The organism is Mesorhizobium caraganae (genome assembly GCF_016836705.1).
GTDB lineage: Bacteria > Pseudomonadota > Alphaproteobacteria > Rhizobiales > Rhizobiaceae > Mesorhizobium > Mesorhizobium caraganae.
The window spans coordinates 1-50,859 of sequence record NZ_JAFCGY010000036.1; the positions used below are offsets into that span (position 1 = coordinate 1).

Below are 50,859 nucleotides of genomic sequence, written 5' to 3' on the forward strand. Positions count from 1 at the left end.
GCTACATCAAGGAAGAGCTGCTGCTTGTCCTGGCAACCTCCTCCTCGGAGGCCGCGCTGCCCTCGCTCATGGACAAGATGGAGAAGGCCGGCGCCAAGCGTTCGGTCGTGGGGCTCGTCATCCCGACCGGATATTCCTTCAATCTGGACGGCACCAATATCTACATGACGCTGGCGGCCCTCTTCATCGCCCAGGCGACGAACACGGATCTCTCGATTGGCGATCGGATCCTGCTGCTTCTTGTTGCCATGCTCCCTTCGAGAGGAGCAGCTCGCATTACCGCTGCAGGCTTCGTCACGTTGGCTGCAACGCTCTTTGTCATCCCGACCGCCCCGCTCGCCGGCATGGCTCTGATCCTTGGCGTCGACCGCTTCATGTCCGAATATCGGGCGCTGACGAATGTCGTCGGCAACGCGGTGGCTTTGCTCGTCCTCGCCCGCTGGGGGGCGAGCCGGATGAAGTTCGATCGGCAAAGGCCCTCGCCAGCGGCACCTCGACGCTTTGACGGTGGAGAATCAAGACGTCCGGCCCGGCGAAGGGCGGTCGCGGCCGGCCAGCTCGCGCGAGCACCGCTCAGCCATTGGGGGCAGGGCGTGAAGCCGTCCTAGAGGAATTGCCAGCTGGCATCGGCACCGAGAGGGCCCCGCAACTTCCCATACTCCGGGAAGTACCGGGCAAGCGATCAAAAGCGATGACCGGCTTTACGCCAAAGGCACCGTTGCTGCCCTGCTGTTCACTGTTAATTGGAGACCGCCCCATGTCCAAGCCAACCCCCGGCCTTGTCGTCACGATCGCTCTTTTAGCCCTCGCCCTGCTTCTTTCCGCGCTGGGGGCGCTACATCATCCCGCTGTCATAGACTACCTGCAGCAGCTCGAAGACCGCCACCTCGCGGCGGAATTGAAGATCCTCATCGCGGCGCGCGGCGACGCACTCTTCAATGACCCCGCTGCGCCAACCGCTGGCAATCCGGAAGGCGACGTCGCTCTGGTCACCTTCTTTGACTACAACTGCCCGCCCTGCCGGGAGGCAGCCCTCAATATCGAGCAAGCCATCAAGGACGATCGGAGTCTGAAGCTTGTGTTCAAAGAGTTTCCGATCCTGGGACCGACTTCCAAATTCGCCGCGGTGGCGGCGCTCGCCTCCCATAAACAGGGAAAATACGAGACGTTCCACCGCGCCCTCATGGGTTTCCACGGCCTGGTCAACGAAAGGACCACCTTGACCATCGCAGCACAAGTAGGCCTCGACGTTGAGCAGCTCAAGCGGGACATGGAAGACCCGACCATCGCGGGCGCCATTGCGCGCAATAGCGCGCTCGCCGGCGATCTGTACATCACCGGCACGCCGGCGTTGGTGGTCGGCGACGAAGTGATGCCTGGCGTGGTCGATGTTGCCAAGCTGCAGCGCGCCATCGCCGATGCGCGATCAAAGCCGAAGGGTTGAGACGGTGCTTGAAATCTCCAATCGGCATTTTGACAGCACTGGCGGCCGGTGCAATCTCGTTCCTCTCGCCATGCGTGGCGCCTCTCGTGCCGGCTATATCTCTTATATGGTCGGCAACCCCGTAGTCGGCCGACCATATCATGCTGTCGGCGGCCGGCTTTCCATATTGCTTCTCGGCACCTTGTTCGCTCCCAGCGTCTCGACCGTATTCGTGACGCTGGGGGCGGCACGCTGATGGCCGGCCGTGACGACACGTTCGACATCGATGCCGTCGGAGCCGGGCCGGTCGGTCTTTCGTTCGCCTAATCGCTTGCGCCGCATCGCTTGCCCAGAGCGAACTCAAGGTGGCGTTGTTGAACAGCAGTCACTGGAAGGCTGGCGAATCCGGCTACAGCATCGATAGTCCGGCGGAGTTGCCGAATTCGACGATGCGCGCCTGCATGGCGTTGAAAATCAAGTAATTGCTTATAGCCTCCATGAGCTGGGCCAAGTCCCGCAGCGCCTTCCAGATCTGTTTCTGATTGGTCGCCGGGTCAAAATCCGCGATCGCACGTCCGCAATGCGACGGTAGCCGATGAATGGTCAAAACGTAGCGCAATCGGTTCACGATCGACTGAAAACCGTGACCGTTCCTCTGCGGTGCTCAGACTACCACCGAGTGCCTGGCCGTTCCACTTTCGAGATATTTGTCGAACTTCGCCGCAATGCTCCTCACGAAGGGACGACTTTCCGCCAGCACGACGAAACTGTCGCCTTGGAGTTCAAGCAGTCGAGCAGGATCCTGAAGAGCGATTGAGCTTGCCTGAATAAGGAGCTTTTGGCCGGCTTCCCCGAAGCTCTCCACCAGGTCGATCGCCGAGAAGGCGAAATCGCACATCAGCCGCTCGATGATCCAGCCACGGACCCGATCGTCGTCGGAAAAGGCGATGCCGCGGACGGCGGCCAGCCCGCCATTGGCGACCATACGTCCGTACTCAGCGGTCGAAGGATTGTTCTGCAGGTAGCCCTGGCGAAACCGGCTGATGGACGAAGGACCGACACCGATCAGCGTCTCGCAGCGATCCTCTGTGTAGCCTTGGAAGTTGCGATGCAAGGCCCCTGTGCAGGCCGCCGCCGCCAGCGCATCGCCCGGCTTGGCGAAATGGTCGAGGCCTATTGCTTCATATCCCTTGTCCAAAATCGCCCGCGCGGCGAGTTGCGATTGCGCGAACCGCTCCGTGGGACCGGGCAGCCATGCCTCGTCAATCATCGTTTGATGTTTCTTGAACCAGGGCACGTGAGCGTAGCCGAACAGCGCCATCCTGTCCGGTTCCAGGGTGAGCGCCTGCGCGACGGTGGAACACAGGCTCTCCCTGGTTTGATGCGGCAGGCCGTAGAGCAGATCCAGATTGACGGACTCGACGCCGCGGGAACGAACTCCGTCGACGACTACCTTGGTCTGCAAAAAGCTTTGTTCGCGGTTGATCGCCTTTTGCACTTTCGGATCGAAATCCTGCACGCCGAGGCTCGCCCGCGTCATGCCGATTTCGGCAAGCGCGTCAAGGCGTGCTTCGCCCATATCGTTCGGATCGATCTCGATGCTGATTTTCGCATTCGGAACAAAATCGAAGCTGTCCCGCAAGAACGCGCCTAGAGCCACCATATCCTCAGGCTTCAGCATTGTCGGCGAGCCGCCACCGAAGTGGATTGCGCGGACGAAGACCTTCCCGCTGATAAGGGCGGCAACCGTCGCGATCTCGGCGCGTAGCGAGCCCAAATAAGCCGTCACCGGTTCATAGTGACGTGTCTGCTTGGTGTGGCAGGCGCAAAACCAGCAGAGCCTGTCGCAGTAGGGAATATGCAGATAAAGCGATATCTCGTCACCGCCTTCGAGCGCCTCCAACCAGCCTTTCTGGACCGACGCGTCGACGCCCGGATGGAAATGCGGCGCGGTCGGGTAACTGGTGTAGCGGGGGACGTTCTCGCCAAGTCTGGCAGCTAATTCCGGTCGCATGTCGTGGTCCACCGTGTTTGAGTTGCCGGAACTCTGGACGCGTCGAACAGCCAAAGCCCTGATTTCGGTCAACCTCCAGCACGGACAAACTGCCGCAACGATTTTTCTGCCGTCGATTGCTATCCTGCCGGCACTTGGGATCGGTAGAGCGATCGAATGACATTACGGCAGGATATTCACAGTTCCGGCATTCCCGTTCTTTGCCTACCTTGCGAGGTACGGCAGCGCGGCGTCTGCGGTGCGCTCGATCCAGACCATTTGGCGCGGCTTGCCAAGACCTCGTCAAAGCACACCATTGAACCGGGGGTCGAACTGATCGGCGACGCCGAGGCCGTCGACAGATATTCAAACGTGCTTTCAGGCGTGGTGAAGCTGACGAAGAGCCTTTCGGACGGCCGCCAGCAAATCGTCGGCCTCCAGTTCGCACCGGATTTTCTGGGACGGCCCTTCAAGGTGAAAAGCGCGATCAATGCGGAAGCGGCAACCGCTGTCTCCCTGTGCTCGTTTCCGAGGGCGGCGATCGAACGGATGATGAAGGAATCACCGGAACTTGAGCATCGCCTGCTCAAGCAGACGCTGAACGAACTCGACGAGGCACGCGAATGGATGGTGACTCTGGGGCGCAAGACCGCACCGGAGAAGGTGGCGAGCTTTCTCCTCCTGATCGCCCGGAATATCGATTCCAGCGTTGGCCCGGCGGCCAGGTCGGCGTGCTTCGATCTGCCGCTGACGCGTGCCGACATCTCTGATTTCCTTGGACTTACAAACGAGACTGTGAGCCGCCAGCTGACCAGACTGAGAATGGACGGCGTGATCCGGATCGAGAACAATCGCCATGTCACGGTGGACAGCGTCAGCCGGCTGGAGAAGCGCTGCGGCGGCCGAGGCGCAACCGCCCTTTAGATGAGGCCTAAGCGCGCGGGGCCGTCGCTTACTCCGACCCGCGGCAGGACATGTTCGCGTTCGAAAGCGATGTGTCGCCGCAAGCCTCCGAAGAAGCCGCGCAGAATGAAACCGACGGCTTCCGCATTCTCCATCGTCTCGCCATGGCCGATCGCTAGCAGAATTCAGTCACCTCACCAAAAAAGCACTCGTCTTCGACGTGTTCGGCGCGCAACCGCCGGATAGAAGCGAGGCTGGCGTCGCCGCCGACGACAGCGGCCTCGTAGGCGGGAAAGACGATCGTTTCAGGCGATCGACGCTCGGCAGCGCATCAGCGATATTTTCCAGAGCATTGCAGAGCCCCAGTTTTTCCTTGTGCGCGCGCTTCATCACATCACGCGGAATCGCCTCCACGCCGGCCGGCCCGCGGACGCCGGACTTGTCCATGAGCGGGGCGGCCCGTGCTGCGTTTCCTCGTTCAATCGCCACCTTCGGATCGCACCGAACTCGATGCTGCCCGAAGCAAAATCGTTCGGCTCTGACATGGATCAGGGCGAGCAGGCGGCGGCTGCGCAATTAATGCACTGCGGATTTGGGTCCGCCGGAATTGGAGATCGGGATTTGCGATGAAATTCGGCACAGAGATCGTCCTTTTAAGCCTGTTTGCTTTTGCGGCCCTGGTGGCTGCTGACTTCGGCGTAGATGAACCTTTTCGCCAGCATATGTGGGTTTTGTTCTTCGCCGTGGCTGGCTTCACTGCGATCCTGTTGCGCAACACGGAGTTCAAGCCAGCAGTTCCGATCAACCCCGCCGCTTACATGGATGGTCCCGTCCGCTACGGGGCCATCGCCACAATGTTCTGGGGCGTCGTAGGCATGCTGGTTGGTGTGGTCATCGCGCTGCAGCTTGCCTATCCCGATCTCAACATCGAGCCCTGGTTCAATTTCGGTCGCTTGCGGCCGCTGCATACGTCGGCCGTCGTTTTTGCTTTCGGGGGCAATGCACTGCTTTGCACGTCATTATACGTCGTACAACGCACCTGCCGCGCGCGGCTGTTCGGCGGCGATCTCGCCTGGTTCGTGTTCTGGGGCTATCAGCTTTTCATCGTCATGGCTGCGACCGGCTATCTGCTCGGCATCACCGAGAGCCGCGAGTATGCCGAACCCGAATGGTATGTGGACCTGTGGCTGACCATCGTCTGGGTCGCCTATCTCATCCTGTTCCTCGGCACGATCCTGAAGCGCAAGGAACCGCATATTTACGTCGCCAACTGGTTCTATCTGTCCTTCATCGTGACCATCGCGATGCTGCATGTCGTCAACAACCTGTCGATGCCCGTCTCTCTGCTAGGCTCGAAGAGTTACTCCGCCTTTTCCGGGGTCCAGGACGCCCTGACGCAATGGTGGTACGGCCACAATGCCGTCGGCTTCTTCCTGACCGCCGGCTTCCTCGGAATGATGTATTATTTCGTGCCCAAGCAGGCGAACCGCCCAGTCTATTCCTACCGCCTTTCGATCATCCACTTCTGGGCGCTGATCTTCCTCTACATCTGGGCTGGTCCGCACCATCTCCACTACACCGCTCTGCCCGACTGGGCGCAGACGCTCGGCATGGTGTTTTCGATCATGCTGTGGATGCCGTCATGGGGCGGCATGATCAACGGCGTGATGACGCTGTCCGGCGCCTGGGACAAGCTGCGCACCGATCCGATCATCCGCATGATGGTGATGGCCATCGCCTTCTACGGCATGTCGACCTTCGAGGGTCCGATGATGGCGATCAAGACGGTCAACTCGCTGTCGCACTATACCGACTGGACGATCGGGCACGTCCACTCCGGCGCGCTCGGCTGGGTTGGCATGATCTCGTTTGGCGCGATCTATTTCATGGTGCCGAAGCTGTGGAACCGCGAGCGGCTCTATTCGCTGCGGCTGGTCACCTGGCACTTCTGGCTGGCGACGCTCGGTATCGTCGTTTACGCGGCGGTGATGTGGGTGTCCGGCGTCATGCAAGGCCTGATGTGGCGCGAATACGACGAGCAGGGCTTCCTGGTCTACTCCTTCGCCGAAACCGTCGCCGCCATGCATCCCTACTACCTCATGCGTGCCATCGGCGGCGCGATGTATCTGTCCGGCGCCCTTATCATGGCCTGGAACATCGCCATGACCATCTTTGGCTATCAACGCGAGGAGGATCCGATGCCGGGCTCCATCCCCGCCCTCCAGCGTGCGCGATGAGGAGCCAGAAAATGGGCTTGATCGACAAACACGCCGTCGTCGAGAAGAACGCCACGCTTCTTCTCGTTGGCTCCCTTCTTGTGGTGACCGTCGGCGGCATCGTCGAGATCGCGCCGCTCTTCTATCTCGACAACACGATCGAGAAGGTGGAAGGCATGCGCCCCTATTCGCCGCTCGAACTCGCCGGACGCAACATCTATATGCGCGAGGGCTGCTACCTCTGCCATAGCCAGATGATCAGGCCGTTCCGCGACGAGGTCGAGCGCTATGGCCACTACAGCCTGGCGGCCGAGTCGATGTACGATCACCCGTTCCAGTGGGGATCGAAGCGCACTGGACCGGACCTCGCCCGGGTTGGTGACCGCTACTCGAACGAATGGCACGTACAGCATCTCAGCGCGCCGCGCTCGGTGGTGCCGGAATCGGTCATGCCGAGCTACGCGTTCCTGAAGGATAGGCCGATTGAGGTGAAAGACTTCTCGACGCATCTGATCGCCAACACGCGTGTCGGCGTCCCTTACTCCGATGACATGATCGCCAACGCCAATATCGATCTGATGGCGCAAGCGGATCCCAACATCGATACGTCCGGCCTTGAAGCGCGCTACCCCAAGGCCAAGCTCGGCGACTTTGACGGCAATCCGCAACAGGTCACCGAGATGGATGCTCTCGTGGCCTATCTGCAGATGCTTGGCACGCTGGTGGATTTCAAGAATTACGACGAAGCCGCTGGCTACCGCTGAGGAGTGTGATCGTGGACTACAATTTGATGCGGGAATTCGCCGACAGCTGGGGCCTGCTCGCCATGGCGCTGTTCTTTGTCGGATGCGTTGCCTTCGCGCTTCGCCCTGGCGGCCGCCGGCAAGCTGACGAAGCCGCTCAAATTCCTCTCAAGGACGATTGACCATGAGCAGCGAGCACATCGATGAGGTCTCGGGCATCTCAACGACCGGCCATGAGTGGGATGGCATCCGGGAATTGAACAACCCGCTTCCGCGCTGGTGGGTCGTAACGTTTTACATCACCATTTTCTGGGCGATCGGCTACACCATCGCCTATCCGGCATGGCCTCTGCTGCATTCGGCGACGAAAGGTGTGCTCGGCTATTCCAGCCGCAACGAGGTCAAGAACGAGCTGACCGCGGCTGAAGCCGCCAAGGGCAAATATGTCGCGGCGGTGGAATCGAAAAGCGTCTCGGAGATTGCTGCCGACGACGCATTGCGCGAGTTCGCCGTCGCTGCCGGCGGTGCGGCATTCAGGGTCAATTGCGTGCAGTGCCATGGCTCCGGCGCGCAAGGCTCCAAGGGCTTTCCCAACCTCAACGACGACGATTGGCTGTGGGGCGGCAGCGCCGAGCAGATCCAGCAGACGATCACGCACGGCATCCGCTTCGCATCAGACCCGGATACGCGCCTGTCGGAAATGCCGGCTTTTGGCGACATCATCACGCCGGACCAGATCAAACAGGTCAGCGCCTACGTTGCCAGCCTGTCCGGCCTGGTCCAGGACGCAAGCCTGATCGAGCCCGGGGCCAATGTGTTCGCGGAAAATTGCGTCGCCTGTCATGGCGACACAGCAAAGGGCAACAGGGAGCTCGGCGCGCCCGACCTGACCGACGCCATCTGGCTCTATGGGCCGGGCGAGACGGCTATTGCTGCGCAGGTCCGCGCGCCGAAGCACGGCGTCATGCCGGCCTGGATCGGTCGTCTTGGCGAGACGAAGGTCAAGGAGCTTGCGGTCTATGTCCATTCGCTTGGCGGCGGAGAATAGGAACGGAAGCCTATTCTCGGCCCTCCCCGCCAAGCGACGAGGCCCGGCGCACGCCGGGCCTCGACACATTCCCGGCAGTTGCACCAACGGCGCTGCCCGCCCCGCGGCAATGTTTCTTCAACGCGGGTAAAATCAGCGGTTGCGCGTGAGTGGAGATAACCGTGCTGGATCAGACGCATGTAGAACGGCTGGAAGCCGAGGCGGTCAATTCCGCCAAGACCCGTCAGCCGCTCTATGCTGCGCGCAGGAAGATCTTCCCGAAACGCGCCTCGGGCAGCTTTCGCCGCTTCAAATGGCTGGTGATGGCGATCACGCTGGGCATCTACTATCTGACGCCCTGGCTGCGATGGGATCGGGGGCCGTTTGCCCCGGACCAGGCCGTGCTGCTCGACCTTGCCAACAGACGCTTCTATTTCTTCTTCATCGAGATCTGGCCCCAGGAATTCTACTATGTCGCCGGCCTCCTGGTGATGGCCGGCGTCGGTCTTTTCCTGATCACATCGGCTGTCGGCCGCGCCTGGTGCGGTTACACATGCCCGCAGACCGTTTGGGTCGATCTGTTTCTGGTCGTCGAGCGCGCCATCGAGGGTGACCGCAATGCTCGTATCAAGCTTGATGCCGGTCCCTGGACCGCCCGCAAACTCGTGCTGCGTGTATCAAAGCACGCCATCTGGCTGGTCATAGGCGCGGCGACCGGCGGCGCCTGGATCTTCTATTTCGCCGACGCGCCGACGCTGGTTGGCGAGCTCTTCACCGGCACCGCGGCGCCCGTCGCCTACATCACCGTCGCCGTGCTGACGGCGACGACCTATACGTTCGGCGGGCTGATGCGCGAGCAGGTCTGCACCTATATGTGCCCATGGCCGCGCATCCAGGCGGCCATGCTCGACGAGAATTCCCTCACCGTCACCTACAATGACTGGCGCGGCGAACCGCGCTCGCGTCACGCCAAGAAGGTGCTTGCCGCAGGGCTGCCCGCCGGCGACTGCGTCGACTGCAATGCCTGCGTCGCGGTCTGCCCGATGGGGATCGATATTCGCGACGGTCAGCAACTCGAATGCATTACCTGCGCGCAGTGCATCGACGCCTGTGACGGCGTCATGGACAAGCTCGGCAAGGAACGCGGGCTGATTTCCTACGCGACGCTCTCCGACTACAACGCCAACATGATGCTGGCGACCGCCGGCGGCTCCTGCCCGGTGACCCCCTCGTTGGTCAGGACGGTTGATGGCAAGTTCTCCGACAAGGTGGCCCATTTTCATATCGGCAAGATCTTTCGGCCGCGCACTTACGTCTACATGGCCGTGTGGTCGCTGATCGGTCTTGGTCTGCTCTATTCGCTGCTGACGCGCGACCGGCTCGAAGTCAACGTGCTGCATGACCGCAATCCGCAATTCGTCACGCTGCACGACGGTTCGATCCGCAATGGCTATACCGTCAAGCTGCTCAACATGATCCCCGAGCCAAGGACGATCGTCGTCACGATGCAGGGCTTGCAAGGAGGCGAAATGAGCGTGGTCGGCGACGACATCCCGGCAGGCCGCTCCTTCGCCATTCCGGTCGAGCCCGACCGCCTGAAGATGCTGAAGGTCTTCGTGCGCCAGCCTGCCGATCAAATCCATGGCACAGCGCAAACCTTCACATTCCGTGTCGAGGACAGAGCGAGCTTCGAGGCGGACGAATACACCGCCACCTTCAACGCGCCGGAGACAGCCAGATGACCGCCAAGGCACAAAAGCCGCGCGAATTTGCCGGCAGGCACATGTTGGCCATCATCCTTGCCTTTTTCGGGGTGGTCATCGCGGTCAACCTGACGATGGCGACGCTCGCCAACACGAGCTGGACCGGCCTCGTCGTCGAAAACACCTATGTCGCGAGCCAGCAGTTCAACAAGAAGGCCGAGGAAGGGCGGGCGCAGGCAGCGCTCGGCTGGACCGGCAAGCTGACGATCGCATCGGGCGAGGTCCGCTACAGCCTGAGCAACGCCGCCGGCAAGCCGGTTACCCTGCATGGCGTCAAGGTGCTGTTCCGCCATCCCGCCTACGAGAAAGAGGACAAGTCGGTCACGCTCGCACCCGCCACGGGTCAGGAATTCGCCGCTCAGCACATGCCGAAGGACGGCGTCTGGATCGTCGAGGTGGACGCCGATGCCGGCCTCGCGATGCCCTATCGCGACGTCCGCAGGATCATGATTTCCCATGGAGCGCTGCAATGAGCTGTTGTGCACCGGGCGCCGAAATGGCGCTGGAACTGGAAAACAGCATATCGGTCCTGCCATCAAGCCAGGAGATCAGGCTGGCAAGCCGATCGCTCGGCGGTGGTCTTAACCAGACTGACCTTTCAGTTCCAATGGTTCACTGCGCAGCCTGCATCCAGACGATCGAGACGGCGCTGGCAAAGCTCGACGATGTCGAAGGCGCGCGTGTCAATCTGTCGACGAAACGGGTCGCGATCCGGTGGCGTGGGGATCAGGTGCCACCTTTCGTCGCCGCGCTTGGCAGGCTGGGCTACGAGGCGCATTTGTTCGCCCCCGAGGTCGATGAGAAGGACAAGACGCTTGCGGAGCTGATCCGCGCCGTCGCCGTTGCCGGCTTCGCGGCCGGCAACATCATGTTGCTGTCAGTCTCGGTCTGGTCCGGCGCCGAAGGTGCTACCCGCGACCTGTTCCATTGGGTCTCGGCGCTGATCGCCATCCCGGCGCTGGCCTTCGCCGGTGGCATCTTCTTCCGCTCAGCCTGGAATGCACTGCGCCACGGCCGCATGAACATGGACGTGCCGATCGCGGTCGGGGTGTCGCTTGCCTATGCCATGAGCCTCTATGAAACGATCAATCATGGCGAACATGCCTATTTCGACGCGTCGGTTTCGTTGCTGTTCTTCCTGTTGATCGGTCGCACGCTGGATCACGTGATGCGGGAGCGTGCCCGCACCGCGGTGAAAAGCCTGTCACAACTGGCCGCGCGCGGCGCCATGGTGCTGCGCCGAGACGGCGCACGGGACTATTTGCCGGTTGGCGAGATCGCACCCGGCATGCAGCTGCTGATAGCGGCCGGTGAACGAATCCCCGTTGACGGCCAGATCATTCAAGGGGCGTCGGATCTTGACTGCTCGCTGGTCTCCGGCGAGAGCACGCCCAGAAACGTGGCGCCAGGCGAAGCCGTGCAAGCTGGCGTGCTCAATCTTACCGGCTCGCTGACGATCGAGGCTACAGCTGCCGCAAAGGATTCGTTCCTGGCGGAAATGGTTCGGCTGATGGAGGCCGCCGAGGGCGGTCGTGCGCATTATCGCCGCATCGCCGATCGCGTCTCGGCACTCTACGCGCCCGTGGTTCATCTCACCGCCTTCGTGACATTCCTGGGCTGGATGGCGGCGACCGGCGACTGGCACCGCGCGATGACGATCGCCATCGCTGTTCTCATCATCACATGCCCGTGCGCGCTCGGTCTCGCAGTGCCGATCGTCCAGGTGGTCGCCGCGCGGCGCCTGTTCGAGAACGGCATCATGGTCAAGGACGGCTCGGCCATGGAGCGCCTGGCGACGATTGATACGGCGGTGTTCGACAAGACCGGAACGCTCACGCTCGGCCAACCCCGGCTGGTCAATTCGGGCTCAATCGATCCAGTCATGCTGGCAATCGCCGCAGACTTGGCCGCGCATTCGCGTCATCCGTTTTCAAAGGCCATAGCCGGCTTTGCCACTCCTGGCGGGCAACACAAGTTCGATGCTGTCACCGAGCACCCGGGATTTGGAATCGAAGCCACCGACGCCGGAAGCACTTGGCGGCTGGGTCGACGCGGATGGGCTGGATCGAAGGCTCGAACCGGTGGTGAAGGCAAACACGGCTACGGCGGAACGGTGCTGACGAAAAACGGAATGATTGTCGCATCCTTCGCTTTCCAGGATGCATTGCGTGCCGACGCCTGTGCGGCCATCGATCAGTTGAAGCATGCAGGGATATCGGTGGAAATGCTGTCCGGCGATACAGCGGCAGCCTGTGCCGAGGTTGCGAAAGGGCTGGGTGTCGATGACTTCGTGCCCTGCCTGTTGCCATCCGGCAAGGTCGAACGCATCGAGACCCTGGCGAAGGACGGACACAAGGTTCTGATGGTGGGCGACGGCCTTAACGACACGCCTGCGTTGGGCGCGGCGCATGTGTCGATCGCTCCGGCCACCGCCGCCGACATTGGCCGCAACGCCGCGGACTTCGTGTTCCTGCGCGAAAGCCTTTTGGCCGTACCCCTTGCCCTGGAAGTCTCACGGAAGGCCGGACGGCTGATCCGCCAGAACATCGCCATCGCGATCGTCTACAACACCATTGCTGTGCCGATCGCCATTCTGGGGCACGTCACGCCGCTGGTCGCGGCAATCGCGATGTCTGCTTCGTCGCTGCTTGTCATTGGAAATGCGCTGCGATTGCAGGGTTTCGTGCTCGCCGAGGTGAGGGGGGCTCCCCCGGCAACGCGTTCGGGCATTCGCGCATCTGTGCAGCCGTCATGACGACGCTCGTCTACCTCATACCAGCAGCTCTGTTCCTTGGCGCGCTGGGGCTGTCCGGCTTTCTGTGGGCCTTGAGAAGTGGTCAGTATGAGGATCTTCACGGGGCCGCTGAGCGCATCCTCGTCGATCGGGACGACAAGCCGGAACGCTGACCCATATCGCTGTGCCGACGACTGTGCGGATGCCATCCTCAGCTGAGTCGGCTTGCTCGGCACTACTGGGGCTCCCCAGCCAGCTTAGCTAAGTCCCGCTGATGTAGATTTGTGAAAAGCCCCTATCGCTCGAAAGACTGCCTCGCCCGGATTTGTCTTGTCTGGCTGATCCAGATCAAGGTTATCTCCTCATCGCCGTGGTTTCGTCGACTAGCCTTTCAAGAGAGAACGCATGTCTAAGGGACAGTTTCGTCGTCACCATCAGCGTTTTCGCGGTTTTTGGGTTTTTTCATGATAGTGGTCGGCTCCTTCAATGGCTCGCGCCGCCGAACACCTCGGCGACCGGTCTGGATCAAGACCGACACGAAGAACGGTCAAAACCAAAAGTCAGCCGAGGCGTTGGGGCGCGACGCGGCGGCCAGATTGTTCTCGAGACCGCAAACGCCGAACGCGATCTTCGGCGGCAACGATCAGATCGCCGGCGGCGCGTGCGACACACTGCGCGAGATTGGCCTGGCAGTACCTACCGACGTGGCAATCGTCGGATTTGACAACTGGGACGTGATGGTGCTTGCGACGCGGCCGCAACTGGCCAGCATCGATGTGAACCTGAACGGGCTCGGACGCGAGGCTGCTGACAGCGTCTCGGATAGCATTTTCACTCATCTCGGGGGCGGTCCACCGATCCGTGCCTTCGTTTGCCAGTTCCACGACCTGATTGAAACCGGCCCTGCCAACAGGGGGGCATGGCGCTGGCTGGGCGGACCCAAAGACTGGTGCGATCAGCTGCGTCCGTGTTTTATAAGACTGCATCCTTCGTTGCCGATTTATGCGGACGTTCATGCGCAGTGGCTTGAGGCGACGCGGCGGGCACTGGAACCCCGCGCAATCGGTCCACAGTTTGCGGCTCAACTCCACCAGCATCTCACGCAGATAGCCGACGCGATGGCGGCACGCTGATGGCCGGCTCCGACCAGAGTTTCGATGTCGTTATCGTCGGAGGCGGGCCGGTCGGACTTTCCTTCGCCGCGTCGCTGGGGCAGAGCGAACTGAAGGTGGCAGTTGTGGAACAGCAGTCCTTGGAACGGCTGGCGAATCCAGCTTTCGACGGTCGCGAGATCGCGCTGACCTACTCCTCGATCAGAATCCTTCGCGAGCTCGGCGCCTGGGATGCCATCCCCGTTTCGCACAAATCACCACTGCAAGGCGCGCGCGTGCTCAACGGATCGAGCCCTTTCGCTCTGTGTTTCGATCCTCCCAGGGGATCTGGGGAACCACTCGGATTTCTGGTCCCAAATTGTCGGATCCGCGACGCCCTGTTCAAGATCATCCGCTTGCAGGATCATGCCCAGCTGATATGCGGCCAGTCGGTCGTCAGTGCAACAAACAGCCACAAAGGAGCAGTCATAAGGCTGTCCGATGGCAGGCAATTGACCGCTCGGCTTCTCGTTGCAGCGGACTCGCGTTTTTCCGCCACGCGCGACCTGCTCGGCATCGGCGCCGACATCAATCGGCTTGGCAAGGCGATGCTGATTTGCCGGGTAAGGCACGAGCGCGTCCATCAGCAGATCGCAGTCGAATGGTTCGATCACCATCAGACGATAGCGATGTTGCCGCTCATGGAAGGCGTGTCGTCGCTACTACTCACTTTGCCGTTAAACGAGGCCGATAGACTGCTTGCTTTCGACGACGATATGTTCCTGATGGAATTGACGAACCGGTGTCGAGGGCGCCTCGGAGAAATGACCTTGGCAAGCACCCGCCATAGCTATCCGCTGGTCACGACGTGGGCGCACAAGTTCTGGGCACCGAGCGCCGCACTTATCGGCGACGCTGCCATTGGCATGCACCCGGTGACTGCGCATGGCTTTAACATCGCCCTCAGCGGCCAGAAGCAACTCGCCCAGAGAATCCTGACAGTATGTCGCGACCGGCGCGACATTGCCGATCCCGACATGCTCCACCGATACGAAAGCTGCCTGCGCCGGTCGGCGGCACCGCTCTATCATGCTACGAACATCCTCGTCGGACTCTACTCAGGCGAGCACCCGGCGGCACGGCTTGCAAGACATGCGGGGCTTCGCTTTGCCCAATATCTTCCCTTTGTCCGCCATGGAATTTCGGCCATGCTGAGGCGGTGAGACCACAGTCACGATACCGTCGACAAATCTCAGGACGCGATCTCGCCCAGGGCTCCTCTTCTATCTCGCCGTCTAAGCGCGCGTCTTCGTCTCCTGAGCGATGACTAAATTTAGATAATTCTGCCCCTGCCAATGCCGCTTCCATGGTCTTGCGTTGCAAGGCCTCGAAATGGGATTCGGTTCAAGGCATGGCTGGGCAGGACTTCGACAACCAGCCGGCAATCAAACGCCGCCAGCGGAACGCCTTGATGTCACAGCCGAGGCCGTGCTTAGAGGAGCGAATGAATCGATTCGACTACCGGCCGGATATTGACGGCCTTCGCGCCTTTGCGGTTTCTGCTGTTGTCCTATTCCACGCAGGGTTCTCAACCCTTTCCGGTGGCTATGTCGGCGTCGACGTCTTCTTCGTGATCAGTGGCTATTTGATTACAAAGATAGTTGTTGAACGGGTGCGCGACGGAACATTCAGCTTTTCCGACTTTTACGCCCGGCGCGCACGCCGGCTATTTCCAGCGCTATTTTCCACGATCTTTGTCACGTTCTTTTGTGCCGCATTCATCCAAGGCCCAGATGACTTTCGCAGCTTTTCCGGCTCTGCCGCGATGGCGATCCTATCGCTGTCGAACGTCTATTTCTGGATGCAAAGCGGCTATTTCGATGCAGCCGCAACGACCAAGCCACTCTTGCACACTTGGTCGCTTGGGGTGGAAGAACAATTCTATCTGATCTGGCCAGCCATCATCTCCGCCTCGGTGCGGAAGGGCCGACTGGCCCTTATGGCCGTGGCCGCGTTTGGTCTCATCAGTTTCACGGCGTGCCTTTTGGCTATGCGCTTTGATTTAACGGCCGCGTTCTTCCTGACACCGTTTCGCATATTTGAGTTTGCGTGCGGAGCCGCCCTTGTGTGGGCCAAGACGCCAGGCCGGCTGTCTTCCGACATTGCTTACACGACCGGTGGCTTGGCAATCCTTTACGCCATTCTTCAGTTCGATGCCGGTACGTCGTTTCCAGGATGGCATGCGGCGCTCCCCACTCTAGGAACCGCGATGATGATCTACGGCGGGCGCAACGCCGTCGCTGCCTTGCCGCTTAAAACGGCACCGGCGCTATTGATTGGCCGAGCAAGCTATTCGATCTATCTCGTGCACTGGCCCATTATCGTCTTTTGGCTCCATGCAACCGGGCGCGACCTCGACACGCTCCAGGGCGTCGCCGCCATCGCTCTATCGATACTGCTTGGCTATTTGCTTCACGGTTTCATCGAGCGTCCGCTAAGATACTCCCATGCCTTTCAGGGCCGGCGGCTGGTGACGATCTGCGCTTCGGCCACCGCCCTGATTGTCGCACCGTCATTGCATAGCTGGGCTACAAAAGGCTGGACTTGGCGATTGCCAGAAGCGCTTCGCGGAGTAAACAGCTACGATATGGATGTTCTCACGAAATACGTATGGGCGAATGACATCCGCCTGAGCAGCAACACTTTTAAGCCTGGCAGAAAACATATCCTCATCGTGGGGGACAGCCAGTCCGCTGATTTTACGAACATTCTGTTAGAAGGAACCCACGAGCGGAACGTCGACATAGTCACCTATACGTTCAACTATGGCTGCAACATTCCATATGCCGATGATCAGCAGTATTGGGACCAGGAAAATATCTACACCACGTCAGACCCTTCCCTTGAGGAGAAATGCAAAGAGAGAAGCAACGCGCTCCTTTCCAGCCCCGCACTAAAAAAGGCGGATGTGGTTATCGTCGCGTTCCTATGGGAACGATACGGTGCGAAACGCATGCGTGCCGCCGCCGACAAAATTGAGTCAATCAGCCCAGCTCGCGTATATGTCCTGGGCAGAAAGAACCTCCTCAAGAGCAGCATTGATTTCGTTAACATGAACGGGAAGTTGGACGGGCTCGGGAGCTTGGCTGCGCGGTTCAAGGCTTCCGACACTCTCTTTATAAACAACATGCTGGCTCAGCAATTTGGCAATCGCTATCTGGACATCTTTTCATCAGTTTGCCCGGACCAAGATAAGTGCGTGGTGCTAGATGAAAAGCAACATCCCATCTTCTATGATGCGGCTCACCTGACCCAGAGCGGCGCACGATACTTCGCCAAGCACGCCGCTCGAAAGCTCACCGATCTCGCCAACTTGTGAGCAGGATTGGTATGGACCGTGTTGCCTTGTACACATTTCCGGCCACGTTAATCTCGCCACCAGGAGGATCACCCCCGGTCGGATTGCCAAACGCAATGCGGCCTCACCGATGAACACATCGGCCCGCTACAGCGGATGACCATAGCCAGAGGCAGATTGGAGCCGCTCGTGGTGAGTGTGGCTCGCGAGACCTGATAGAAGGTTGGCCTAAGCGACCAAATCCTACGCCAATCTTCTCCCAACGCGCTGTCATGACGGGCTAGCGGGCTCGGCATTGATTTGTTGGCTGAACGATTCCAGAAAGCTGTACCCCGCTGAATAGTTAACCCGTCCTTCAGTGAGCCTGCATAGGCTTGCGCTGCGACGAAGCCTGGAAAGCAAGCTAACCCATCCATGGCCCTGAAGAAAGAAGACACGCTGGAGGCCGGAATCCTTCAGGATCAGCTTGCTGACCTGAGGGTCGGTCTCTTCGTATCGATGCCGATCAGCACCGTCCTGTCAGGCCTGATTCTAGCGGTGCAGGCCCTTTCTGGCGGCGGCTCTGGCGCCGCGATCTGGTTTCTGGTCGTCAATGCAATAAATATCGGCCGCCTTGCACTCGCCCGTTATCAGCTGAAGGACACCAGACGCCAGGACGATCTAACGCGGATTTCGCCGCGGCTTCGCTGGTTTGGCATCCTTGCTCTTCTGGCAGGGTTTGCCTGGTCCTTTCTTGCCGTCCTGACGGTTGGATACACGATACCTCACGCACCGCTGCATCTGATCATTCTGGCGGGCATCTCAGCTGGTGCTGTTACATACGGCAGTTCATATGCCGCGGCAGCGACCAACTTCATCACACCGCCGCTCCTCATCACAGCGGGGTGCTTGCTGGCGAAAGGCAACTTTGAAGGGTACGTTCTTGCCTTCGCCGTTCTGCTCTTCCTGGGCGGCCTGGTTCGAGCCGCGTTTGTTGGACAAGCACGCTTCCGCGAAGCGAGCCGCCTGAGGCATGAGGCGGAGCGGCTGGCGGCCGAAATGGAGGCCAATTCCAGGCAGGACCACCTGACGGCCGTTCTCAACAGGCGTGGCCTCGAACACGCTATCAGTCAGTTCGAGACTGCAGATGGCCCCTTCGTTACAATGCTGATTGATCTAGACGGGTTCAAATCCGTCAACGATACCTACGGCCACAGGACCGGTGATGAACTGCTTGTCAGGATCGCCCGCCGCATAGAGCAGGAAGCACCGAAAGGCTCAACGCTCGCCCGAATCGGCGGCGATGAATTCGTGCTGTTTTTTCCCTCACTGGGGGATTCGCTTTCTGCCAGTGATCTCGCCTCCAATATCATAGCCAAAATTGCCCGCCCCTATCCTGAGGTCGCGTCCGTCCGGATCGGGGCATCGATAGGAATATACTTGGCGGAGAGCCCGGGACTGACAGAAATGTTGTTGCGGGCCGATATCGCCCTTTACACAGCCAAGCGTCGTGGCAGGAACGAATTTTGCCTGTTCGATGCCGAACTCGACGGGGAACTGCAACGCCGTCAGTCCATCGAACGCGACCTTCATTCAGCGATAAAGACGAGAAGCTTGGCCCCCTGGTTCCAGCCCATCGTAAAACTCGACACCGAGGCCGTGGTCGGTTTTGAAGCCTTGCTAAGGTGGTCCCATCCGATTCATGGTTCTATCTCTCCACCCGAAATCATCACAGCCGCACGCCAAACCGGAATGCTTCAGCTGCTGACCCAAACGGTCTTCGCCGACTGTTGTGCACTTATCGACGGCTTGGAGAAAGCTGGTTGTCGTGATCTTCGTGTGGCGATGAATGTATCACCGCGCGAACTGGAAGCCGGCGATATCGACGACATGGTTCTGAATGGACTGGCGGCAAAAGATCTCCCTGCAACGATGTTCGAAATCGAGATTACCGAAGAATCCCCGGTGGACCCGGACAGAGTGGATGAAAAGCTCGGACGGCTTTCACATGCCGGCATTTCCATCGCGCTCGATGACTTCGGCACCGGCTTTTCCACCTTGGCATCGCTCAAGGACAGCCGGATACGCAAGGTGAAAATAGACCAGGGCTTCATTCGCGGCTTGGCCAAGTCCCGGGAGGACCGGCTGCTTGTCAAAACGGTCATCGATCTTGGCAGGACGCTCGGGATCGAGGTCATGGCCGAGGGCGTCGAAACAGAGGCGGATCGGCAAACTCTGCTCAAGCTTGGCTGCAGAACCGCTCAGGGCTTCCTATTCTCCAAAGCGGTGCCTCTGAACCAAGCGCTCGATTTGGCGGTAAAAGAGCACGCGAAGGAGTTGTGACCAGCAGGGAATGTTCGCTCTGCCGTATAAGGAGTGCCAGTGGGCGAGGTGCAGACTTTCGGTCCCGATTGCCTGAGCCAATCAGGCGGCGGGCTTGAGTTCCTTCAAAGCCATCTCAAAGGCATCCTTGATCCGATTGGATACGTCCTCGGTAGCTTTCAACATCAAGGAATTGGGGTCAGCGAAAGTGAAATCGAGACTTGCATATCCTGTGAAGGCGAGGGCGCGATGAGACCACGCGACGTCGCGTTGGCGATCCTGCCTCCGGCGCTGTGGGCGATCGCCTCCGAGTTCGGAACTGGCGTCGCCAGTCAGCAGCTCCGTCTTTGTTGGACTTCATCCTGCGCACATTCGCCGAGCCGGCGCCCGTCAGAGTTGATCCCTAAAAGACGGCCGCGGACTTGACCCTGAGTGCCCATGACCTGCTGCTGTGGACAAAACCCAGCCATTCAGGTCGTTGCGGCCGTGGTCTCCTCCCTTGGGAGGGCTTCAGCAAAGCACCTTTCGGGGGCCGTGAGCCATCTTCTGATCTTGAGTCATTGAAGAAATCCGGGTTACCTATTATGTTGTCTGAAATCGAAATTTGTTAAACGGACGCGTAAGGAGCTCAGATGGCGAAGACAGCTGTACGTGTGCGTCACGGCCTCGGGCGCGTGGGCAACAAGCGGACGAGAACGCTTCCCAAAATGGCTGCGAAAATGCAGATGAATCGCCTAGCCAGGATTGAAGCCGTCCTGCAGAGGGCGGAAGAATTCGGCCTGCGCGCTGAGAAGGACGGCAGGATTGCGGGGCGGGTGAGTGCTGATCTGATCAAGAGGGCCAAAGCTCGAACCGGATTGACGTCTGATACCGAGCTCGTCGAATTTGCGTTGGCAAATGTGGCGTTGGAAGACAATTTTGCCGAGACCTTCAGGAAAACACGGGGAACGGTGGATCCGACGCTGAAGCTCGGGTTCTGAATTGGCTGATTTCGACTTCGGTGCGGCCGTCAGATGGTCGCGATTTGATCCTCAGAAAACCTTAAGCCGCCGCCCCGATAAGGAGCTGCCGATCATCGGTAACCTTGTCGAGGCGGGGCAGGAGCTGTTGCTAGATACCTGCGTTTACATCGACGGTTTGCAGGGCCGAGCACCTGAAGCAGCTGCCGACGTCCTCGACCTTAGGCAGGTCAATCATTCCACTGTAGCTATTCAGGAGCTGATGCACACCGTGGGGGTCCTCGACCCTAAACACCCGGGCACGGCCAAAGCAATCAAGCAGATCGCGACCACGATCAAGGATATGCCGCCCCATCGGGTTTTTGCACCGGATCCCGATGTTCTGGGCCGAGCCGCACTCCTCTCAGGAACGCTGTGCCGCCTTCAAGGCTACAAGGATGATTCCAGGCTTCGGGCGCTTCAGGATTGCGTGCTGTTCCTGCAGGCACAGAAATTGGGATTTTCCGTTCTAACAGGCAACATCAGCGACTTCGACTATTTGCTTCAGCTGATCCCGACAGGTCGGGTTTTGATGTATCGGCGAATCTGAATATAGTCGCCCGCCGCCCTCCTGAACTACGGTTAGCGACTCGAAATCTGTATTACCCCTCCATCCGCGGTTACTCGGATTCTCTATGCTGAAACTCATACTCAATGGTGCTCCATCGTATGGAAGACGGCATATTGTCATGCCTCTTTTTCGCGTCGTGGCTCGTTTCCGAAACGGCGGCAATTGATTTGCGGAAGGATCCGTTCGCGAAAACGAAGCGGCCTTTGCCGCATCTATCGCCAAGGCATTAGCGTGCGAGATCGCAACAAGCCACTTGGCAGCCAAAACCGTGATGCTCTGGACGGATGACCGGTTCTGCAGTCTTCCACGCTCTGACAAGAGGTGCATGCCCCCCGCAGCTTCTCTCTCCAGGCGGCTTCGCTTCTCACCGCGCGGCCCAACTCGCCACCAGTCCGCGAACGTGGAACCTCGCTTCGGTTACGCCGATCAGGATGTCCGGAAGAAAAAGCGGAGCTTCAGAAGGGAATCCGCTTGCTCGACTCAGACAATCCCACTTGTTGGGCGGTCTGGAACAAAGGGAGCAGCATGATCAGGCCGCCGACGAGGCGCAAAAGCGTCCCCCCGCGTATGGCCTCGACCATCCATCCGGCAATTGAGCGGCGACTACGCCGCCAACGATCAGCCCGGCATCGAGCTCGCATGCGTCGAACAGCGCCTCCGCCTCCAGATGGCCGGAGGCGAGCGCAACGATGAACATGATGGACACCGCGAGCGTGATCAAGGACTCGCTGGCGTTGACGGTGCCGATCACGGAGAGGGGGCGCCGGCGCCGAGCAGCCCGGTGACGACCATCGGCCCCCAACCGCCGCCGCCCGCCGCGTCCAGGAAGCCGCCGGTCGCGCCCAGGGGCTCGACGAACACGGTCGGAACAGATTTGCTGGGAAGCTTGCGAAAAGAGCGGACGAACAGCCAGAACCCGATCACCGCCAGAGAGGTCGTGACATGGGGTTTGACCACGTCGCCGTCGAAGAGGTGAGCACGAAGGCGCCGAGGCAGCCGCCCAGAATGCCGAAGGGCGCGAGCTGCCAGAACAGCTTCCAGTCGATATTGCGGTGATAGTGTGCTGGCGGAACGCCGAACGACAGCAGCACCGTCGACGAGACCACGCCGTAGGCCATGCCGAGCGCGCCGTCCACCGCTTGGGCAAGAAAGCCGCCCATGGCGAGCAGAATGAATTCAGTCATTGGTGTCCGCCATGAAAGTGCCGCCGTATGGTGCCCGTGATCGGGCCTGCCCGCATTCTAGACGCCGGCCCCTTGTGGGCAAAAAAGTTCGCCCAAAGAAAAAGGGCGGCATCGCTGCCGCCCTTTCCGAGATCGTTAGGGTACGTGGGCTTAGAAATCCATGCCGCCCATGCCGCCCATGCCACCGCCGGGCATACCACCCGGCATGCCGCCAGCGGACTCCTTCTTCGGAGCCTCGGCGATCATGGCTTCGGTGGTTACCAGCAGGCCGGCGACCGAGGCCGCGTCCTGGAGAGCCGTGCGCACGACCTTCATCGGATCGACGATACCCATGGCGATCATGTCGCCATAGTCGCCGGTCTGGGCGTTGTAGCCGAAGGTCGCATCCTTGTTGTCGAGGATCTTGCCGGCGACGATCGAAGCTTCGGCGCCTGCATTCGCAGCGATCTGGCGGGCCGGAGCCTGCAGGGCGCGCCGGACGATGGCGATGCCGGCCGTCTGATCGGCATTGGCGCCGGTGACGGTGATGGCCAGCGAAGCGCGCAGCAGGGCGACGCCGCCGCCTGCAACGATGCCTTCTTCCACGGCCGCGCGGGTCGCGTTGAGGGCGTCATCGACGCGGTCCTTCTTTTCCTTGACTTCGACTTCCGTCGCACCGCCGACACGGATCACCGCAACGCCGCCCGCGAGCTTCGCGAGACGTTCCTGCAGCTTCTCCTTGTCGTAGTCCGAGGTGGTCTCCTCGATCTGCTGCTTGATCTGGGCGACGCGGCCCTGGATCTCGGCCTTCTTGCCGGCGCCGTCGACGATGGTGGTGTTCTCCTTGGAGATCGACACCTTCTTGGCGCGGCCGAGCATGTTGAGGCCGACATTCTCGAGCTTGATGCCGAGGTCTTCCGAGATGACCTGGCCACCGGTGAGGATGGCGATGTCTTCCAGCATGGCCTTGCGGCGATCACCGAAGCCCGGCGCCTTGACGGCGGCGATCTTCAGGCCGCCACGCAGCTTGTTGACGACGAGCGTGGCCAGAGCCTCGCCTTCGACGTCTTCCGAGATGATGACCAGCGGCTTCGAGGTCTGCACGACAGCCTCGAGGATCGGCAGCATGGCCTGCAGGTTGGAGAGCTTCTTCTCGTGGAGAAGGATGTAGGCGTCTTCCAGATCGGCAACCATCTTGTCGGCGTTGGTGACGAAGTAGGGCGAGAGATAGCCGCGGTCGAACTGCATGCCTTCGACGACTTCGAGTTCGGTCTCGGCGGTCTTGGCTTCCTCGACCGTGATGACGCCTTCGTTGCCGACCTTCTGCATCGCTTCCGCGATCATCTTGCCGACCGACTCGTCGCCATTGCCGGCGATCGTGCCGACCTGGGCGACTTCTTCCGAGGTCTTGATCTTCTTGGCGTTCTTGACGAGGTGAGCGACGACTTCGGTGACGGCCAGATCGATGCCGCGCTTCAGGTCCATCGGGTTCATGCCGGCGGCAACCGCCTTATGGCCTTCCTGAACGATCGACTGCGCCAGAACGGTCGCGGTCGTGGTGCCGTCGCCGGCGATGTCGTTGGTCTTGGACGCGACTTCGCGGATCATCTGAGCGCCCATGTTCTCGAACTTGTCGGAAAGTTCGATTTCCTTGGCGACGGTGACGCCGTCCTTCGTGATGCGCGGCGCGCCAAACGACTTGTCGATGACGACGTTGCGGCCCTTGGGGCCGAGCGTGACCTTCACCGCGTCGGCGAGGATGTTGATGCCGTGAAGCATGCGCTCCCGGGCATCACGGGAGAATTTTACGTCTTTGGCAGCCATTTTTTACTCCTGGGCATTTCGCCCGAAATTCAGATTGGATGGTGCGGATGAAAGGCGGCGGCGTGTCAGCCGATGATGCCCATGATGTCGGCTTCCTTCATGATCAGAAGGTCTTCGCCGTTGAGCTTGACTTCGGTGCCGGACCACTTGCCGAACAGGATGCGGTCGCCAGCCTTGACGTCCAGGGGCACGAGCTTACCCGCCTCGTCGCGCGCGCCAGAGCCGGCGGCGATGATCTCGCCTTCCTGCGGCTTTTCCTTTGCGGTATCGGGGATGATGATCCCGCCAGCGGTCTTCGCTTCGGACTCGACGCGGCGAACGACCACGCGGTCATGCAGCGGCCGGAAATTCGACTTTGCCATTTTTGGATGTCCCTGGTGCGGATGTTGAACGGTTCTCCGTTGCCGGAGAGTTGTTAGCACTCACTAGAAGCGAGTGCTAACGTGGCGGTGAGATAGGCCCTCGGCTGGCACGAGTCAAGACTGGAGGAGGGGACGGGCGAGGCGCAAAGATTTTGCAATCGGCGCGGCAGCACCCTGCCACCTTCTCGTGAGGAGAAGGGTTTTCTGCGTCTTTTGCCGACGGCCGCTCTTCGCCCAAGCCTCAAAACATCTCCGCCAGCGGCCCCTGCCGGGTGAGGCCGGCGGGGAAGGGCCTGAACGGCAGTTCGCCCAGTGCCTTTTCGGCGAAGAGCGCCGCGCGGATGCGGCACCGGCAAGTTCCTCGATGGCTCGTCGATCAGACATCGCGCCGCACATTCCACCCAGTTACGAGGTAGGATGCAGTGACGTCTAGTCGATGAGGGAATTGCAGCGCAGATGGAATCTCTTGCAGTTGAGTGACAGCTCGCTGCTTTCCATCATAGACCACCACATCGGCGGTATCTTCCAGACTGCAGTCTAGCTCCCTGGAGATGAGGGCAGTTAGCGATTTTGGGTCGACATGCCCGACCGGAATGCACAGCAGGCGCGGGCAAGCTGTTTCCCCGGCAAATGACCTGGAGAAGCTGAAAGCAGCCTCTGCGATGCCTACCGACATTCCATCCGCGTAATCTTTGCGGGAGACCATGATGATTGGGATGTTTGTACCAAGGTCGAAGGCACCGGCCACGCTGGCGAAGAGCGACGCCATCCTGGTTAGGGCATATTCTAGCTCCTGCCCTGCTTGGGCAGCCGAGGGAAGAAATATATCGAGCGGAATGACAAGGTAGTCGACATCCATAAGATCCCTAGCAATTTCTGCGGGGTCTCGCGCTTGCCAACGGCCGACTGTTGGCAAATCCAGATGGGCATCCTGAATATTGTTGGAAAGAAACGAAGCAATTGCGCCGCGCATCCGTCAGACCGAACCTGCTGTGGGGAGGTCGCGAGGGACGAGCACCGCCTCGCGAATGGTTAGGCGCCCCTCGGCACCCGACTGATTTGTTGCGTCAGCTTCGCCACTGCGCGTGTCGGGGATATTGGATGAGCCACCAATTCGACCGTACATGACGATTCGCACTCCTTTTGTTTCGCATTCAGTTCAGGCTGGTTAGGCGCGGCAGGTCTGGATAGACCACCTAGCTGACGATTAGCTGACGAAGGCGTTCTTCCGGGTGCACAAACGAAATCAGGCTCCCGCCTACACCGGCCAGCGAAGGCCGCAGGTCAGGCCGCTGAACTTGCGGGGTCTTGAGCCGCCAGTTCCAAGGGGGCTCCAGCTGGTTCTGTTGCAAACTATTCGGTAAGCTGATGCAGGTCCTATGGGATGCGATGAGACCGTTCTCGACCGGAGGCGTCTATGCCAACAATCTCGGGCGAAGAGGGCGCTGACAGGGTTCGGCGGCCTACGGTGGGAACTACCCAAGGTTGGCCGCTTTGAAAAACAAGTATGATCCTACCAATTTCTTCCGCCTGAACCAGAACGTCAGGCCGGCACCTTGACTGGTTCGTGATCCGTCGGTGGAGCGTCCTTGCTCTGCTCTTCGCAGTCAGAACTGCGATGGCATTTCAATTTCACAGTGTTGCGGCGCTCGCCCCGATGCTCAGACACGAATTTGGCTTTTAATCTTCCGAGATCGGTCTGCTAATCGGTCTCTATCTTACGCCGGGTGTTGCCTTGGCGTTACCAGGTGGGACAATCGGGAAATATTACAGAGACAAGTCAGTTGTCGCTGCGGGCCTTGCTCTGATGATCTGCGGCGGTCTCATCATGGTCGCTTCGCCCTCGTTATATGTGCCACCGGGTAGGGCAGCTTTGCGGACTAGCATCTCGACCTGGTGAATATGCAGGCATGCATCCATCTTGTGGATGCGCACCAACCGAACAATCGATTTGTTCAATTCGCTTCTGGAAAGCTAACTCATGGAATCATGGGCTCTGGACGGCGACGCTGGCTTTGCGAATGAAGCGGGCTGCACTTAGGCGCGAAAACTTCGCCACGGCATGCACGTAGGATCGCTGCGTGGCCGGCGACAGATTACGGATCGTCATATCCTCGATCATGCGCCGGCGAAGCGGGCTCAACTCGGCCATTTTATTGCTCCTGTTCTCAAGATTGCGCTTCAACAGCCGCAATCCTCTAAAACAGAAGCTTCACCCGCAAACCGACCCGCCAAATGCCGCGTCAGCGGCTTCGTTCAATCCCCTTTATGGGTCTATGTCCTAGTCTAGAAGAGACAGTGGGCTCGCGTATCGACCTCACGGCACATTGTTTTACAATATATTTTGGTAAGTTCCATAATATATGTTACGCGACTTTCATCAGTAAAGGTTAATATTTCTCAATATTGCAAATTATACATATCGCTCTCAGAAAGTCTTACCGATCGTCATCGAGAGCTATCCATCAATGTTTCAGCAGTAACGCCTATCGACGTCTCGGTTCACAAGTTCGACACTACTTAAGATACCCTCATCGTTTGATTAAATTTGGCCGGAGACTCTGAACTCTTATTAACAGCCGGGCTGGCGTACCGGGTCAGACCATATCGGCCTTCGCTCGCCTCCCCTCTCGGCGCACTCACTTGTGCGGCATGCAATAGACTCCCTCGGATACCATCAGTACCGCGCCACCCTTCAACTCGCTCAGTGCGCCGACCCACGCTTGCGAATAAGTGCGGCTGGCATCCACGGCCGTCAGCCAAAGAACCCGATTGTCGGCCAGTTCGACTTTAACTTCCTGCTGCAAAGGGCTTGCCTGCACGGTCTGTTGATAGTGGCGTTTGATCCTGACATTGCTGGTCGGGAACTCAGCTTCGTTGCTGCCGTAGTTCAGCACAAATCCAGTGTGGTCCTCAGCCACCGAGCAACTGCCATCACGCTCACACACGATTTTGGCAGCGGTCTTGCACTCCCATTTCAGTGAAGCGGGCCAGATAGGATTGTCCACGTTTGATCGCGGCTTGTCGCTCTGACTAGCCGCCATCAACACAGCGCCTGTGTTCAAAATCACAGTGGACAGGAGAAGTACCTTAAACACTACAAACCTCCCAGAATTGTGACCCTGATAGTGCCTCGTCCTGCTCGATCGCCTGGCTTAGGGCATGTTGAGATTGAACCAGCTTTTCTGGCGCATACCGTTCGCGTCGTCATACTCGATGAACCAGGGTTTTTCGCGCATCGGCCGAGAGATGATGACGAAGGTCGAGCCGTTACCACGGGAAGGCCCTCTATCGACTGCGGTGGTTTGGATTTTTGCCGCCACCAACTTTCCGTTGATTTCGATCTGGGCCTGTCGAGATCCATTGTCATGATTCTGGCCGAGGCGACTATTCATGAAAGTGACGGGCAGCGTGAGTGTGTCGGCCGCGATGCGGCAGATGTTCCGTTCTTGCCCCATTCCGGGTCGATCGGAATCGTTGCCGCCAACTGCTTGCCAGCCAGGCGGACAATCCTCATACTTCTCGAACCTCGCGGCGCTGGAGTTGGCTTGCGGACAAGTCGGCCAGTCAAAACCCGGGGCTTCCATCGCCGCAATCAACTTGTAAATTGGCGGGTGGCACGAGGGGGTACCCTGCCAGTCGCCGGAAAGACAGAGGAGGACTTGACAGCCCCATTCCGACGCCTGTGATTGGGATGGAAGAGCTGCGGTGCCCACGATGGCGACGGCACCCAACAAAAGGAATTTGAGTATGGTCATAGCCTTTTCCTCGCTGCGGATTTTGACAGTTTACTATGGATGATCCGCGCGAAAAAAGACAGATCGAAAAGGCAGGTTTGTGCGACTACATCGATTTATGAAACGAGACGATACGGGCGTGGTCAACAACCCGTTGCGCGCCAACATTGCCCTGACGCTTGAGCGGGAGAGAGCCAGACGTGGCCTCTCCCATATGCACATGGCCGAGCTGTTTCGGACCGCCGAGGGCGAAAAACTGGCCTATCGAACCTACATTCAGACGGTGCGTCAGAAAAATAATGTCACATTGACGACGCTGCAGATCATGGCAAAGGGCTTGCAAGTGTCTTTTGCAGGACTGCTCGCCGGCGGTAAGAAAGTTCCGGAATGGGCGCATCGGTTGGACGACAATGCGATCCGCAAGCGGCTGGCGCACATCATCGATTTTGAGCGACAACGACGTACTTTGCACCGCTATGAGATGGCCGAACTCATCGGTGTGGCGGAGGCGACATTCACGAAACTGGAACGCGCGAGCGGCAATATCAGCGTGGACACGATTGCGGCGATCGCCAAGGCGTTGAAACTTGATCCAGCGACCTTCCTGTTTTCCGAAAAGATCCCGCCTGGCAGAGCCGACACCTAGCCGCCCCACGAGTGTTCCTAAAGGGCTATAATTCGCCCCAGCCGGCGACCGCTCCTATGCCCCTGCCGGTCAGGCCCGGCGGCCGACTAGCGCCCCCGCCGCGGCTGTCGGGCCGCTGCTGTCGTCGTCGGCTGTTAGCCTGTTGCAGCGGCGGGGATGATAAGGGGACTTTGACATGGACGACTGTGCCGGCGCCGGGAATGCTGCTGATGAACAGCTTTCCATTGAGGGTCGAAACCATATGAGAACAAGCCGTCAAACCTAGCCCGGTGTGATTGCCGCCGGCTGTAGAGAAGAAGGGTGTCGTGGCCTTTTCGACAATTGCCGGTTTCATGCCTGCGCCTTTGTCGGCCACTTCCAGGGGTCGGTTCCGGTAGGGGGCGACCCCACATTCATCAATTTCGTGTCGTGATGCCTACCAGAGAATTTGCTAATTAACTGACCGGCCAAAGCCAAACTCATGCTCTCTGGGCCGACTTGTCAGCACGCGACAGAAACCGCTTCAAGCTCAAACCGGCCAATAAAATGTAAGGCGGCATGGCGAGCGAATAGTGACCACAGTTTAATTTCAAAATATTTGGCCTAGCTCCGGCGTCCTTCAGCGCCTGCATGAACCTCTCCGATAGCTCTGGCAACACCACTTTGTCTCTCTTAGCCAACACAACATGAAGATCGAGATCAGGCCGTGCCAAACTATGGGCGTAATTCTCCAAGTTAAGTGGACCCCAGGCCCTTCTGAGATCGGTCAGCTCAATCTCAGGCTCAAGGCTATCACGTATCAATCGTGTCGCGCGACCCGTCCAAACCATATCCGCTAGACTCCCCGCCGTCAGAAACAACGAGGCTTTTGACACAGCCGAGTCGTGCGCCGCGACCACCCCCGCAACCCAGGAGCCTAAGCTCATACCGAGAACCGAAATCTCTCGATAGCCTTCGATCTTCAACCAACGTATGAGTTTTCGCCCATCCAACACTGCCTGCCTTACAGATTGGATCGTTCGACCGAGATTAGGGCTAAGCATATAGTCGGCGTGCACGGAGCTGGGACGGCTACGTTCCAAGTGATAAGGCATAGCAATCTCGACAACCGTGATGCCACGCCGCGAGAAAAAGTGGGCAATCTGACGATTCCGGGCGCTTGCATTCCAATGGTGAAAAATCACCATCGCCTGATCGAACGACCCGCTTTCTGTGATTTTCGCCGAGACGACATTGTTCTGTTCGACATCAGTAGAAATGTCCGATGAAAATTTGAGCCAGCCATCTAGCCTTTCAAACCCCTGATCACTCACATTCGGGTCATCGAAAAAGGCTGGATTAGCCACGGCTTGGTCCGCAAGGGCACAGAATTCCTCGATACTTGTTATCTTCTTCGCACCTGGAAAGGCGCGTTCCGCGTCAAGGGCGAAACCCGTTGGTTTCTTCCCTTCCTCACCGCGTCGCGCCCGCCGCTCATCCCAATGATCAAGCCACCTATGATACACTCTGATTGTTTCCTAACTTACTCGCTTGCCATCGCCCCAACCCCGGATCAAACAGGCCGTATATTGCGAACAGCACTCCAACGCCCAGAAGGATCGAAAAGCCAACAAATGCATCGATCAGCAAGTAGCCAGTCACGAGTAACGCTACGATCGCTGACATCCTCCACAAAGACATACAAAACCGACGTTCGACACCTAAGCGGATGAAGCCGTACAGAAATACAACACAGGTCGAAATAGCGATAAGAAGGCTACTGTAATGGGTCGGCCTACGGTAGATAATCCCGGCGCTCACATCATTGCGCCCATAGAAGGCGGAAGACATATCGCCGACCAACCAAGCCACAATATTCTCTCCACGCGATGTCAGGTAAGCACTCTGGAGCTTCATGACTATGGCGATCAGAAGCCCCAAAACAGTACACCGAAAAATAGCACGCATAATCCGGAGGCTGGCTTCATGGAGCTGGTGTTGATAATCCACCTCCGGCGGATTACTCGCTGCTTCTCCAATTCTCCAAAGATCATGGATCACCGTATAAAGCAAAATGAGGCCTACGAAGAACAGATAAAAACAGAGGCACATGTATAGGTAAGCGAGCCCCGTGAATACGACCGCTTCCGGCACCGATATAACCTCAGGGCGCACAATCGCTAACGAGCCCCAATCCGTCGCATAGTTGCCACCACCTTTGAGCAACGGGATTAAAGACACGCCGATCCACTGAAAAAGACCGGCGAACACCACACAAATCAAAAAAACCGCCCAATATGAATACGAAGAAGCTTGTACGCTGCGCGCCCAGGCATCGTCGCTTTCCATCTTGTCGCCCTGCGCTACAAGCTTTGGGCGGGCTTCATCTTTCCAAAAGGTCACCAGCTCGGTCACGAAGGCAAAAAACAGTGGCAAAAATACCATGAAGACGAATGTCCAATTCGCCGTCCAAAGAAACCCAACCTGCTTGACGACGCCATCCGCCCGGCCATATGTCACGCTGTGAATCCCCGTAAGATACGACAAAAACCCAAGAGCGGTGACACCCGCAAACACCGACGCCGGTAAATTCAGGGGAGATCCGCGACTAAAAAACGCCTCCGATTTCCTCGCCAAACTAAAACGCCGGCTCGGCCCCTTGGCGTCAGTATCCCGTGTCAGCTCTGCCGGGGAGTCTGTCTCGTCATCGAAGGTCGCAGTCAGTGCCGCATCTGGAATCTCCTGTGCAACGCTGCTTCCAGCTCTCCTCCATTCTCGTCTCTTGGCCGATAACCGCGATTGCGCCGCACTGAGCTCCATCTGCCATTCGCTAGTTGCGACCGGATCATCGCATCCAAAAATCCTCGCCAGCCAACGGATGTTGGCAGTGCTAATTCCCTTCTCGTTCTCTTGAAACCAAAGCTGCACCGTTCGCAGATCGACCCCAACCTCGTTGGAATCAATCTGTGAAATCGCCTCTGCAAGAAGCTCGGGCGTCCATGGGCCTGCAGGAAACCCGTCTTTGCCCAAAGGCCGACCCGCACCCGCCGCCGCCAGTAGTTTGAATAATTCTTTGAAATCACTCCCGTCTCTCGGCGGAGGGAGAAATAACTTTCCGTTCCTAAACAATGACTTACAGGCTCTAGTTTCGTTCCATTTCACTAGGCTTCGTATCCTATCGTGCCTTCGTCCTCAATCAACGTTTTTGTCAACTCGATTTTGGCCGGCACGGGAAATGATCGAATGACGGGCGACCCGCTGGAGAGGCCGAACACGGTTGTTGCGTGGGAGATGTTTCGCAAACGCCCGGCCAAGGCACTGAACTGCCCGGATCGGTCGCAGGACGGGCGCCCACCTTACGATGCGGTGATGATGTTAAAAAATCCTGGTGTTACAGACTTTAAGGACTGTCAGATGAGCACGCCGAGTTCAGATCATGGACTGGCGCACCTTCGGGCGGTTCCTTGGTCTTCTGGATACCGGCGACAGGGTCGACGCGGGTTGCTGGCCAGCACCAACACCGGCGCCGAAGGCAGGCCGATGCCGAAGGATATCGAGCAGGGCAACCGGACATGCTCCCGAACCCGCGCCCGTGTCGAGCATCCTTTCGCCGACAGAAGGACCGCATGGGACTGTTCATCCCGCACCATCGGCCGGTCGCGCCCGCGGCAAGGTCAAAATTGGTGTGGGCAATTTCGCCTACAATCTGAAACGTTTTGTCTGGTGGCAGGGCGGAGTGTGACCACATGAGCGAAAAGTAGGGGAAGCCAAGGCCTCGGGAGCCTGAGAAGCAGAGGGATGAACCCATCCCTATTTTTCTCGCTTCCCCAGGTATCATTTACGAATTGTCATGCGCGTGGAGCCGGTCGATGCCCATTCAAGTGGTCTGTAACAACGGAGTGATGGAAGAGGCTGATGGGGTCGCGAATCTGCTCGCGGCGCATCGTCAAGCAGTCGCCATGGTTGAACGTCTCGGCAAGCGATGGATGGGGGCCGAAGGGCCGGACGCGACCCTGATCGGCCGGCGATTGGATTCGGTCCTGGCGGAAGAGGCTATCGCGCGTCGGCGCGCGGCCGCTGCGCCGGTGGCCGATGTCGTTGAGATGAAAATGAAGGCAGCTTATTTCCGGCGGTTGTTGGGGAACGGCTGGTGCGAGATTGATGACGACGATTTGCGCGCGTTGCTCGGTTCTTTCACGAAACTGCAGTCCTAGAAGAAGAACGCCGAAATCCATGAGACCACGGTATTCCAGGCCGCATAGAGTCCTGCCGGCACCAAGATGATCGCAATGAATGCGATAGCATCGCCAATGGCGCCGTCGGTGCGTCCTTCCACGGGATAATAGTATTTGTGCGCTTCATCGTCGTGCTTCATTGTTGTCTCTCCAACACTTGGCTCAGCAGCAGTTGCACAGGATGCTGAAACGTCGTGCCCCACAGACCTGTGCGTTTCATCTTAGCGTTGATTTCCGCGACGAGGTAGCTCTCATTGACGGCTTTGCCCTTTGCTGTCGTTGCGGCAAACGCGTATCCGGTCGCTATGAGCGCGGTGCCAACGTCGATTGTTTCGCCATTCATCTGCGCACCGCACACGACAAAAACCGCTTTGTCGAGGGCGAAGCCGATTGGCTGGCATGTCACCGCGGCGCTATCGAACAGGGCTGCCAGGTGCGCCAGCGAGGTGTTCCCGCAATCGATCTTGTTCACAGTTGGCTCTTCGGCTGACGTGCCTCGAAGACATGACTGGACGCCATAGAGGCGGAAAAGGTGATCTCCGTCACGCCAGGTATCTCCGGTCAGCAGTTGAGCCGATTTCGATACCGCGAAGGGCGTTGGTCCGGCAGAGATGGTGGCATCCTGCGCCCGTGCCGATGCGCACAAACAAAATGCGGCCAACACTGCAAAGCTCGCCTGTTTCATTCCTGGAACTGTCCACCGAGCTCGGCGGAGTGCTCCAGATCGGGGCGCAGGGACTTGCCGTCCTTGTTGCGTCCGATTGCCGCCATGTCGAAAAAGACCATTTCGTCATCGTCGTAGGCGACGTTATACGGGTCGTTTGCATTGCCCGCACCCACGAGAGAGAAACACGACACGGCGTCGGACTCATCCTTCTTGCTTTGCAGCACAAGTGTTTTGCAAAGCACCACGGATGCACGATCGTTGTAGATTCCTTCTTCATAGTCCTGCGCGGCCTTCGTGCAGTCCCATTGCTGCGTCTTGTACGTAATCTTCGGTTTTGGGCAGGCTGCAAGGCCGCGCAGTCGATAGGTCACGCCGTTGATGACGCGCTCGGTCGCCGACGGCACCTTGACCGGCGAAATGAGGGTCGCCGCATCGCGCTGAAAGAGCGCGCCTTTGGCATCGTAGCGCTCATAGACGAACACCTTTTCACCCGGCTTCGCAAACTGAAGCAGGTACCGCTCCGACGGCTGCGCGAAGGCATTTGGGGCGTCGGCGCCGGCGGCATAAGCCACGGCACCCTGGAGCAGCAAAACCGTGCAAAGGGCAATCTGTTTCATTCGAAATCCGTCCCTGCGGTGCATATGGTGTTGACACTTTACTAGGGCTGCGTGTAGCCATAGTAAAGTGTTAAATTTTGGCGACAGTATGAACACTCGCACAGCTCTTCTGTTGACCCTCTGTGCTGCTGCAATACCGTTGCAAGCGCACGGCCGGGACCTGGCATCAGACCGCGTAGCAGTCGCCTTTGCAACGCCGACAGACCCCATTGCCGCGGTCGGGGAGAAAAGGCAGGGGGCGTGCAAAACGGGAAACCGTACTGAAGTCGCCCAACTTTTGCGTTCAATCGCGCAAGAAGAAGGATTCGACGCCGATCTGGCCGAGGCGATTGCATGGGCTGAAAGCGATCTCGGCGCCAGTCAGGGTCCGTCCAAGGTCGGAGCCCTTGGGATCATGCAGTTGATGCCGGGCACGGCGGCCGATCTCGGGGTGAGCGACCGTTGCGATACGCAGGCGAATGTTCGGGCTGGCTTGCGCTATCTGAAGTCACTCTATGACGAGTTCCAGGATCCGCTGCTGATGCTGGCGGCGTATAACGCCGGGCCCAACAGCGTTTACAAGGCGCAAGGGATTCCGGTGAATCCGGAGACCGCGGAATACATCGTGAAGATACTCAACCGCTGGAAGTTCGGCGGTGTCGTGAAGAAGTCCGTCCTGACCAAATCCGAAATGCTGGCGGCCACTCCGCCAGCAAACGAGGACGCTTGGCAGGATGGTCATGTCATGGATTTCGGCAACTGAAAGGAGCCAATGGTGGAATACAGGAAAGCGGGCAAATTTGCCCTGAAACTGGCCTTGGCCTCGGCGGTCGGAATAGCTCTGGCGCCAGCAACCGCGTACGCCCAGTCGGCGGCGCCAGTCGAAAACGTACTGGAGTGGTTCGTCGGAGTTCTGCAGGGCAACATAGCGCGCTCATTCGCCATCATCGCGGTCTGTTTTCTCGGCTTCCTCGCCATGACGGGCCGGCTGGCGTGGATGATGGCTTTTTCCATCATCATTGGCATCGCTCTGATCTTCGGCGCTGCCCAGTTGGTGGATGCGGTGCGCGCGACCGCGGGAGGCAGTTGAGACATGGATGACGAGGAGGTCTATGTCGAGCCGGTCAACCTGCCCCTGACACGCCCCCCGATGAAATGGGGGGTGCGCTACGAGGTTTTCGCGCTGAACGGCATCCTGGCGGTGATCGGTTTTATCGCCACAAGCAGCTTCATGCTCGGTCTCGGCGTGTTCGGCGTGGTGCATCTGGTCAGCGCATATCTGTGCCAGCGCGACCCCTACATGTTTCATATTTTCGAGCGGCGCGTCTCCAAACGCGGAGCGGTGGCGAACCTTACTTTTTGGGGCGCGAGGAGCTATTCGCCATGAGCCTCGATGCCGACCTGAAATTTGGCCGTGAGCGCCGCCGCGAAAAACCCGCGGCGATGCACATCCCCTACCTTCGCCATGTCGATGACAATCTGATAGTGACGAAGAGCGGCTTTCTGGTCGGCGCCATCCAGCTCAGCGGCCTGCCGTTCCAGACGATGGACCAGGCCGAGTTGAACAGCCGAATGTTCAACCGCAACACCACGTTCCGCAATCTCTCGACCTCTCGCTTTGCGGTCTACACAACGATCATCCGCCGCCACGTGACGCCGGAGATCGAAGGCGACTTTGACAATCCTTTCGTGGCCGAGCTCGACGCCCGCTACATGGATGAGCTTGGGTCGAAAAACCTTTTCGTCAACGAGGCGTATCTGACGGTCATACGGCGCCCGATGGTCGGCCGGGTCGGCTGGGTGGACAAGGCGCTCAATGCATTCCGCATCAGTACCGCAGGCGAAGAAACCCGGGAAGAGGCGATTGCCGAACTGCATGACATCCTTGACGGGATGGTCAAGGATTTCACCGCTTATGGGGGGCGTCTTCTCGGTGTTGTGAAGCGCCGCGACAGCTTCTTTTCCGAGCCTGCGGAATTTTTGGCGAAGATCCTAGCCGGCGGCGTCGACGTGGAAATGCCTCTGCCGCGCATGTCCCTTGGCGATGTACTGGCGACCAGACAGCTGTTTTTCGGCAAGTCCGCACTGGAACTTCGCGGGCCGGACGAAGGCAAGCTCGGCGCCATGGTGTCGATCAAGGAATACCCACCGTTCACCGCTCCGGGATCATTGGACGGTCTCTTGCGCCTGCCCCATGAGTTTGTCCTGACGCAGAGTTTCGCGATCGAAGACCGTGTAACGGCGATGCGCAGGATCAACACCATCGCCAACCAGGTTGAGGGTTCCGACGAGGCGGGCACGACGGTCGAGGAGTCCGTCCACGACGGCGCTGACAAGCTGGCCGGCGGCGAAGTGGTCTTTGGTCAACATCACATGAGCGTCATGGCATTGGCATCCGACATAAATGGCCTCAACCGTGCGCTATCCGACATTTCGGCGGAGCTTTCGCGCATGTCGATCGTGCCGGTACGCGAGACACTGAACACGGAACTGGCCTTCTGGGCGCAGTTGCCGGGAAATTTCAGCTACATCGCGCGACGTGCGTTGATCTCGTCTCTAAATTTCGCCGGCCTTTTTTCAGGACACAATTTCCCGTCCGGCCAACGTGAGCGGCTGCATTGGAAACGCCCCATCGCCTTGCTCGAAACGACCAGCCAGACGGCCTACTACTTCAATTTCCACGTTCACGATGTCGGGCACTTCACGGTATTCGGCCCGACCGGCTCGGGCAAGACAGTGGTGCTGTCGTTCCTGATGGCGCAGGCCATGCGCATCATTCCGCGGCCGCGATGTGTTTATTTCGACTACATGCGCGGCGCTGAAATTTTCGTTCGGGCGCTAGGCGGTCGCTACGAGGTGATGGAGCCTTCTCAGCCGACCGGCTTCGCGCCATTGCAGCTTGATGACACGGCAGAAAACCGTTCTTTCCTTGAAGATTTGCTCATCTACATTCTGACGCCGGAAGGCGGCGCGCTGGACGTGGCGGAGATGCGCGTCATCAACGCCGCCGTCGACATGATCTACAAGATCCCGCGCGAACAGCGGACCTTCGACCTGCTGCCGGAAGTGCTGCGGGGCTCGCTCATGCCTGGCATGAATGATCTGGCCGCGCGGATACAGCCCTGGCTCGACCCGAAGGACAAGGGCTGGCTTTTCAACAATCCCGTCGATCTGGTCGATTTCTCGAAACCCGTTGTCGGGTTCGACATGACGAAGATCCTGGGCGATCGAAAGCTGCGCTCGGCGGCGCTGCTCTACATCTTCCATCGTCTTGAGGACGTCATCGACGGCTCGCCGATCATGCTCTTCCTCGATGAAGGTTGGAAGCTGCTGGACGACGAGGTTTTCGCCGCCTTCATCAATGAGACGCTGAAGACCATTCGTCGCCGCAACGGCGTGGTCGGCTTTGGCACGCAGACAGCCGAAGACGTCGTCAATTCTTCCATCTCGTCGTCACTGATCGAGCAAACGAAGACCAACATTTTCTTCCCCAACCCGAAGGCGAGCAAGGAGTCCTACATGGAGCGCTTCTCGCTGACGGCGAAGGAATTCGAGTTCGTGCGCCGAACCGCAAAGGAAACACGCACGTTCCTCGTCAAGCACGACAGCGACTCAATCGTCGCCAAGCTCGATTTGTCGGCGATGCCCGATCTCATCAAGGTCTTGTCCTCGAACGAAGCCAACAGCAAGGAATGCGCACGGCTCCGGGAGACCTTCGGCGATGAGCCGGAGATGTGGCTGCCATACTTCTGCGGATGGGAGAACGAGCATGACGAAGCGGCTTAGCAGCTTTTGTCTGGCCGTGGCTCTCGCGACGGCGGAAAGCATGAGCGTGGCTGTCGCTCAGATCGCGGTCATCGACGATTCGAACCTCGACAAGCGGCAAGAGGACGAGCAGCACAGCACGAAGTCGGATGAGGCCAAGAAGGACGAAACCGACAGGAAGAAAAGTGTCGTCTGCACCTACTCGAACAAATACCGCTCACAGATGTTTCGCCGATCCCCGGCCGAAGCGTTGCAGCGCGACGCGGGCAACGTGAAGACGATCCGCTATTATGCGCAAAAATACGGTGTGCCCGAAGGCCTGGCGCTGTCCGTTGCCTATCAGGAATCGCGCTTCGACACATGCGCCGGGAGCCACACCGGCGTCAAAGGCGTCATGCAGCTGACCAAGGGCACCGGTAAGTCCATGGGACTTGACCGCGACGTGAACGAGCAGAACGTCGAAGGCGGTGTCAAATATCTCGGAATGGGCGTGAAGCAATGCGGGGCGACGAATTATAGTTGTCTCGCCTCCTTCTACAACGGATCCAACGCAGGCGAGCAAAGAGAGTGGGCCGGCGGTGTCGGCCGTTGGAACAGCTACTTCAACGACTATGTGTCGAGCGGCAAGGCTCCGGCCGCCGCGCCGCCACCATTCTCGATCGTAACGGCCGACGGCGCAGGCGGCACGGCCCAGGACGCGGCCATGGGCACGGTCAGGAAGGCGGCCGGCGGCCTCGATGCAAGTTCATCGCAGATGGGCGCCAACGACGCGGCAATCGACGCGCTAGGGGGTACCGTTGGCCAGGTGACTGAATACAAGGACGCTTGGGAGCTGAACTCGTCGGCTCGGGGGGGCAACGCGGGTGTCACCAACCAGTACCTCGCCCAGGCGGGGGATTTTACGGCTTTGCTGGCCCAACTTCTATCGTTGCAGAATGTTCAGGCATCGCAGTCGTCCAAGCTGGTGCAACAGCCGAAGAGCGGCTCTCCAAACCCGTTCTCTTGTGATCCCGCGGAACTGGAGCGGTTGAAGATCGATCGCGGCCGGTGGCTACCATGCGCGGTTGAGAACGCGGGGGCAAACTCGGCCGACAGCCGCTCGATGATCATCACCAGTGATCCTGCCGGCGCTGCCAGCGTGATCAATTCTCTACAGCAATAGGAGGCTGACATGAAGAAATTCGCGATTGCTGCCGGCATGGCGCTTTGGACCAGCGCGGGCTTTGCACAGATTGCGGTCATCGATGGCGCCAATCTCGATGTCGCCCGCAAGAATGCGGAGAACACCAACTCCATCATGGATTCGAACAAGGATATTCTGAAAAAGAGCGAGGAGATCCTGCAGGCTCTCAGCGGCAGTCGTGACGGTTCGCTCGGGATCGGACAAATGGGCCTCGGCGGCAACATGTCGATTGCCCAGGCTCCGTCGTTCGGATCGATCCTGAACGGTGGCGCGCTTTCGTTTGGTGGCTTGTCGCCCGAAATCCAGAAAATCGCCGGCGCCGTCATCAATGGGCTGCAGCTGGTGAAGCAGCTCCAGCAGATTGCCGGCAAGGAGACGAGCGCCGTCAACACAGCCTATGGCGGCAGCGTCAACGTGGCCTCGCTGCTAAGCGCGCTGACTTCGCAGGCCTCGCAGGGCGTCACCCAGCGCCAACAGTCCCTGCAATCCGCGAGCGGGCAGATTGGGCAGTCGCAGGACGTCAAGGGATCGGTGGACCAGAACACACGAATGCAGCTGGAAAACGCGCGCGCGGTCAACGAATTGATCGGCGTCCAGAATGGTGCGGTCGCGGCCCTGAATGAGAAGCTGAAGGGAGATCTTCTTCGCCAGAGCCAGGTGCAGAAGATGATGACGCCGCGCAACGTCAATCCGTTCGCGGAATTTGGCAAGAGCGGAGGTTAGCGCTTGTCGAGGCGAGTGCTGCGCATATGCGCTGTTATTGGGCTCGGCGCAGTGCTTTTCGGATGCGCAAATCGCGAACGGAAAGCGCCGTGCGGGCCTTTGGCGTATGCCGAGGCCGATGAATGCGGCGCGCTGAAGCCTGTCAATTCAACGCCGTTCTCCAGCATCACTGACGAGGATCCATGAACGGTCTTGCCGAAAGCATTCTCGGTGGCATCGACAACATCGGTGAGGACTTCGTTCGCACCGTCTATATGCAGTTGGGCAATGCGATTGGCAACGTCTTCACCCTCATGCTCACCCTCTATATCGTGTGGTGGGGCTACTCGATCCTGAGCGGGCGAGAGTCGATTTCGCCACTCGAAGCGGCCTATCGCCTGGGCCGCGCCATCATCATCTATCTGCTGCTGACCGGATGGGGCACATTTTCCACAACGATCTATCAGCTCGTGCAAAGCATTCCAGATGAGGTCGGCAAGGTCATCGTCGGCGCCGTGTCGCGAGCCACCGGCAATCAACTCAGCGATCAGGCGGCAATTCCAGCGCTAATCGACAACCTCTACCAAGGGGCACAGGACGTAGCCAATCAGGTCTATAGCGGATCCTTCTATGACATTTTTGGCGCGCTCCTGTCGCTGCTCGTCCTGCTGTCGGCCATCATCTTCGCAGCGCTTGCTATTGCCGCAATCATCGCCGCCAAAGTGATGTTGTTCATCACGCTCGCGTTGGCGCCGATATGGATCATTCTTTGGCTTTACCGCTGGTCCTCGCGCATGAGCGAAGGGTTCCTTTCGCTCACGACCTTTCTGATGATTCAGCAAATCCTGATCTACGGCTTTCTCGGCTTCTACTTCTCGCTCGTCAACGCTGCGCTGAACACCGCCACATCGGGCGGAGCGACCATGGACAGCAAAATGTCGCTGGTGCTGCCGCTGGTGTTGGTGACGATCATCGGGATCTACGTTCTCATGCAGATACCGTCGATTGCTTCGATCCTGAATGGCGGCGGGTATCTCAGCACCGTAGGAGCTCGCTACTCATATGGGAGGTTCGGCAGGAATGCCGTGCGCTACTCCGGTGCACGATGGGCCGCCGGCCGCGCCGCTCGGGGCGCCCGGCAGCTCGCGGCAAACAGCTTCCGATCTTCGCGAGCAGCAAGGGCGGACGACGCAGCTCGGTCCGCCATCCAGCAAGGCGCGCGCGATAACGCCAGGCCTCTCGCCTAGATAAGAACACAACGATCATTGATCGCCACCTTGGATCGGGATGCGGCGCAAACGAGGCAGTAGTAAAGTGTCAAATCCATCGGAAACGACTGCTAACAGCAGCAGCGAAGTCGTCGACAGACGCTATTACAGGGCGGGCGCGACCTGGGAAGACGACACGCACAGGTCAATGCGGCGATCGCGTACATTGGCATGGATCGTCAGCGGCGTTTCCGGACTGGTGGCGGTGCTTTCGCTGCTTGCGCTCGTGCTGATCCTGCCGCTCCGGCAGTTCGAACCGTACGTTGTCGAGGTCGACAAATCGACGGGCTACCTCGAGATCATGCGCGCGCTGAAGCCTGGAGATTTGTCGCAGAACGAGGCCGTCACTGCGGCCAATCTGGTCCGCTACATTCGTGCCCGCGAAACCTACGATTCCCGTGAACTAAAACAGAATTACGACCTGGCGCAGCTCTACTCCACCGACGCGGCGTCCAAGGATTTGACATGGCTTTTCACGCCTGCAAATCCGCAATCGCTGGATAAGATCTATGGCCGCAATGCCACTATCTCGGTCGAGATCAAGTCGGTTTCCCTGCTCAATCGGAACACAGCCTCGGTGCGCTTTGCCACGACGACGCGTCGGGACAATTCGTCCACGGCCGACAATTGGGTCGCGGTGATAAAATTCCGCTACACCTCAACGCCACTCAAGAACGAATGGCGTTTCGACAACCCGTTGGGATTTCAGGTTACGGATTACCGCCGCGACCAGGAATCGGCGCCGGCCGCAGGGAGCCTGCAATGAGACGGCGCGTCAGCTTCGCCCTGTCAGCCGCCCTTCTGCTTGGCACGATCCACGGCGCGGCCGCACGCGACAGCCGCATCCGATATGTCACCTTCAACAATGACGACGTGACGTCGGTGCGTGCAGCTCTTGGCATTTCCACGATGGTCGAGCTCAGCCCGACCGAAGTCATCGAAACCGTGTCGGCTGGCGACACGAAAGGCTGGTCGATCATCCCCAAACGCGGATCGCGATTCCTGTTCGTCAAGCCGCTGGAGCGCGATGCTTGGACCAACGTCAACGTCGTTACCAACCGGCGCGTCTATTCCCTGCTGCTGCAGGCGACTGACAATGACCGGGACCGGGCATCCTTCCAGGTTCGGTTCAAATACCCGGACGAGGATATCAACGCGCGGCTGCTCTCACAGGCCAAGGAGAGCGCGGCCGATCCGGATTTGAAGAACCTGAACTATGCCGATCTCAACTACGACTATGCCTATAAGGGCGACGACAGCTTGAAGCCGCGCACAGTGTTCGACGACGGCACGAAGGTGTTTTTGGAGTTCAAGGGTGACATTCCGGCGATTTTCGTTGTCGACGACAAGCGCCATGAGTCGTTGGTCAACGTTCGCACTCAGGGCAAATATACGGTCATCGACAAAGTCGCGCGGCAATTCACCTTGCGGGCCGATGGCAAGACGCTCTGCCTCTACAACCGGGCCCGACCCAACGCTATCGATCCAGTCGAGCAGGTCTACGGTCCAGCGCAACTGACAGGTGGTTCCACCCTGTTCGGATCCAGTGGAGGGCGGTGATGACCCAGATCGATTATAACCAACTAGACGGCAGCCCGTCTGTCGCGCGCCGCGGAGCGGGCGTAGGTACCAGGATCGCCCTGGTCGGCCTCGGCGTGGTGCTCGTAGGCGCGCTGATATGGCTGAACTGGCCTCGGGAGCCGATATCGCGCGATCTTCGTAGCGATGGCGAGGAAAACTTCAACCCGCCCGAATTCCGCCCGCCAGCGTTGAACGAGCCGCCTCAACCTGCCGACGGCACGATCGACCAGATCGTGGTGCCGCCACCGGCAGACGACCAGAAGGGCACGCAACAAGCCGATAACGTCGATCAGACCGTCCAGGAGGGCGCGGATCTCGATGCGCAGCGGCGGGCGCTGGAGGCACAAATGGCAGCCGAGGAAGCTCGCCGCAAGGCCGAGGCGGAAGAAGCCCGCCGCAAGGCCGCGGCTGAGTACGAGGCTCGCCGCAAGGCTGAGGCCGCCGAGCATGAAAAGGCGATGTGGGAACGCCTGCGGTCGAACCAGATGGTGACGAATGATGAAACCGGATCGACGAATGCCGGCGCCCAGGCGGCACAGGTCGAAATCGCGCCCGACGGTCAGATCATCCCGGTCCCCGGCGCCGACAGCGATCCCAACAAGGCATTCCTGGCGCAGTCTGAGGCAAGCTCTTCCGGGATCGTCAAAGCCAGGGTCTTCCGACGCACCGATGCGCTGATCCCTGAAGGAACGATCCTTCGCGGCTATTTGGAAACCGCGATCAACACCGACCTTCCCGGTGCCGTACGCGCTGTCGTGCGTGAGGATGTCTTCTCGCTCGACGGCAGGCGGATCCTCATTCCGAAGGGCTCGCGCCTGACCGGGGAATACCGCTCGGGGCTTGCGCGCGGTCAGAAGCGTGTTTTCATCGTCTGGAACAGGGTCATCCGCTCGGACGGCATTTCCGTCGATATCAAGTCACCCGGTGCAGACGCGCTCGGCCGCGGTGGCATGGGCGGCCGTGTCGATACGCACTGGGTTGAACGGTACGGCAACGCCATCATGCTTTCCGTCGTTGGCGGCGTCTCTGAATATCTGTCCTCGCTTGGCGACAGCAGCCAGGATGGACAACAGCGCCAGGTGTCGACGATCGATCCCGTAACCGGTGAGACCACGACCGTAACTTATGGTGGCAATGGCTCGCAGCGCGACGCCCGCAGCATCGCGTTCGATAAGTCATCGACCGCTCTGCAGCAACTCGCGCAAGAGGCGTTTCGCGACACGCAGAACATTGGCCCGACAGTCTACGTCGACCAGGGCACATCGGTTGTCGTGCTGGTGCGGCGAGATCTCGATTTCTCGGATTTGTACGCCGATCCCGTTCAGGAAGAAGTTGCACGAATGAAGGCAGGTGGGCGGCCGAAGACCCCGATCGATCCGACGCCTCTATACGCGACGCCAAAGGATCATTTTTATCCCGGCTATGGGAGCCCGGTGAAATGAACGCCGTGCATCCCCTCCCCGACCCTTGGGCAAGAGCCCCGGTCCTGCGCGCTCATCTTGAGCCAATATGGTCCTATTTGAACGAGGACTCGGTTTCCGAGATTGCGATCAACAGACCAGGTGAATTGTTCATCGAACGCCTCGGCGCTAAGGAAATGGAGCACGTCGTCAAGCGCGAGGTCACGCCCGGCTGGATCCGCAACATCTCGACGGGCGTCGCCTCGGCGACAAATCAGGTCATCAACGAAGAAAAACCGGTCCTGTCGGCCGCGCTACCCTCGGGTGAGCGCATCCAATGCATCTTGCCGCCCGCGGCTCCCGAAGGCGGGGCGATCTCAATCCGCAAACAGGTCATCATGGATATGAGCCTTGCTGCCTACAAGGATCTTGGCGCATTCGAGGACACGGCGATGGGTGCCTGCCTGGCGCTTTCAACCGAAGAAAAGCGACTTGTCGAGATGTTGCAGGACACGTCGCCGATGGAGTTCCTGCAGTATGCGGTGCGCAACCGCGTCTCGATCGTCGTTTCAGGCGGCACGTCGACCGGCAAGACGACGTTCTTGAATGCACTCCTGAAGGAGATCCCGGCTCATGAACGGATCATCACGATCGAAGACACCCGCGAACTGAGGCTGCCGGCTCCCAACAACGTCACGCTGATAGCCTCGAAGGGCGACCAGGGCCTTGCCAAAGTCTCCGCGCAACAGCTTCTCGAAGCCTCGCTTCGCATGCGACCCGACCGTCTGTTGTTGGGCGAGTTACGCGGCGCTGAAACGTTCGCGTTTCTGCAGGCGATCAACACCGGCCATCCTGGTTCGCTCACGACCGTTCATGCCAATTCCGCCCGGTCCGCCTACGAGCGGCTGGCGCTCATGGTCATGCAGGGCAGTACGGGGCTCTCACGGAGTGAAATCCTCGACTACCTGCGCGAGGTCATTCCGGTGGTCGTCCAGATGGTCCGCACTGAAGGCGGACGACGCGGCATCAGCGAGATCAAGTTCACCAAGGCGGAGACAATCTAACGGGGGCCACCCATGCAGAAAGTCGCAACAGCAATTTTCATGGTGCTCATGGCGCTGGCCATGGGCGTCCTACTCTTCACGGTCGCCTATGCCGCGACAGATTGGTACCGGACTGGCTCCCATGTCCTGTTCGACCAGCTGAACGCCAATCCCTTGCCGGTCGTCCGTCAGGCCTGGGCGGACACGATGGCGAGGAATTTTAGCAGGATACAATACGCCGTTGCCGCCGGAGCATTAGGGTTTCTCTTGCCACTGGTCAGCTTGTTTCTCATGCGTCCGAGAAAGCGCAATGACTCTCGCTTTATGACCATGAGCGACGTATCGAAAACCGGCCTGACGAAAGTGGGCGGCGTCTTCGTCGGTCGAGCCGGCGGCAGGCTTGCCGAAATTCTGTCGCCCGGCCGCGACCAGCGCTCAGGCAAGATCCGCTTGACGCAGCGCAAGCTGATCGGTGGCAAGAAATTGTGGATTGATGGCGATGATGTCGGCGGCTTCGTCATAGGGCCACCGCGCTCCGGTAAGGGCACGTCTCTCATCATCCCGAACGCCTTGACCTGGCCGCATTCGCTCGTGGTTCTCGACCTGCGGGGCGAGACCTATGCGGCGACCGCTGGTTACCGTTCGACCATCAGCCGCGTGGTGCGTTTCGCGCCGGCTGATCCGGACGGCAATACCGCATGCTACAATCCGATGGACTTCATCTCGCTGGACTCAGCCCAGCGCGACATCGACCTTCGCAACATCGCTGCGGCACTGTTTCCGCGCCCCCCTTCGAACGCGGATCCCTACTGGGTCAACGATGCCCGCCTCCTCTTTACCGGCATAGCGTCCTTCGTCATGGAATCGCCTGCGATCCCGAACGAGAAGAAGACCTTCTCCACAATCCTCGAGATCATGAATGGTGCCGAGCAGCCGCTCCTGGAGTTCATCGGCTCTCTGCGCGAGGAACGCCGCCGCGAATGTTCGCATTTCACGCTGCAAACCCTGCTGCCATATTTCGAGATGTCCGAGCGGCAGTTTTCCGGAATCTACGCCGGCGTCCGGACCGGCATGGCCCCATTTCTCAACGAGCGCCTGATGCGAGCTACCTCGCGCAGCACGTTCGATATTCGCAATCTCAAGCGCGACCGGATCTCTCTTTATCTCGACGTACGGCGCGAGCAGATCACCTCCCTCGGACCGTTGTTCAACGTCCTGATTACGCAGATGATGAACTTCATGTCGGAAACTATGCCGCGTCCGGAAGAACATCCGGTGCTAGTTCTGCTGGACGAGTTCCAGAACCTCGGCAAGCTCGAGAACGTGACCGAAATGGCGAGCGTGCTTGGCGGTAACGGCGTTTCCATGTGGTTTTTCGTACAGTCGCTGAAGGCTGTTGACGAGATTTATCGCCAGGAAGGGCGCAAGACGCTCATCAACGCCGCTCGCGTGCAGATCTTTTTCGGTGCGCAGGACGCTGACGATCTGCGCTACGTTTCCGAGCAGCTCGGCGAAACGTCGGACGTGCAAAAGGACGTGACGCGCACCAAGGCAACGTTGTTCGACACTTATTACACGCGCTCCGAGCACCGCAAGGAAGTGCGGCGGCCCCTGATGCGGCCGGACGAAATCCGTACGCTCGACAAGAACAAGGTCATCATATTGCCGCGCGGCGAACTGCCGATCCTCGGCTCCCGCAATTTCTATTTCGCCGACGGCCAGCTCGCCAAACGCGCGTTCATGCCTCTGCCCGCCGCCGTCGAGGTTTCGCGCACAAAAAGCCCTGCATTGGACGCTTCCGCGGCGGTTCCATCTCCTGCGCTCCCGACGATTGTGCCGAAAGCACCCACGTACCGCTCAGGCCTTATGCAGACCCGGCTGCGGCGCGGCGCGACATTTGCCGCAAAGGCAGGCCGTATAGCTCTGCCTCCGGGCCGGCGCGCAATCGTGAAAGACCGGCTGAAAGCAACAGACGCTGCAGCCGTACCGGCTTATGCCGCCATAGATTTTACCGCTTTGGCGGCCAAAGCGGTGACAACACGCATAGCGCCCGACAAAGAAGCGGCGGTTGCGGCGATCCTGAACAAGGTGCGGTCTCTGCGCGCAAACGCATCCGACATCGAGACTTTCGATCGAAATCTCTGCATCGTCGAAGATGTTTTGCCTGATCTAGTCGATTAGCCGAGCAATCTACGGCGATCGCCGACAACGCGCCTCCCGCCCATGGTCACATCACTGTCCAGGACGACGAGCGCTATGTGCGCTGCAACGTCGCGAAGCTCACCTCCATGCACGAGGCCAACCAGCCGGCCCCGTGGAAGATGGGCGAAGCGCCGAAGGATTTCATTGAAACGATGACCAAAGCGATCGTGGCCTTGGAGATCGAGATCACCAAGGCCACGGTTGGAAAATTCAAACTCAGCCAGAACAAAGAGCTGCCCGACATCCAGAACGCCGGAGAGACGCTAACTGCTCAAGGCGCTATCGACGTGGGACAGGCGATGCTCGCGGCGGCAGCGGCCAAATCCCAATAGCAACTATCTTGTCCCTACAAAGCATAGGTGCTGGATTCCCCAACGGGTGACCGTGAGAGACGAAGCTTCGGCTGGTTGGAAATGGGACCAGCATCTGACTACCCGACTTGAGATGCGTGGTTCTTGATCCTGAACCTCCGACGCACGAACGAGCCTCGGTGACATTTCCCTGCACTCTCCCGCGCCTTAATGGGCCGGCAAGCGATCTTTGATCAGCGCTCGTAATCGTTATCATTCGAGCGCTGAGTCTTGCGGTCCTGCTCTTCAGCCTGCTGAGTCTTCTGCTTGTTCGCGTCCTTCTGCTTGTTCGCGTCCTTCTGCTTGGCTCTCATCTCCTGCTCGGTGCCGGTGCGCGGCTGCTCCGGCTGGCGGGGATCGTCCCGAGTTGGAAGGTCTCGCCCTCGCGCCTCGCGCTCGGGGATCGGCTCGCCACTGCCACCACCACGACGCTGTTGCTGCCGCTCGAACTGCAGCCGCGCGAGACGGTCGTGCATCTTGTCATTGACCTCTTCGCGATACTGTTCGAACTGTCCTTGATGCGCCGGCGGCAGCGTCTCGCGCATGTTGTCGAGAGCCTGATTGACGCGGGCCATCTGACGCCGCATTTCCAAGGGGGTTTGCGCCATGTTCAAATCTCCTATCAGTGCATTCAATTCTCTCATACCGGGATGGGACAGGAAAGACTTCTGCCCCAATTGATCAGCTCCGCGATCCGCGGCAGGACCTGACTCCCCCTCCCCTGTCCGATCGCGACGGAACCGCAGAAAATTGTTGCCGATCGACTCCGCTGCCGTGAGAGCCTGACCGACTAAGCCCGCGGTCCGCATCGTCGTCACAGTCTTTTGCCATGCGGCAGCGATTGCATCGCCGTTCACGACAAGGGATTGTCCATCCAAACGGCGTTGCCGCTTGGCCTCCACTCGCTCGATCGTCCTGGCGCTAACCTGGTAGCGCGGATCGCTCTGGGCGCGGCTGTAGGCTCCGGCGTGCTCCTTCGTGAAGGGCCGCGTCATCGCATGATCCATGCGCCGCGTCGCCACCATCGCAATGCCGTTCTCGCGGGCCTTTTCCGCAAAGGTCTCGCGCCAGGCGACCAGATCTGGCTTGTAGAATTTCAGGCGTTCGCCGTCGGCTGACCGTGCCTGCACCATCGCGTGGATATGGACGTGCTTGGTGTCCTTGTGATGCGCCAGGACGAACTTATATCCTGGCGCGCGCTCCTCGAGCACGGCGCGCGCCGCGGCCATGACGGCGTTGGCATCGGTGCCGGCCTTTGCCGAGAAAAGCAGGTGATAGGCATTGCGGCGCTCACGCCCCGAAAACTGCGGGCGCCATTGTTCGTAGACCGAAGCCGCCGCCTTAGTCGAATTCTTCACCCCAGGCACAGGCTCGCCATTTGCGAAACGGACTTGGCTGTGGGTGCGGATGAACTTCTGCAGGAAATATTTCGCTTTGGGTTCACGGCTGACGGCCGCCATCACCTCTGCCTTGGCTACCACCCCCGCCGCTCCCATAGCCTCAGACAAACGCGCCTCGATCTTGTCGAGCGCCTTGCTGCGCGAATTCTCCCGACCGCCGGCCAGGACTCTCGCAAGCGGCCCCGCTCGCTCATCGGTGTGTGCGTAAACCTCCACCGTCTGTCCGTCCTGCGCATAGATGAACGGTTTTGCGAAGGCCTTGTTCAACGCCTCGCTCAAGGCGGCATCGGTGACCTCGCCGGCGAGATCGAAACGAACCTCGATAAAATTGGTATTTTCCAGGGGTGGTTCGAACGTCTCGCAAAACGTTTCCAGGAACGCCTTTCGTGCGCCGCCTGTCGCAAGGACCTGTCCATCCTCGTCAAAAATCTCGATGTCGTGCTTCTCGCCTTTTTCGTCCTCGCGCTTTCCGATGTAATTGAGCAGCCGAGCGGCGGCTTCCTTGGTTGATGGCGGATTGGGCATGACCTTGAACACAGCAGGCTGCGCACCCGCCGCATAGCCTGCCCGTGCCGCGACGGCCCGCGCCTGATAGGCGACCCGCGCCGCTCGCCCTGTACCGCTGGGGCGACTCGCGCCACGGCCGCCGCCGCCGCGCCGCTTCCAGTCTTCCTCCTCCTCTTCCGGCCGGAAACCCGCGAGCGTGGCGCCATAGACCATGATCGGCGCGCTAGCAGCCTTGGGCGAGCTCGCAGCCGCGGCGGACTTCGGTGACCTGCTGGAAACGGGGCTCCCCGCCACGCCCGTTACTCCCGGCGACGAACGAGGAGCGTTGCTGCCGGAACCTACAGTCGAGCCGGCTTGTCCTTGCCCGAGGCGTCCGCCGCCACCGGTCCGTTCATAACTCTTCATCGCCTGAAATTCACCGGCCTCGCGTCGGGCGCTCGTCGCGGACTTGTCGTCGTCCAGCTCCTCGCGCTTCACGCCGGACCCGCCTCGAAGATAGCGTTCGATTTCGGCCGCGTAGCCAGCAAGACGACCGCTCAAGGCCTGGCCTCCCTCGCCTTGCGGGACCCGCCAGTCATCGCCTTCAGTTCGTCGCGGAACTGCCGCACCAGGTCGCCCACGGCGATCAACGCCTGTTCAAGATCCTCATCATGGGCAACTCGGCCGTCGTTCATGGCGCGCACCGCCTGATTGAAATTGACGCCGACGCGCCGCAGCTGATCGGTCATGTCCACGATCGCCGGCCGCAACGCCTCTGACGCGATAGGCAGATACCCCGCCTCTGCCCGCACAAGACGCCTGACGACCTCGCTGACGGTGACGCCATCCCGCTCCGCAATGGCTTTGAGGCTGGCCAACTCGTTAGCCGAAAACCGGATGTGCGTCACCTCGCCGTAGCGTCGTGACGCGCTCTTCACCGCTGTTTTCTGGGCGTCTTCATCCATCTCTCAAGCCCGCTTGCGGGCGCTAAGGCCCGCTAGGGCCGCGCCGCCTATTTTGTGTGTATCACAAAATAGGCTATCCTGCCAGAAGAGAGACAAGCTGCCAGAAGAGAGACAAGCTGCCAGAAGAGAGACAAGCTGCCAGAAGAGAGACAAGCTGCCAGAAGAGAGACAAGCTGCCAGAAGAGAGACAAGCTGCCAGAAGAGA

General features: G+C 59.4%; 48 protein-coding genes and 3 pseudogenes. 33 read left to right on the top strand and 18 right to left on the bottom strand.

Features of this window, described 5'->3' with window-relative positions; translation table 11 throughout:
- Together JQK88_RS31055 and JQK88_RS31060 are read left to right on the top strand one after the other, a co-directional pair.
- A partial coding sequence (locus JQK88_RS31055; protein ID WP_203280465.1) for a cation:dicarboxylate symporter family transporter occupies positions 1-608 on the top strand: 608 nt, incomplete at its 5' end.
- A 149-nt stretch (positions 609-757) separates the two neighbouring features.
- Entirely contained in the window at positions 758-1,444 is a 687-nt protein-coding gene (locus JQK88_RS31060) for a DsbA family protein (RefSeq protein WP_203280466.1), read from the top strand.
- A gap of 388 nt (positions 1,445-1,832) precedes the next feature.
- Here the strand turns inward: JQK88_RS31060 and JQK88_RS31065 are convergent, their stop codons facing one another.
- Positions 1,833-2,042, bottom strand: a complete 210-nt coding sequence (locus JQK88_RS31065; RefSeq protein WP_203280467.1) for a hypothetical protein — start codon at positions 2,040-2,042, stop codon at positions 1,833-1,835.
- A 45-nt stretch (positions 2,043-2,087) separates the two neighbouring features.
- Positions 2,088-3,437 carry an oxygen-independent coproporphyrinogen III oxidase gene (hemN, locus tag JQK88_RS31070; RefSeq protein ID WP_203280505.1) on the bottom strand — a complete coding sequence of 450 codons (1,350 nt, stop codon included), beginning with the start codon at positions 3,435-3,437 and terminating at the stop codon, positions 2,088-2,090.
- Positions 3,438-3,593: 156 nt separating this feature from the next.
- On the opposite strand from hemN, the gene JQK88_RS31075 reads away from it, so the two are divergent.
- Positions 3,594-4,340 carry a Crp/Fnr family transcriptional regulator gene (locus JQK88_RS31075; protein WP_203280468.1) on the top strand — a complete coding sequence of 249 codons (747 nt, stop codon included), beginning with the start codon at positions 3,594-3,596 and terminating at the stop codon, positions 4,338-4,340.
- A gap of 168 nt (positions 4,341-4,508) precedes the next feature.
- On the opposite strand, the gene JQK88_RS36570 is transcribed toward JQK88_RS31075, so the two are convergent.
- Complete coding sequence (locus JQK88_RS36570) at positions 4,509-4,895, bottom strand: hypothetical protein (RefSeq protein WP_246750121.1); 387 nt, start codon at positions 4,893-4,895, stop codon at positions 4,509-4,511.
- A gap of 50 nt (positions 4,896-4,945) precedes the next feature.
- On the opposite strand from JQK88_RS36570, the gene ccoN reads away from it, so the two are divergent.
- The 14 genes from ccoN (at position 4,946) to JQK88_RS31150 (ending at position 21,100) form a co-directional block, all read left to right on the top strand.
- On the top strand, positions 4,946-6,556 hold the full coding sequence (gene ccoN, locus JQK88_RS31085) for a cytochrome-c oxidase, cbb3-type subunit I (RefSeq protein WP_203280469.1): 1,611 nt from the start codon (positions 4,946-4,948) through the stop codon (positions 6,554-6,556).
- Between the two features lie 11 nt (positions 6,557-6,567).
- Entirely contained in the window at positions 6,568-7,299 is a 732-nt protein-coding gene (gene ccoO, locus JQK88_RS31090; protein WP_203280470.1) for a cytochrome-c oxidase, cbb3-type subunit II, read from the top strand.
- 11 nt (positions 7,300-7,310) lie between these two features.
- The gene (locus JQK88_RS31095) at positions 7,311-7,460 is read left to right on the top strand and encodes a cbb3-type cytochrome c oxidase subunit 3 (RefSeq protein WP_123169363.1); all 150 of its coding nucleotides are present in this window, start codon (positions 7,311-7,313) and stop codon (positions 7,458-7,460) included.
- Between the two features lie 2 nt (positions 7,461-7,462).
- Positions 7,463-8,326 (top strand): cytochrome-c oxidase, cbb3-type subunit III, encoded by an 864-nt coding sequence (gene ccoP, locus JQK88_RS31100; RefSeq protein WP_203280471.1) that lies wholly within the window; start codon positions 7,463-7,465, stop codon positions 8,324-8,326.
- Between the two features lie 161 nt (positions 8,327-8,487).
- Complete coding sequence (gene ccoG / locus JQK88_RS31105) at positions 8,488-10,047, top strand: cytochrome c oxidase accessory protein CcoG (protein ID WP_203280472.1); 1,560 nt, start codon at positions 8,488-8,490, stop codon at positions 10,045-10,047.
- Complete coding sequence (locus JQK88_RS31110; protein ID WP_203280473.1) at positions 10,044-10,541, top strand: FixH family protein; 498 nt, start codon at positions 10,044-10,046, stop codon at positions 10,539-10,541. Before ccoG ends, JQK88_RS31110 begins: the two co-directional genes overlap by 4 nt.
- Positions 10,538-12,823 carry a cation-translocating P-type ATPase gene (locus JQK88_RS31115; protein WP_203280474.1) on the top strand — a complete coding sequence of 762 codons (2,286 nt, stop codon included), beginning with the start codon at positions 10,538-10,540 and terminating at the stop codon, positions 12,821-12,823. The genes JQK88_RS31110 and JQK88_RS31115 overlap by 4 nt, the downstream gene beginning before the upstream one ends.
- Positions 12,820-12,975: a cbb3-type cytochrome oxidase assembly protein CcoS gene (gene ccoS, locus JQK88_RS31120; protein ID WP_203280475.1), complete on the top strand. Its 156-nt coding sequence runs from the start codon at positions 12,820-12,822 to the stop codon at positions 12,973-12,975. The genes JQK88_RS31115 and ccoS overlap by 4 nt, the downstream gene beginning before the upstream one ends.
- Before the next feature lie 291 nt (positions 12,976-13,266).
- Positions 13,267-13,935 carry a substrate-binding domain-containing protein gene (locus JQK88_RS31125; RefSeq protein WP_203280476.1) on the top strand — a complete coding sequence of 223 codons (669 nt, stop codon included), beginning with the start codon at positions 13,267-13,269 and terminating at the stop codon, positions 13,933-13,935.
- Positions 13,935-15,116 (top strand): 5-demethoxyubiquinol-8 5-hydroxylase UbiM, encoded by a 1,182-nt coding sequence (ubiM, locus tag JQK88_RS31130; protein WP_192247923.1) that lies wholly within the window; start codon positions 13,935-13,937, stop codon positions 15,114-15,116. The genes JQK88_RS31125 and ubiM overlap by 1 nt, the downstream gene beginning before the upstream one ends.
- A gap of 281 nt (positions 15,117-15,397) precedes the next feature.
- Positions 15,398-17,272, top strand: a complete 1,875-nt coding sequence (locus JQK88_RS31135; RefSeq protein ID WP_203280477.1) for an acyltransferase family protein — start codon at positions 15,398-15,400, stop codon at positions 17,270-17,272.
- A 393-nt stretch (positions 17,273-17,665) separates the two neighbouring features.
- On the top strand, positions 17,666-19,573 hold the full coding sequence (locus tag JQK88_RS31140) for a putative bifunctional diguanylate cyclase/phosphodiesterase (RefSeq protein ID WP_203280478.1): 1,908 nt from the start codon (positions 17,666-17,668) through the stop codon (positions 19,571-19,573).
- Positions 19,574-20,184: 611 nt separating this feature from the next.
- Positions 20,185-20,532, top strand: coding sequence for a hypothetical protein (locus tag JQK88_RS31145; protein WP_203280479.1), 348 nt, complete (start codon positions 20,185-20,187; stop codon positions 20,530-20,532).
- Position 20,533: 1 nt separating this feature from the next.
- On the top strand, positions 20,534-21,100 hold the full coding sequence (locus tag JQK88_RS31150; protein ID WP_203280480.1) for a type II toxin-antitoxin system VapC family toxin: 567 nt from the start codon (positions 20,534-20,536) through the stop codon (positions 21,098-21,100).
- 476 nt (positions 21,101-21,576) lie between these two features.
- On the opposite strand, the pseudogene JQK88_RS31155 reads toward JQK88_RS31150, so the two are convergent.
- From JQK88_RS31155 to JQK88_RS31170, 4 genes and pseudogenes are all read right to left on the bottom strand, one after another.
- Positions 21,577-22,305, bottom strand: a pseudogene (locus JQK88_RS31155) (sulfite exporter TauE/SafE family protein).
- Positions 22,306-22,455: 150 nt separating this feature from the next.
- Positions 22,456-24,108, bottom strand: coding sequence for a chaperonin GroEL (groL, locus tag JQK88_RS31160; protein ID WP_203280481.1), 1,653 nt, complete (start codon positions 24,106-24,108; stop codon positions 22,456-22,458).
- 65 nt (positions 24,109-24,173) lie between these two features.
- Positions 24,174-24,470: a co-chaperone GroES gene (gene groES / locus JQK88_RS31165; protein WP_123169349.1), complete on the bottom strand. Its 297-nt coding sequence runs from the start codon at positions 24,468-24,470 to the stop codon at positions 24,174-24,176.
- A gap of 376 nt (positions 24,471-24,846) precedes the next feature.
- Entirely contained in the window at positions 24,847-25,443 is a 597-nt protein-coding gene (locus tag JQK88_RS31170; protein WP_203280482.1) for a hypothetical protein, read from the bottom strand.
- A gap of 494 nt (positions 25,444-25,937) precedes the next feature.
- Here JQK88_RS31170 and JQK88_RS31175 point away from each other — a divergent pair.
- Positions 25,938-26,030: pseudogene (locus tag JQK88_RS31175) on the top strand (BBE domain-containing protein); the annotation flags it as partial.
- 481 nt (positions 26,031-26,511) lie between these two features.
- Here the strand turns inward: JQK88_RS31175 and JQK88_RS31180 are convergent.
- The 3 genes and pseudogenes from JQK88_RS31180 to JQK88_RS31190 all read right to left on the bottom strand — a co-directional run.
- Positions 26,512-26,622 (bottom strand): annotated as a pseudogene (locus tag JQK88_RS31180) (tyrosine-type recombinase/integrase); the annotation flags it as partial.
- A 487-nt stretch (positions 26,623-27,109) separates the two neighbouring features.
- The gene (locus JQK88_RS31185; RefSeq protein WP_203280483.1) at positions 27,110-27,568 is read right to left on the bottom strand and encodes a hypothetical protein; all 459 of its coding nucleotides are present in this window, start codon (positions 27,566-27,568) and stop codon (positions 27,110-27,112) included.
- Positions 27,569-27,625: 57 nt separating this feature from the next.
- A complete protein-coding gene (locus tag JQK88_RS31190; protein ID WP_203280484.1) occupies positions 27,626-28,228 on the bottom strand; it encodes a hypothetical protein in 603 nt (200 codons plus the stop codon).
- A 118-nt stretch (positions 28,229-28,346) separates the two neighbouring features.
- Here JQK88_RS31190 and JQK88_RS31195 point away from each other — a divergent pair, with 118 nt between their 5' ends.
- Positions 28,347-28,853 (top strand): helix-turn-helix domain-containing protein, encoded by a 507-nt coding sequence (locus tag JQK88_RS31195; protein ID WP_312037362.1) that lies wholly within the window; start codon positions 28,347-28,349, stop codon positions 28,851-28,853.
- Positions 28,854-28,878: 25 nt separating this feature from the next.
- Here the strand turns inward: JQK88_RS31195 and JQK88_RS37610 are convergent, their stop codons facing one another.
- The 3 genes from JQK88_RS37610 to JQK88_RS31210 all read right to left on the bottom strand — a co-directional run bounded on the left by JQK88_RS37610 (position 28,879) and on the right by JQK88_RS31210 (position 31,940).
- Positions 28,879-29,208, bottom strand: coding sequence for an ATP-binding protein (locus JQK88_RS37610; RefSeq protein WP_376740478.1), 330 nt, complete (start codon positions 29,206-29,208; stop codon positions 28,879-28,881).
- Between the two features lie 103 nt (positions 29,209-29,311).
- The gene (locus JQK88_RS31205) at positions 29,312-30,337 is read right to left on the bottom strand and encodes an alpha/beta fold hydrolase (RefSeq protein WP_203280487.1); all 1,026 of its coding nucleotides are present in this window, start codon (positions 30,335-30,337) and stop codon (positions 29,312-29,314) included.
- Positions 30,327-31,940, bottom strand: coding sequence for an RcgA family putative transporter (locus JQK88_RS31210; protein ID WP_203280507.1), 1,614 nt, complete (start codon positions 31,938-31,940; stop codon positions 30,327-30,329). Before JQK88_RS31210 ends, JQK88_RS31205 begins: the two co-directional genes overlap by 11 nt.
- 740 nt (positions 31,941-32,680) lie before the next feature.
- Here JQK88_RS31210 and JQK88_RS31215 point away from each other — a divergent pair.
- Positions 32,681-33,025 carry a hypothetical protein gene (locus JQK88_RS31215; protein ID WP_203280488.1) on the top strand — a complete coding sequence of 115 codons (345 nt, stop codon included), beginning with the start codon at positions 32,681-32,683 and terminating at the stop codon, positions 33,023-33,025.
- Here JQK88_RS31215 and JQK88_RS31220 read toward each other — a convergent pair.
- The 3 genes from JQK88_RS31220 to JQK88_RS31230 are packed head-to-tail and all read right to left on the bottom strand — an operon-like array spanning position 33,022 to position 34,330.
- A complete protein-coding gene (locus JQK88_RS31220) occupies positions 33,022-33,186 on the bottom strand; it encodes a hypothetical protein (protein ID WP_203280489.1) in 165 nt (54 codons plus the stop codon). The genes JQK88_RS31215 and JQK88_RS31220 overlap by 4 nt on opposite strands.
- Positions 33,183-33,731, bottom strand: a complete 549-nt coding sequence (locus tag JQK88_RS31225) for a thermonuclease family protein (RefSeq protein ID WP_203280490.1) — start codon at positions 33,729-33,731, stop codon at positions 33,183-33,185. The genes JQK88_RS31220 and JQK88_RS31225 overlap by 4 nt, the downstream gene beginning before the upstream one ends.
- Complete coding sequence (locus tag JQK88_RS31230) at positions 33,728-34,330, bottom strand: hypothetical protein (RefSeq protein WP_203280491.1); 603 nt, start codon at positions 34,328-34,330, stop codon at positions 33,728-33,730. The genes JQK88_RS31225 and JQK88_RS31230 overlap by 4 nt, the downstream gene beginning before the upstream one ends.
- Positions 34,331-34,418: 88 nt before the next feature.
- On the opposite strand from JQK88_RS31230, the gene JQK88_RS31235 reads away from it, so the two are divergent.
- From JQK88_RS31235 to JQK88_RS31295, 13 genes are all read left to right on the top strand, one after another.
- A complete protein-coding gene (locus JQK88_RS31235) occupies positions 34,419-35,072 on the top strand; it encodes a lytic transglycosylase domain-containing protein (RefSeq protein ID WP_203280492.1) in 654 nt (217 codons plus the stop codon).
- A gap of 9 nt (positions 35,073-35,081) precedes the next feature.
- Entirely contained in the window at positions 35,082-35,399 is a 318-nt protein-coding gene (locus JQK88_RS31240) for a TrbC/VirB2 family type IV secretion system protein (RefSeq protein ID WP_203280493.1), read from the top strand.
- Between the two features lie 3 nt (positions 35,400-35,402).
- Positions 35,403-35,696: a VirB3 family type IV secretion system protein gene (locus JQK88_RS31245; RefSeq protein WP_203280494.1), complete on the top strand. Its 294-nt coding sequence runs from the start codon at positions 35,403-35,405 to the stop codon at positions 35,694-35,696.
- The gene (locus tag JQK88_RS31250) at positions 35,693-38,095 is read left to right on the top strand and encodes a VirB4 family type IV secretion/conjugal transfer ATPase (RefSeq protein ID WP_203280495.1); all 2,403 of its coding nucleotides are present in this window, start codon (positions 35,693-35,695) and stop codon (positions 38,093-38,095) included. Before JQK88_RS31245 ends, JQK88_RS31250 begins: the two co-directional genes overlap by 4 nt.
- Positions 38,079-39,236 carry a transglycosylase SLT domain-containing protein gene (locus JQK88_RS31255; protein ID WP_203280496.1) on the top strand — a complete coding sequence of 386 codons (1,158 nt, stop codon included), beginning with the start codon at positions 38,079-38,081 and terminating at the stop codon, positions 39,234-39,236. Before JQK88_RS31250 ends, JQK88_RS31255 begins: the two co-directional genes overlap by 17 nt.
- Before the next feature lie 36 nt (positions 39,237-39,272).
- On the top strand, positions 39,273-39,980 hold the full coding sequence (locus JQK88_RS31260; protein ID WP_203280497.1) for a type IV secretion system protein: 708 nt from the start codon (positions 39,273-39,275) through the stop codon (positions 39,978-39,980).
- Positions 39,981-40,162: 182 nt separating this feature from the next.
- Entirely contained in the window at positions 40,163-41,206 is a 1,044-nt protein-coding gene (locus JQK88_RS31265) for a TrbL/VirB6 family protein (RefSeq protein ID WP_203280498.1), read from the top strand.
- 40 nt (positions 41,207-41,246) lie between these two features.
- Positions 41,247-41,993 carry a VirB8 family type IV secretion system protein gene (locus JQK88_RS31270; protein ID WP_210388424.1) on the top strand — a complete coding sequence of 249 codons (747 nt, stop codon included), beginning with the start codon at positions 41,247-41,249 and terminating at the stop codon, positions 41,991-41,993.
- On the top strand, positions 41,990-42,787 hold the full coding sequence (locus JQK88_RS31275) for a TrbG/VirB9 family P-type conjugative transfer protein (RefSeq protein ID WP_203280499.1): 798 nt from the start codon (positions 41,990-41,992) through the stop codon (positions 42,785-42,787). Before JQK88_RS31270 ends, JQK88_RS31275 begins: the two co-directional genes overlap by 4 nt.
- Complete coding sequence (gene virB10, locus JQK88_RS31280; protein ID WP_203280500.1) at positions 42,787-44,250, top strand: type IV secretion system protein VirB10; 1,464 nt, start codon at positions 42,787-42,789, stop codon at positions 44,248-44,250. Before JQK88_RS31275 ends, virB10 begins: the two co-directional genes overlap by 1 nt.
- Positions 44,247-45,272 (top strand): P-type DNA transfer ATPase VirB11, encoded by a 1,026-nt coding sequence (gene virB11, locus JQK88_RS31285; protein WP_203280501.1) that lies wholly within the window; start codon positions 44,247-44,249, stop codon positions 45,270-45,272. The genes virB10 and virB11 overlap by 4 nt, the downstream gene beginning before the upstream one ends.
- 48 nt (positions 45,273-45,320) lie before the next feature.
- Positions 45,321-47,432 carry a type IV secretory system conjugative DNA transfer family protein gene (locus JQK88_RS31290; protein ID WP_203280502.1) on the top strand — a complete coding sequence of 704 codons (2,112 nt, stop codon included), beginning with the start codon at positions 45,321-45,323 and terminating at the stop codon, positions 47,430-47,432.
- A gap of 50 nt (positions 47,433-47,482) precedes the next feature.
- Positions 47,483-47,785 (top strand): FMN-binding negative transcriptional regulator, encoded by a 303-nt coding sequence (locus tag JQK88_RS31295; RefSeq protein WP_312037363.1) that lies wholly within the window; start codon positions 47,483-47,485, stop codon positions 47,783-47,785.
- A gap of 212 nt (positions 47,786-47,997) precedes the next feature.
- Here the strand turns inward: JQK88_RS31295 and JQK88_RS31300 are convergent, their stop codons facing one another.
- Positions 47,998-50,250 carry a relaxase/mobilization nuclease domain-containing protein gene (locus JQK88_RS31300; RefSeq protein WP_203280503.1) on the bottom strand — a complete coding sequence of 751 codons (2,253 nt, stop codon included), beginning with the start codon at positions 50,248-50,250 and terminating at the stop codon, positions 47,998-48,000.
- Positions 50,247-50,654, bottom strand: coding sequence for a hypothetical protein (locus JQK88_RS31305; protein ID WP_203280504.1), 408 nt, complete (start codon positions 50,652-50,654; stop codon positions 50,247-50,249). The genes JQK88_RS31300 and JQK88_RS31305 overlap by 4 nt, the downstream gene beginning before the upstream one ends.
- Between the last annotated feature and the right edge of the window lie 205 nt (positions 50,655-50,859).

What these genes read in the sequence shown, in the direction of transcription:
- JQK88_RS31060 (WP_203280466.1), top strand. Translation starts at nt 758, where the DNA reads ATGTCCAAGCCAACCCCCGGCCTTGTCGTCACGATCGCTCTTTTAGCC.
- hemN (WP_203280505.1), bottom strand. Translation starts at nt 3,437, where the DNA reads ATGCGACCGGAATTAGCTGCCAGACTTGGCGAGAACGTCCCCCGCTAC.
- JQK88_RS31075 (WP_203280468.1), top strand. Translation starts at nt 3,594, where the DNA reads ATGACATTACGGCAGGATATTCACAGTTCCGGCATTCCCGTTCTTTGC.
- ccoN (WP_203280469.1), top strand. Translation starts at nt 4,946, where the DNA reads ATGAAATTCGGCACAGAGATCGTCCTTTTAAGCCTGTTTGCTTTTGCG.
- ccoO (WP_203280470.1), top strand. Translation starts at nt 6,568, where the DNA reads ATGGGCTTGATCGACAAACACGCCGTCGTCGAGAAGAACGCCACGCTT.
- ccoP (WP_203280471.1), top strand. Translation starts at nt 7,463, where the DNA reads ATGAGCAGCGAGCACATCGATGAGGTCTCGGGCATCTCAACGACCGGC.
- JQK88_RS31110 (WP_203280473.1), top strand. Translation starts at nt 10,044, where the DNA reads ATGACCGCCAAGGCACAAAAGCCGCGCGAATTTGCCGGCAGGCACATG.
- JQK88_RS31115 (WP_203280474.1), top strand. Translation starts at nt 10,538, where the DNA reads ATGAGCTGTTGTGCACCGGGCGCCGAAATGGCGCTGGAACTGGAAAAC.
- ccoS (WP_203280475.1), top strand. Translation starts at nt 12,820, where the DNA reads ATGACGACGCTCGTCTACCTCATACCAGCAGCTCTGTTCCTTGGCGCG.
- JQK88_RS31125 (WP_203280476.1), top strand. Translation starts at nt 13,267, where the DNA reads ATGATAGTGGTCGGCTCCTTCAATGGCTCGCGCCGCCGAACACCTCGG.
- ubiM (WP_192247923.1), top strand. Translation starts at nt 13,935, where the DNA reads ATGGCCGGCTCCGACCAGAGTTTCGATGTCGTTATCGTCGGAGGCGGG.
- JQK88_RS31135 (WP_203280477.1), top strand. Translation starts at nt 15,398, where the DNA reads ATGAATCGATTCGACTACCGGCCGGATATTGACGGCCTTCGCGCCTTT.
- JQK88_RS31140 (WP_203280478.1), top strand. Translation starts at nt 17,666, where the DNA reads ATGGCCCTGAAGAAAGAAGACACGCTGGAGGCCGGAATCCTTCAGGAT.
- JQK88_RS31145 (WP_203280479.1), top strand. Translation starts at nt 20,185, where the DNA reads ATGGCGAAGACAGCTGTACGTGTGCGTCACGGCCTCGGGCGCGTGGGC.
- groL (WP_203280481.1), bottom strand. Translation starts at nt 24,108, where the DNA reads ATGGCTGCCAAAGACGTAAAATTCTCCCGTGATGCCCGGGAGCGCATG.
- groES (WP_123169349.1), bottom strand. Translation starts at nt 24,470, where the DNA reads ATGGCAAAGTCGAATTTCCGGCCGCTGCATGACCGCGTGGTCGTTCGC.
- JQK88_RS31170 (WP_203280482.1), bottom strand. Translation starts at nt 25,443, where the DNA reads ATGCGCGGCGCAATTGCTTCGTTTCTTTCCAACAATATTCAGGATGCC.
- JQK88_RS31190 (WP_203280484.1), bottom strand. Translation starts at nt 28,228, where the DNA reads ATGACCATACTCAAATTCCTTTTGTTGGGTGCCGTCGCCATCGTGGGC.
- JQK88_RS31215 (WP_203280488.1), top strand. Translation starts at nt 32,681, where the DNA reads ATGCCCATTCAAGTGGTCTGTAACAACGGAGTGATGGAAGAGGCTGAT.
- JQK88_RS31220 (WP_203280489.1), bottom strand. Translation starts at nt 33,186, where the DNA reads ATGAAGCACGACGATGAAGCGCACAAATACTATTATCCCGTGGAAGGA.
- JQK88_RS31225 (WP_203280490.1), bottom strand. Translation starts at nt 33,731, where the DNA reads ATGAAACAGGCGAGCTTTGCAGTGTTGGCCGCATTTTGTTTGTGCGCA.
- JQK88_RS31230 (WP_203280491.1), bottom strand. Translation starts at nt 34,330, where the DNA reads ATGAAACAGATTGCCCTTTGCACGGTTTTGCTGCTCCAGGGTGCCGTG.
- JQK88_RS31235 (WP_203280492.1), top strand. Translation starts at nt 34,419, where the DNA reads ATGAACACTCGCACAGCTCTTCTGTTGACCCTCTGTGCTGCTGCAATA.
- JQK88_RS31240 (WP_203280493.1), top strand. Translation starts at nt 35,082, where the DNA reads ATGGTGGAATACAGGAAAGCGGGCAAATTTGCCCTGAAACTGGCCTTG.
- JQK88_RS31245 (WP_203280494.1), top strand. Translation starts at nt 35,403, where the DNA reads ATGGATGACGAGGAGGTCTATGTCGAGCCGGTCAACCTGCCCCTGACA.
- JQK88_RS31250 (WP_203280495.1), top strand. Translation starts at nt 35,693, where the DNA reads ATGAGCCTCGATGCCGACCTGAAATTTGGCCGTGAGCGCCGCCGCGAA.
- JQK88_RS31255 (WP_203280496.1), top strand. Translation starts at nt 38,079, where the DNA reads ATGACGAAGCGGCTTAGCAGCTTTTGTCTGGCCGTGGCTCTCGCGACG.
- JQK88_RS31260 (WP_203280497.1), top strand. Translation starts at nt 39,273, where the DNA reads ATGGCGCTTTGGACCAGCGCGGGCTTTGCACAGATTGCGGTCATCGAT.
- JQK88_RS31265 (WP_203280498.1), top strand. Translation starts at nt 40,163, where the DNA reads ATGAACGGTCTTGCCGAAAGCATTCTCGGTGGCATCGACAACATCGGT.
- JQK88_RS31270 (WP_210388424.1), top strand. Translation starts at nt 41,247, where the DNA reads ATGCGGCGCAAACGAGGCAGTAGTAAAGTGTCAAATCCATCGGAAACG.
- JQK88_RS31275 (WP_203280499.1), top strand. Translation starts at nt 41,990, where the DNA reads ATGAGACGGCGCGTCAGCTTCGCCCTGTCAGCCGCCCTTCTGCTTGGC.
- virB10 (WP_203280500.1), top strand. Translation starts at nt 42,787, where the DNA reads ATGACCCAGATCGATTATAACCAACTAGACGGCAGCCCGTCTGTCGCG.
- virB11 (WP_203280501.1), top strand. Translation starts at nt 44,247, where the DNA reads ATGAACGCCGTGCATCCCCTCCCCGACCCTTGGGCAAGAGCCCCGGTC.
- JQK88_RS31290 (WP_203280502.1), top strand. Translation starts at nt 45,321, where the DNA reads ATGGCGCTGGCCATGGGCGTCCTACTCTTCACGGTCGCCTATGCCGCG.
- JQK88_RS31305 (WP_203280504.1), bottom strand. Translation starts at nt 50,654, where the DNA reads ATGGATGAAGACGCCCAGAAAACAGCGGTGAAGAGCGCGTCACGACGC.